This window comes from Novipirellula herctigrandis (genome assembly GCA_007859835.1).
Taxonomy (GTDB): Bacteria; Planctomycetota; Planctomycetia; order Pirellulales; family Pirellulaceae; genus Novipirellula_A; species Novipirellula_A herctigrandis.
Genome location: SJPJ01000001.1, coordinates 5,860,239 through 5,917,909, shown reverse-complemented (window position 1 = coordinate 5,917,909; position 57,671 = coordinate 5,860,239). Strand labels below are relative to the sequence as shown.

General features: G+C 52.6%; 39 protein-coding genes (1 of these 39 only partly in view). 22 read left to right on the top strand and 17 right to left on the bottom strand.

Features of this window, described 5'->3' with window-relative positions; all coding sequences use genetic code 11:
* Window positions 1-7,736, bottom strand: partial view of a GEVED domain-containing protein gene (locus tag CA13_RS21700; protein WP_419194665.1) — the 5' portion only. It extends 7,477 nt beyond the left edge of the window; 7,736 of the gene's 15,213 nt are visible here — the first part of the coding sequence; the start codon lies at window positions 7,734-7,736; its stop codon lies beyond the left edge, outside the window.
* A 514-nt stretch (window positions 7,737-8,250) separates the two neighbouring features.
* Between CA13_RS21700 and CA13_RS21695 the strand changes: the two genes are divergently transcribed.
* Window positions 8,251-9,039, top strand: a complete 789-nt coding sequence (locus CA13_RS21695; protein ID WP_146400196.1) for a tetratricopeptide repeat protein — start codon at window positions 8,251-8,253, stop codon at window positions 9,037-9,039.
* A gap of 246 nt (window positions 9,040-9,285) precedes the next feature.
* Window positions 9,286-10,893: a glycine--tRNA ligase gene (locus tag CA13_RS21690; RefSeq protein ID WP_146403819.1), complete on the top strand. Its 1,608-nt coding sequence runs from the start codon at window positions 9,286-9,288 to the stop codon at window positions 10,891-10,893.
* 27 nt (window positions 10,894-10,920) lie between these two features.
* Here the strand turns inward: CA13_RS21690 and CA13_RS21685 are convergent, their stop codons facing one another.
* From CA13_RS21685 to CA13_RS21670, 4 genes are read right to left on the bottom strand one after another with little or no spacing between them, the layout of a single operon-like run.
* Window positions 10,921-12,219: a protein-L-isoaspartate(D-aspartate) O-methyltransferase gene (locus CA13_RS21685; RefSeq protein WP_146400194.1), complete on the bottom strand. Its 1,299-nt coding sequence runs from the start codon at window positions 12,217-12,219 to the stop codon at window positions 10,921-10,923.
* A 25-nt stretch (window positions 12,220-12,244) separates the two neighbouring features.
* Window positions 12,245-13,825 carry a Ppx/GppA phosphatase family protein gene (locus CA13_RS21680; protein ID WP_146400192.1) on the bottom strand — a complete coding sequence of 527 codons (1,581 nt, stop codon included), beginning with the start codon at window positions 13,823-13,825 and terminating at the stop codon, window positions 12,245-12,247.
* 15 nt (window positions 13,826-13,840) lie between these two features.
* Window positions 13,841-14,470 carry an HAD-IA family hydrolase gene (locus CA13_RS21675; RefSeq protein ID WP_419194664.1) on the bottom strand — a complete coding sequence of 210 codons (630 nt, stop codon included), beginning with the start codon at window positions 14,468-14,470 and terminating at the stop codon, window positions 13,841-13,843.
* A gap of 6 nt (window positions 14,471-14,476) precedes the next feature.
* Window positions 14,477-15,127 (bottom strand): 3-keto-disaccharide hydrolase, encoded by a 651-nt coding sequence (locus CA13_RS21670; protein WP_146400188.1) that lies wholly within the window; start codon window positions 15,125-15,127, stop codon window positions 14,477-14,479.
* Between the two features lie 125 nt (window positions 15,128-15,252).
* Here CA13_RS21670 and ilvD point away from each other — a divergent pair, with 125 nt between their 5' ends.
* Window positions 15,253-16,932: a dihydroxy-acid dehydratase gene (gene ilvD / locus CA13_RS21665; protein WP_146400186.1), complete on the top strand. Its 1,680-nt coding sequence runs from the start codon at window positions 15,253-15,255 to the stop codon at window positions 16,930-16,932.
* A gap of 141 nt (window positions 16,933-17,073) precedes the next feature.
* On the opposite strand, the gene CA13_RS21660 is transcribed toward ilvD, so the two are convergent.
* The 3 genes from CA13_RS21660 to CA13_RS21650 all read right to left on the bottom strand — a co-directional run bounded on the left by CA13_RS21660 (window position 17,074) and on the right by CA13_RS21650 (window position 21,749).
* The gene (locus tag CA13_RS21660; RefSeq protein ID WP_146400184.1) at window positions 17,074-18,072 is read right to left on the bottom strand and encodes a GDSL-type esterase/lipase family protein; all 999 of its coding nucleotides are present in this window, start codon (window positions 18,070-18,072) and stop codon (window positions 17,074-17,076) included.
* Window positions 18,073-18,077: 5 nt separating this feature from the next.
* The gene (locus CA13_RS21655; RefSeq protein WP_146400182.1) at window positions 18,078-19,055 is read right to left on the bottom strand and encodes a sugar phosphate isomerase/epimerase family protein; all 978 of its coding nucleotides are present in this window, start codon (window positions 19,053-19,055) and stop codon (window positions 18,078-18,080) included.
* 210 nt (window positions 19,056-19,265) lie between these two features.
* A complete protein-coding gene (locus tag CA13_RS21650) occupies window positions 19,266-21,749 on the bottom strand; it encodes a family 78 glycoside hydrolase catalytic domain (RefSeq protein ID WP_473087475.1) in 2,484 nt (827 codons plus the stop codon).
* A 126-nt stretch (window positions 21,750-21,875) separates the two neighbouring features.
* On the opposite strand from CA13_RS21650, the gene CA13_RS21645 reads away from it, so the two are divergent.
* From CA13_RS21645 to CA13_RS21630, 4 genes are all read left to right on the top strand, one after another.
* Complete coding sequence (locus tag CA13_RS21645; protein WP_146400180.1) at window positions 21,876-24,149, top strand: sensor histidine kinase; 2,274 nt, start codon at window positions 21,876-21,878, stop codon at window positions 24,147-24,149.
* Window positions 24,150-24,160: 11 nt separating this feature from the next.
* On the top strand, window positions 24,161-24,799 hold the full coding sequence (locus CA13_RS21640; protein WP_146400178.1) for a response regulator: 639 nt from the start codon (window positions 24,161-24,163) through the stop codon (window positions 24,797-24,799).
* Between the two features lie 314 nt (window positions 24,800-25,113).
* Window positions 25,114-26,349: a DUF1559 domain-containing protein gene (locus tag CA13_RS21635; RefSeq protein ID WP_146400176.1), complete on the top strand. Its 1,236-nt coding sequence runs from the start codon at window positions 25,114-25,116 to the stop codon at window positions 26,347-26,349.
* Window positions 26,350-26,493: 144 nt separating this feature from the next.
* Complete coding sequence (locus CA13_RS21630) at window positions 26,494-26,691, top strand: hypothetical protein (protein ID WP_146400174.1); 198 nt, start codon at window positions 26,494-26,496, stop codon at window positions 26,689-26,691.
* Window positions 26,692-26,697: 6 nt separating this feature from the next.
* On the opposite strand, the gene CA13_RS21625 is transcribed toward CA13_RS21630, so the two are convergent.
* Complete coding sequence (locus CA13_RS21625; protein WP_146400172.1) at window positions 26,698-30,051, bottom strand: DEAD/DEAH box helicase; 3,354 nt, start codon at window positions 30,049-30,051, stop codon at window positions 26,698-26,700.
* Between the two features lie 210 nt (window positions 30,052-30,261).
* Here CA13_RS21625 and CA13_RS21620 point away from each other — a divergent pair, with 210 nt between their 5' ends.
* Window positions 30,262-30,624, top strand: coding sequence for a 2Fe-2S iron-sulfur cluster-binding protein (locus CA13_RS21620; protein ID WP_146400170.1), 363 nt, complete (start codon window positions 30,262-30,264; stop codon window positions 30,622-30,624).
* A 365-nt stretch (window positions 30,625-30,989) separates the two neighbouring features.
* Here CA13_RS21620 and CA13_RS21615 read toward each other — a convergent pair whose 3' ends face one another.
* Entirely contained in the window at window positions 30,990-31,991 is a 1,002-nt protein-coding gene (locus CA13_RS21615) for a YheT family hydrolase (RefSeq protein WP_146400168.1), read from the bottom strand.
* A gap of 48 nt (window positions 31,992-32,039) precedes the next feature.
* On the opposite strand from CA13_RS21615, the gene thpR reads away from it, so the two are divergent.
* Complete coding sequence (gene thpR / locus CA13_RS21610) at window positions 32,040-32,618, top strand: RNA 2',3'-cyclic phosphodiesterase (RefSeq protein ID WP_146400166.1); 579 nt, start codon at window positions 32,040-32,042, stop codon at window positions 32,616-32,618.
* Here the strand turns inward: thpR and CA13_RS21605 are convergent.
* Both CA13_RS21605 and CA13_RS21600 read right to left on the bottom strand, forming a co-directional pair.
* Window positions 32,615-34,219 carry a hypothetical protein gene (locus tag CA13_RS21605; protein WP_146400164.1) on the bottom strand — a complete coding sequence of 535 codons (1,605 nt, stop codon included), beginning with the start codon at window positions 34,217-34,219 and terminating at the stop codon, window positions 32,615-32,617. The two genes, thpR and CA13_RS21605, sit on opposite strands and share 4 nt — an antisense overlap.
* A 334-nt stretch (window positions 34,220-34,553) precedes the next feature.
* The gene (locus tag CA13_RS21600; protein ID WP_146400162.1) at window positions 34,554-35,738 is read right to left on the bottom strand and encodes a DUF2786 domain-containing protein; all 1,185 of its coding nucleotides are present in this window, start codon (window positions 35,736-35,738) and stop codon (window positions 34,554-34,556) included.
* 243 nt (window positions 35,739-35,981) lie between these two features.
* On the opposite strand from CA13_RS21600, the gene CA13_RS21595 reads away from it, so the two are divergent.
* From CA13_RS21595 to CA13_RS21580, 4 genes are all read left to right on the top strand, one after another.
* Window positions 35,982-36,578 carry a sigma-70 family RNA polymerase sigma factor gene (locus CA13_RS21595; protein WP_146400160.1) on the top strand — a complete coding sequence of 199 codons (597 nt, stop codon included), beginning with the start codon at window positions 35,982-35,984 and terminating at the stop codon, window positions 36,576-36,578.
* The gene (locus tag CA13_RS21590) at window positions 36,575-37,990 is read left to right on the top strand and encodes a serine/threonine-protein kinase (protein WP_146400158.1); all 1,416 of its coding nucleotides are present in this window, start codon (window positions 36,575-36,577) and stop codon (window positions 37,988-37,990) included. The genes CA13_RS21595 and CA13_RS21590 overlap by 4 nt, the downstream gene beginning before the upstream one ends.
* 3 nt (window positions 37,991-37,993) lie before the next feature.
* Entirely contained in the window at window positions 37,994-39,316 is a 1,323-nt protein-coding gene (locus tag CA13_RS21585) for a tetratricopeptide repeat protein (protein WP_146400156.1), read from the top strand.
* A 102-nt stretch (window positions 39,317-39,418) separates the two neighbouring features.
* Entirely contained in the window at window positions 39,419-40,324 is a 906-nt protein-coding gene (locus CA13_RS21580; protein ID WP_419194663.1) for an endonuclease/exonuclease/phosphatase family protein, read from the top strand.
* 162 nt (window positions 40,325-40,486) lie between these two features.
* On the opposite strand, the gene CA13_RS21575 is transcribed toward CA13_RS21580, so the two are convergent.
* Together CA13_RS21575 and rtcA are read right to left on the bottom strand one after the other, a co-directional pair.
* Window positions 40,487-41,884 carry an RtcB family protein gene (locus CA13_RS21575; RefSeq protein WP_146400155.1) on the bottom strand — a complete coding sequence of 466 codons (1,398 nt, stop codon included), beginning with the start codon at window positions 41,882-41,884 and terminating at the stop codon, window positions 40,487-40,489.
* A gap of 54 nt (window positions 41,885-41,938) precedes the next feature.
* Window positions 41,939-42,955: an RNA 3'-terminal phosphate cyclase gene (rtcA, locus tag CA13_RS21570; protein WP_146400153.1), complete on the bottom strand. Its 1,017-nt coding sequence runs from the start codon at window positions 42,953-42,955 to the stop codon at window positions 41,939-41,941.
* 257 nt (window positions 42,956-43,212) lie between these two features.
* Here rtcA and CA13_RS21565 point away from each other — a divergent pair, with 257 nt between their 5' ends.
* Both CA13_RS21565 and CA13_RS21560 read left to right on the top strand, forming a co-directional pair.
* Window positions 43,213-44,715 carry a B12-binding domain-containing radical SAM protein gene (locus CA13_RS21565; RefSeq protein WP_419194662.1) on the top strand — a complete coding sequence of 501 codons (1,503 nt, stop codon included), beginning with the start codon at window positions 43,213-43,215 and terminating at the stop codon, window positions 44,713-44,715.
* Window positions 44,716-44,780: 65 nt separating this feature from the next.
* Window positions 44,781-45,449 carry a DUF6544 family protein gene (locus CA13_RS21560; protein ID WP_146400149.1) on the top strand — a complete coding sequence of 223 codons (669 nt, stop codon included), beginning with the start codon at window positions 44,781-44,783 and terminating at the stop codon, window positions 45,447-45,449.
* A 16-nt stretch (window positions 45,450-45,465) separates the two neighbouring features.
* Here the strand turns inward: CA13_RS21560 and thrC are convergent, their stop codons facing one another.
* Complete coding sequence (gene thrC / locus CA13_RS21555) at window positions 45,466-46,893, bottom strand: threonine synthase (protein ID WP_146400148.1); 1,428 nt, start codon at window positions 46,891-46,893, stop codon at window positions 45,466-45,468.
* Between the two features lie 236 nt (window positions 46,894-47,129).
* Between thrC and CA13_RS21550 the strand changes: the two genes are divergently transcribed.
* The 7 genes from CA13_RS21550 to CA13_RS21520 all read left to right on the top strand — a co-directional run bounded on the left by CA13_RS21550 (window position 47,130) and on the right by CA13_RS21520 (window position 55,568).
* Window positions 47,130-47,741, top strand: coding sequence for a signal peptidase II (locus CA13_RS21550; protein WP_146400146.1), 612 nt, complete (start codon window positions 47,130-47,132; stop codon window positions 47,739-47,741).
* A complete protein-coding gene (gene hisN, locus CA13_RS21545) occupies window positions 47,725-48,540 on the top strand; it encodes a histidinol-phosphatase (protein ID WP_146400144.1) in 816 nt (271 codons plus the stop codon). Before CA13_RS21550 ends, hisN begins: the two co-directional genes overlap by 17 nt.
* Before the next feature lie 325 nt (window positions 48,541-48,865).
* The gene (ffh, locus tag CA13_RS21540; RefSeq protein ID WP_146400143.1) at window positions 48,866-50,335 is read left to right on the top strand and encodes a signal recognition particle protein; all 1,470 of its coding nucleotides are present in this window, start codon (window positions 48,866-48,868) and stop codon (window positions 50,333-50,335) included.
* 137 nt (window positions 50,336-50,472) lie between these two features.
* Window positions 50,473-50,889: a 30S ribosomal protein S16 gene (gene rpsP, locus CA13_RS21535; RefSeq protein ID WP_419195139.1), complete on the top strand. Its 417-nt coding sequence runs from the start codon at window positions 50,473-50,475 to the stop codon at window positions 50,887-50,889.
* Between the two features lie 14 nt (window positions 50,890-50,903).
* Window positions 50,904-51,608 (top strand): tRNA (guanosine(37)-N1)-methyltransferase TrmD, encoded by a 705-nt coding sequence (gene trmD / locus CA13_RS21530; protein WP_146400139.1) that lies wholly within the window; start codon window positions 50,904-50,906, stop codon window positions 51,606-51,608.
* A 49-nt stretch (window positions 51,609-51,657) separates the two neighbouring features.
* Window positions 51,658-51,993: a 50S ribosomal protein L19 gene (gene rplS, locus CA13_RS21525; protein ID WP_419195138.1), complete on the top strand. Its 336-nt coding sequence runs from the start codon at window positions 51,658-51,660 to the stop codon at window positions 51,991-51,993.
* A 797-nt stretch (window positions 51,994-52,790) separates the two neighbouring features.
* A complete protein-coding gene (locus CA13_RS21520; RefSeq protein ID WP_419194661.1) occupies window positions 52,791-55,568 on the top strand; it encodes a CRTAC1 family protein in 2,778 nt (925 codons plus the stop codon).
* 114 nt (window positions 55,569-55,682) lie between these two features.
* Here the strand turns inward: CA13_RS21520 and CA13_RS21515 are convergent, their stop codons facing one another.
* On the bottom strand, window positions 55,683-55,919 hold the full coding sequence (locus tag CA13_RS21515) for a hypothetical protein (RefSeq protein ID WP_146400134.1): 237 nt from the start codon (window positions 55,917-55,919) through the stop codon (window positions 55,683-55,685).
* Window positions 55,920-55,982: 63 nt separating this feature from the next.
* Window positions 55,983-57,212: a DUF1559 domain-containing protein gene (locus tag CA13_RS21510; RefSeq protein WP_146400132.1), complete on the bottom strand. Its 1,230-nt coding sequence runs from the start codon at window positions 57,210-57,212 to the stop codon at window positions 55,983-55,985.
* Window positions 57,213-57,671 lie beyond the last annotated feature (459 nt).

Here is a 57,671-nt window from a genome sequence, read left to right as displayed (position 1 = left end):
TCGCGGATCGCATCGGCTAGCAACGCTGCAATCGCTTCGGGACCGAGGTTTGCGGTGAACACGACGGGGATGTTTCCTGAACTGACGGTTGCAGCATCGGTTACAAATTCGAACACGCGAGCCGTTTGGCCAGCCAATTTGATCGATACTTGGTCGCCGACATTAATTGTGGCGGCTTGACCAATGATCAAAGAATAGTCTTGATCAAATTCAAACGTCGTCGTTTCGGTTCCGTTAGTAACCGTAAAGCGGTCACCATCAAACAAACTCGGAACATTGATACCAGCCGCATTCACTTCCGTTGCAGCCGTGATGCCCAACTGAAGCGAAGGAGCCGTCACAGGCGCGACAGTGTCGATTTGGCCAATTTCACGCGGTTCGGTACCAGCACCCGCGTTGGCGAGTGAGAGATCAAAGGTACTTCCGACAGCCAAGCCGGTTTGATCATCGAAGGCATAGAGGATATTCGAGATGTAGCTCAAACCTTGCCGTGGGACAGGGCGATTACCGACAAAGAAGCCAGTCTCGCGACCTGCGAATTGACGAATCGAAATCGCTTCCACTTCGATACCGTCATTACTATCAACATCAAGAATCTGAATAGCAGGAGGCGTTTCAGCCACAAGATCGTGGAATGTCGAAATGCCGGCACCGACGCTAATCTGGGTGAGCGAAGCGTCGGCCGTGCTAATCCGGTTGTACGTCCAAGCGTCATCGGCTGGGACCCGATCATCGAATCCAGAGTAGGCGAACAATTCACCATTGCCACGGAATGCAATGTCGCGAATCTCGTCTCCGAAGTCACCTACTGTGCCGTAGCTTACACCTGTGAATGGATTGACCAATCGTAGGCTGCCTGCGGTATTCACATATAGCAGCACATCGTCGAGCGTGTAATCGATGATCGAACTATTGTCGAACAACAATGGGATTGTCGGCGCCGTCGCGGTACCTGCGAAATAGTTGTCAAAGTTATGTTCGGCGAGTCGCTGAACCGAATCGATCGGTTCGAGTCGCAATAACGGATTGGTTGTGTCGCGGTTAAAAAACTGATCAAGTGGCTGAGGAACTTGAGTCTGGTTCGACACGGCTACGAAATAAGTGCCCTGGACCAATTCGCTGGAACCGATGTAGGGGTCGCCATTGCCGAATGAACCTCGTGAAAGGTCGGACGCTTGAGCGGTACCCAAAGGTTGGTCGTCGGCAATATTGCTGTCCGAACCAATCAAGATCAATTCGCCGGCTTCATTGAAAACATAGAGGGCGGTATCGGCGCGAGCCAACCCGTCGGCATAATCCAAGTCAAACGCGGTGGCCAAGTACAACGCGGCGCTATCACGAGTGAGATCTTGATAATTAACCTCAAATTGATACCAGTCGACATCAGTCAGGCCACTCATCGTCCCGCCAATCGACTTACTCAATCGGTCGCTCGACAAAGGCCCGAATTCCGTTGCCGTGACGTCTTGCGTGTTCGAATAGATGCCAACGATTTGTGCGTTGCCAAGCGTGTCGTTGGGCGCGTCGATTTCATATTCGTCACCCGCAAGCGGGCTGTGAATCGGTCCGCCGATGACTTGCACGCCGTTGACTGCAAAGCGAACGTCGCTGTACCGGATCTGTGTCCCAGCATGTTCATCCACTTCTTGCAAACGAATTTGTAGTTGGTATCCACCGGAGGTCAAACCACGACGCAGCGAGCTAAGTTCTTGGTTCTGGGTTTGACCCGAAACGACCAATGATCCATTGGCTCCCGATGCTACGCTACTACTGCGAACACGAACATGATAAATATTTCGCTGTCCCGCTTCACCCGGCAAAATCACACGCATCCCCGCGTCACGCGGGTTGGTCGAATACAAATCTTGATGATCCGTCGCCGTCAAATTTGTACCGTCGGTTGCCAATTGATTCAGCGCCCGAGCGTTGTCGGATTCGAACAGACCATTGGTCCCCGTCAATCGGTTCTTGGTCCCCATCGATTCGGCCATCGAATCGTCGGATAAGACCAAAGTGTTTCCGTTTGCGTCGATCAACTCGACCACACTGTCAAGCCCCATGTCGGCGCGATCAATGTCCAACCAAACCAGCGTACCTGCTTCGCCGATGAACGAATAAACGTCGATGTCACCGGGCTTGCTGACCGAACCGTCAATGATAAAGCCGAGTCGGCGGTTTTCATCGCCACCCAATGTGCTAGGTGCAAGTTCACCAAGGAATTGCGATTGACCAGGCGTGGGGTTGGTGTCGGAGTTGCCCACATTGCGTGGTTCATTTTCGCTGGTCGCCAAGACATTACGGTCATCCGCGGCTTCACGAATCGTGATCCCATTCCATGAACCCGAGCCAACATACGTTGACGGCACGCCGTTCTCCGGATCGCCGTCATCGGCTAGAGTGATTGGAAGAATGCCATCGCCATTGGTGTCGAGCGCTGCGGTACCATCGATGCCAAATCCAGCACCGATCGTATCGTCACTCAGTGCAGTCAGCACGACTGGGAAATCGGGATGACCAACAATTTGCAGGCTGCCGCCGATGCGGTCAGCGATGTCTTGGAATTGATCCTGTGCGGTCGTTAAACTTCCGCCTGCAACGATGCCAGCCGTTTCGCCTTCAAACTTCACTACCAAACTGCCGCGAGCATCGCTTTCAAGTCGCAGCCCGCCATAGATATGTTGGTTGGGGACTTCGATGGAATCGCGAACGATGTGAACGATATCCACGTCGTCCAACACCACTTCGGTCGAAACAACTCCGCCACGAATTTCCACTCCATTGAGTCCGAAGTCATCGTCCGTATCAGGGTCATTGGGATCGGCTGCGATGCGGTTACCTTGCAGCAACGGGCCGCTGTTTCCAACCGACGATACCGAGTCGATCCGACCCGTGGAACGACCTGAATCGGTCAACTCATTGAACGAGAAACTATTGATGTCAAGCGAAGCCATTGGGCCAAAGCCGCCAATGAAATCGTTGTTCAAAATCACTGGCTGTGCAGCCCGAACAAAAATCGTACCACTGGCGTTCGTGCTTCGCCCACCACGATCGGGTTCATTCAGGTTGATGACGCCACGTCCATCCGCATTACTTTCCAAACGGCTATTGGCGAGTCGCAAGTCACCTTGATTGACTTCAATCACATTGAAACTGGCAAACCCACCAGGGATACGCGATTGGCCACCGCCACCTGCGATCACGGCATGATCAAACGACGCTGCGCCACCGAAGCCAACGTAAACGCCGGCCCAATCGCCCGCTTCCAATGAAAATTGGTCGTCTTGACCGTTCGTTATATAACTGCCACCGGCACCGTAGCGAGAATCCGAAAGGCTGGTCATTACGACCGCCCGTTGATCCGTTCCTTCGGCATAAAAATGGCTACCGAAGGTGACGTCAATCCGTGCCCCTTCAATTTTCAGGATCGTTCCTGGATCGAGCGTCAAACCGGGATCCAATCGAGCCGATCGATTTTGAGTCGTTGTTGGCAACGGATCCGAACCGATCAAAGCAGTGTCGACAAACGTCGTTGCCGAAGCATTCAGTGATCCAACCAAAAGGAATTCACCAGGCGTGCCGTCAGGTTGAACCGTTGCGCGATAAAGTCGTCGGCTAGTGAAGCTTGATGCTGCCGGTACCGTGGGAAGGCCCGTCAAGCGAAGGGCTCCATCCGCGGCCAATGTGAACGGAGCGGTCGTTTGACTCGGAGTCGTTTCGCGTCCCGATCCGTCTGAGAAAGTAATGCGATATTGGTAACTGCCGGCAGGCACGCTACCAGTCAACAAGTCACCCGCCTCGCTACGATCGCTGACACGAATCAGCAAACTGCTCGGTGCGTCAATATTTTCGACCGGGCCTCCAGCGGAGCCAATAATCGAAAGATTTTCTTTGAGAACATGAACAATATCGGTATCGTCAAAACGGGCATTCACGGTCAACGGTTGCAAAACGTCACCGGTGCGCGTCGCTACACGGACGAACAAGCCGTTGATCGTGTTGTCCTCGACCGTGTTGCCACGAATATGAGGTCCAACGCGTGCATAATCCGGCGTAAAGTTACCGAGTTGTGCTGCTTCGGTGAATCGAGATTCTTCGAACGTGTCCGGCGAAGCAGCCATCGCTGCGTCAGCCGAGTTGCGGATACTACTGTTGATAATGGTGGGGCGGGTGACCGCCATTTCGATGGGACTGACGACCACATTGCGACCGTCAACACGGACTTGACCGCCGCCATAGCGAAGGTCAGCGAATTGCAGGTGGTTAAGGAAGATGCCTTGCGCCTCAAGGTTCGTTCGGGACTCATCCGAAAAATCGATGTCGCCGCGGAAATCGACCCCACCCCAATCGCCTGCTTGGGCGCTATCGGGTTGGTCGGGATCGAGATCATCGTTGTAACTAGTGAAGATCACGCTGCCCGGAATCTCCAAGCCTTCTTGGTCGAGAACCGGACGTCCCAGTGCATCGAGAATCGTCGGCGTACCAAGAATTTGCAGAGAAGCGTTACTTGTGTCGACAAGTGGTGCCGTACTACCGACACCCACTCGGCTTCGGCGCATCTTAAAGACGGCACCGGCATCGATGACCAAATGGACATCCTTAGGCACCGTCAATGAATCACCATCGGAAAGTGCAATGCCGCGATTGTCACTACCAATTTCATAAGCAAAGTTGTCCGCCACGGTACTAACGTCACCGTCGGTACCGCCATTGCCGACGACGCGAATGGTATCGCCAGGCTGAGCCGCAGCAATGGCGTCATCCAAGTTCAAATACGGATTCGACGTTGCAGGATTCAAGTCGGGAGCGACGGCTGCTTTGTCAACCAAAAGCGTTGTGTTGGGATCACTTGGAACAAACCAAAAATTGAACAACCCACCCGCTTCACCGTCCAAGTCACCGTCAAGCGAGTTGCCCGACAAGTCTTCGATACGGTCAGCTCCCTTAGCACGGAATGATAGATTTAATTGATACGTTCCTTGGCTTAAACCGCCGAATCCACTGCCAGGAGTGGCGGGGTCGTAGTTCGTATTACCCGATGCACTGACGCCAACCGCATAGGTGCCCGCATCCAATTCCAAATCGATTAACGAGTCGTTACTGAAGTAATCGTCGTTCGCGGCAATCTCGGTATACGTGCCCGAAACGGTGTCGAACTGATACAACCGAAGTGCCGTATTGAGCAAGCTTGAACTTGGCAAACGCTCGGCCAAAGTCTCAATACTGATCGTCCCCGTTTGGTTAAGCGAGAATTGATATACATCAATATCATTGCTCTCGGGCCGATACATGAATTGCCCATTGACGATATCCGCAACACTTGGGAATGCAGGCTCGTTGTCGGAGCTTGGGTTGAGCACCGATGCCGTGCTCTGTGTAACCGGCTGTGGCAAATGATCGGCATAGCCGTAGCCCAGCAATTGACCAACAGCCAAGAAAGCTCCACGGAAAAATTCGCCGCCAAGTTGGTCATCGGTCGATTGATCGAAATCTTGGAAGTCAAGAACCGCCAAGTCATCCACACCGTCAAGGTTTCGGTCACGCGTGGCGACGACGACCGATTCAGGCGCCGCAAGGTCCACGGTACCATCGGCGTTAAAAATCGCCGCTGCACTGTTCACTCGCGTATCGGCACCATAGAGCTCTCCGACTGCGATGGAGAACGACGCTTGACTTGTTAGCCCGCCAGTGGTTTCGACAAATTGAACGCCTAGGTATTCACTAAACAGCGACAGAACTTCGCGAACACGAGCCTTCTGCTGTTCCGTGATCAAGTTGCTATAAGTGCGTGATTCATCAATGCCAGGCCTCGTTGGATCGTCACCATTCCAATTATTGACAAAGTCGTACTGAAACTCGGTAATCCCCGATTCAGAGTCCGCACCAAGACGCAGGACATCAAGCGGAATCGTTCGAAGCAATCGCGAGGGGTCATCCGGCCGAAGGTCACGGACTCCGGGCACATCCGATCCACCGGGAAGCTGCAACAAATAGTCGGATGTGTTTACAATCTCACCGCTGAGAGTCGCGGATTGAATCCCCGAATTTGGATTGCTGCTGAGCGTCCATTGACCATTGAGGTTGAACGCGGTCGCAAAATTATCTGCGGCATCCGAACCGACATTAATGGATGTGGGCGTGATCGAAACGGGCTCACTCGATCCAATACGAAGACGCGCAGCGCCATCCAAAAAACTAGTAGGGTTGATCGGATCGGGAACTCGCGACAAGGCATTGGCGAACTCTAGCCTTACGATCTTGGTCACCGAGTTGTATGTCGCCGACGTCGGGGCGAGTTGAATATCGTCGGCCGTTCCAACGGTATCGCGAGTGTAGATCAAACGATAAAAGTCGCGATTCGTCAGCGTGCTCGGATCGACATCGCCTCCATCAACATGGACGTCGATCACGTTCGCCGAAACATTCAATGTGCCATCGGCTCGACGAGTGACGGGCTGAGGAACGACCGCCAAAACTTTCGGACCGCCGTTGACTTTGAATTGTCCGGTGACACTTTGGCCATCGTTGAAATATTCCCCATCTTCGTTGCGAAGCCCCAATGCTCCTGCGGCATTGATGTCGACACGATACGTGTCGTCCGGCAGTGCTTCACCGAATCGGAAAACAATCTCGCGATTGGAATCACCAAAGCCAACATAGCCTGGTTCAATCACCGAATCGCTAGCACCAGTTAGAACCAGCGGCGAATAGAACGTGCTGCGGTTGCCCATTAAGGTGCTGCCCGCACCCACTTCGAGCGTTCCAGTAACAAGGCTGGCCGCTTCCGGATTTGCATTAAGTGCGGTTAAGAATTGGTCGACGGTGGTCACGAAGCCAGCGGTCGAATTGACTTGCACCTCAATCGCTTTGCCGCTGACAAGCACCAACGGTAATGCTTCTCCACCGAAGCTGCGCTGCTTCACTTCAATGGTTGTACCGGTTCCATTTTGGCCCGACTGAGTAGCCGTCAATCGAACGCGGACGGCACCCGTGGTGCCGAGATCCGTGATCGCTTGTGCGGAATTTGCACCCATCAGAACGACCGGGCTCGTCGTATCAACGATCTGGCCCACCTTGGTCAACGGCGCCCCGGTGACCTGCTGCGCCATAATGATTTGATTCACTGAATCCGTGTCGTTAACCGCAGCGATCACTTCGGCGACCGTCGCAGTTCGGCCGGTGGCGATGTTCAGGTCCAATGTGATGACGGGGCTAATCCCCGACGTATCGGCCGTCGCAATCACCGGCACGCCGCTGTTGCCGCGATTGGTTTGCTTGTAGTTGATCGTGATTCCGTTTCCAGAAATCCCCGACGACTGGGCCCGGTATTCGACCAACACGGTCCCGTTGGTACCGAGGTCATCGGTCGCGTTCGCCGCTTCAAAGAACCCGTCACTTCCGGCGCGAGTGATCGTGATTCCGGCCAAGCTCTCTTCGCTAATCGCCGCATCGCCGTCGAACCGAAAAATCAACTCGCGAGGTGACGATCCCAATTCGGGAACGGCCGTCGGTAGCGTGTTGGTCACTAACGTTTCGAAGTCGCGGAATAAATTTCCATCGTCGGTGGGAATATCACTTTGGATACCGACCAATTCAGGTCCTGCAAGCAATTGCCGCGATTCTAGTGTTTCCGATAGTAAGCGACGCTCGTTACGACGCTGCTTATTACGCAAGCGGCTCGTCATGTTGCGAATGCTTTTCTGGATACCGTCTCGAACTTTCGATTTACGGTTGGTCATCAAACAGCCTCGTGTTCAGTGCCATGGTGGTGGCAAAATTGGGTTCGGGATTCTGCTGGCTTACTTCGGTCACTCATCGGTTGCCGTCTAGGAACGTCACAAAGTACCTTCTCAAAAAAAGATGCGTCACGTCGACGTCATCTTTTAATCAGAAAAAAGGAACTTAGGAGCAATAGGCAGCTTAATAAAAGGGGCGAGTTTGGGCAGTATGCACGCAGAGTCTGCTCTGAATTCTAGTTGTGGATTGGCGTCAATCAACGAAAATCGTCTGTAGTGCGGGGTTTAGGTCGACTTACGCCGATTTTATGCTCACGATCGTCCCCCCCCGATTCCCGGCGATATTGGACGAATCGGTAGAGCCGAAAGTTCCGCTATTGCGTGCTGAATCCCATCGTTGCTAACGTCCGGTACAAACCGCCCTAGAAATACTGAAAACCACCACCAAAAGAGGGGTTTTTGGTGATTCTCTAGGTCCGAGCACCGTTTAGCCCCCAGCGTCAGGATGATTGGTCTCATGACTGAACACCAGTACCCATTTCAATTGCCAAGTCGACCTCGGATTCATTCCGCTGCTCTCTCAATCGGGGGGCTCCTGCTGATTTGTTTTTCGGGTTGCCAATGGGCCGCCAGCGGCCAAAACGCTCAAGGAGCAAGGCTTTACGAACAAGGCCAATACACCGGTGCGCTACAATCATTCCAGAAAGTCATCGAAACGGACCCTCAGAATGCCGACGGCTACTATAACTTGGCGGCAACCACGCATCGGCTCGGTAACCAACGCGGGCAAGTGGAACTACTCGAACAAGCCGAGTCGCTCTACAACCAATGTCTCGACCACGATCCCAACCATGTTGAATGCCACCGCGGATTGGCTGTCCTGCTAATGGACACCGGACGGACGGATCGCTCATTCGCACTGATGAAGAACTGGGCTAGCCAGAACCCCAACTTCGCGGAACCACGAGTCGAATTGGCTCGCCTTTACGAAGAATCGGGTGATCCGACCACGGCGCTGAAGTATTTGGAGGATTCGGTCCAAATCGATGCGAATAACTCGCGAGCGTGGCTGGCGTTAGGCCGGATGCGTGAGCAATCGGGGGATTTGCAGCAAGCACTGCGAAATTACCAGCATTCCTTGGCGATCAACGGCATGCAACCCGATGCGGCTGCTCGGGTCGCGGCCATTAACCAACAACTCAACGCCCGCCCAATGCCCCAGCAATCCTCCCCTAGTGGAAACGGCAGCCAAATTGCCACGCAACCCAACGCCGTTGGATATAACAGCGGGTTCATTCGGCGCTAGAAAATGGTTGCCTGGCGCTCTGCGGAAGTGTGTTATCAAACGTATTTCGCGCCGCCAAACGTGATCGCACCCAAGTTCACCGTTTTAATGGGATGACGCTCCAAGCTCCGCAGCGACTCTAGCGATCGCTGCGGCGGGACGCCTCCCTGATTCCCTGCCGCCTCCCAAATTCCGGCTACTTCCTCTACATTTGGCCTCTTTCTTAGCCAATCTGCCCCCTTTAACGATCATTTCACCATGAAGTCGATGGATCAAATTGTGTCGCTCTGCAAGCGACGTGGGTTCTTGTTTCAATCCAGCGAAATCTACGGCGGCATCCAAGGATTTTGGGATTACGGCCCACTCGGTGTCGAACTGAAACGCAATTTGAAAGAAGCGTGGTGGCACGACATGATCAGTGGCCACAACGAACTTGTTGCTCCCGCGAATGCTCCGGGACCGTTCGAGATGGTCGGGCTAGACTGCACAATTATCATGCACCCCCAAGTTTGGAAGTGCAGCGGTCACTACGACCTTTTTCATGATCATATGGTCGATTGTCGCGAATCGAAAAAACGTTACCGTTTCGACCAAGTCCGTGGTCGATGGGTTGAATACGCCGACCGATCCCAGAAAATCTTTGTCTCCACATTGGCCGACATTGAAACGGAACTTGACGAAGTTCGCCGCCGAGCAATGAAGTTTTTCAGACTTCGCAACAAAGACGCCGACAAAATCTCGATCTCGAATGAGTCGCTAACGATCGACCGACTTGATTCGACCAAAGAGGTTTTGGCACCTGACGCAAAAAACCTTGACACGCTAACCGAACCGCGTGAGTTCAACTTGATGTTCAAAACCACGCTCGGTGCCCTTGGTGGTGAGAACGACGCGACCTTCCTAAGACCTGAAACGGCACAAGGTATTTTCGTCAACTTTAAGAACGTGCTCGACAGCAGCCGCGTGAAGCTTCCTTTCGGGATCGGCCAAGTCGGCAAAAGTTTCCGCAACGAGATCACGCCGCGCAACTTCACCTTCCGATCGCGTGAGTTCGAGCAAATGGAAATCGAGTTTTTCTGTCACCCCGATCAATCACAAGTTTGGTACAAGTATTGGCGAGACCGCCGGATGGCTTGGTACACCAAACTCGGGCTATCAAGCGAATCGTTGATCATGCGAGAGCATCATCAAGAGGAATTGGCTCATTACAGTGTCGGGACTGCCGATATCGAATACGCATTCCCGTTTTTACCCGAAGGAGAATACGGTGAACTCGAAGGGATCGCTCATCGTGGCGACTTTGACCTTCGCAGCCACATGGAAGGCAAGCTAAATCCAGCGACCCGGCCGATGGAGGTCGAACTTGGCGAAAATGGCAAAGCGAAGTATCGCGGCAGCGGTCGTGATCTAACCTACCGCGACGAAGTCACAAACGAAAAATTTGTGCCCCACGTCGTCGAACCTTCCGCCGGAGCCGACCGTGGCGTTTTGGCGTTTCTATGCGAAGCTTACAGCGAAGACAAAGCCCCCGATGAAAAGGGCAAGATGCAAACGCGGACGGTAATGAAGCTGCATCCGCGTCTTGCTCCGATCAAAGCGGCTGTGTTCCCACTCGTCAAAAAAGACGGAATGCCCGAAATCGCACGCGAAATTTACGGCGAATTGAAAAAGCACATGAACGTCTTTTACGATGAAAAAGGTGCAGTCGGTCGTCGATATCGTCGCCAAGACGAAGCGGGTACTCCCTACTGCGTCACCGTTGATACCGAATCGTTAAACGACAAAACCGTCACGATCCGAGATCGCGACACGCTTGAGCAATGGCGAGTCAAGATCGACGATGTCGTCACTGATCTCACCTCGCGGATCCAATAACCTCCGCATCGTTAGCCTCCGCAACGTTCAATCGATTTTTTTGATCTTAATGTCGTCAAAATCGGCCTGGCCAGTGGCTCCGAATAGACCGATCCTTAAGATCGCTTCTCGCGTCTGCGTGGGAATGCGGACCAACCGGCTGACCTCGCGCCATGACCGCGTTCCTCGGAATGGCCCAAGCCAATACGTCCCCAGATCGCGGCGTTGTTCGTCGTAAAGACTTATTGCGATCATTGGTAACGATTCCGGGTCTGGCCCAATCTGCACGCCCTCGACACGGATTTTTCCGCTCAATCGAATCGAGGAAACTTCTCGGCCGTCAAACGGAATTCCTTGCAACAAATGCGAACTTAAACCAAACGTCTCGTTTTCAAACCGAACGAACCCCTTGCCACTTGGAGCGGCATCGTCTCGCGAGCTTTCCCCCGTGTCGCTGCTAATTATCTCGGGTAGCATGTGTTTGACTTGGCGGCCGTAGTACCAACCGGGGACATAGTCGGATGTCTCCGCGTCGCCTTCCTTGGGCATTGTCTCAAAATCGCCATTCACTACCACGGGATTTGCCGCATCGGGTTGCTTTTGCCGTCCCTCTTCCGCCTCGCCTGTCATGGGAACGAAAAGGGTAGGGCGGAGGGCTTTGCGAACGAGCTTTCCGTCCTGTTTGGTCATTAGGTAGAGCGTTTGTTGATACCGTTCACCAACAGGAATAATCATAATACCACCTTCGCGAAGCTGGTCGACCAGTGGCGTTGGGACCGATTCGGGACTGCAAGTGACAATAATCTTGTCGAAAGGGGCTGCTTCCTCCCAGCCAAGAAAACCATCACCGACGCGAGTCGATACGTTTTCGTAGCCGAGTCGTTTGAGCGTTTCCGCCGCCCGGTCTCCTAACTCTTCGACGATCTCGATCGAATAGACATGTTCCACCAACGGGCTTAACACGGCCGCCTGATAACCGCTACCGGTTCCAATCTCTAGCACAACATCGGTCCGTTTTGGCTCGATCGCTTGGGTCATCATCGCAACGATGAACGGGCTGCTGATCGTTTGCGAATCACCGATCGGAAGTGCCATATCGAAGTATGCACGGTCGCGCTGGCTTCGCGGAACGAACTCGTGTCGCGGCGTCGAACGAATCGAATCGAGCACCCGTTTATCCGTCACCCCCGCAGACGCAATACGATCACGAACCAATTGTTGCCGGGCGATCGCATACAGATCGTCAGCAGCCGATTGTTCCGATTGAATCAGAAATGCCAAACAAAGACTCCCCAAGAAACAAAACAACTTCAATGAGCGATTGACGCGAAATTCCAACTTCTTCATCCATAATCCTTTCGACTATTTGTTATCACCGTCCTGCGCGAAGCAGCACTGGGATCCCGAAGACGTCTCGGAACAAGCCCGCGTTTTGCCGCAATGCAACATGCTCTAACGAAACATCGTCAACACCAGGGACCTTGATCACCAATTGTTTGGCTTCTCGGGTGCATTCGATCTCACGAATCCGGCCGCTTCGTGTGTCATCGAGCGCGATCGCCAAACGCAAAATCGCAGCTAATTTGGCCACCGTCACTCGTTCTTCACGGTCAAGCGATGCGTAGCCCTCATGCGAGGGTTGCGGATTCGCCCGCCGATGATATCGGGCGACCAAGCCGACCTGCAAAAGTTCGCTTTTGGATAGTCCAAAAATCTCGCTGTTGCGAATCACATACAAAGCATGCTTGTGGTTGCTTCGCACATTGATCATCAAACCGATCTCGTGCAGCAGCGCCGCGACGTGCAGTAGCACTTCCTGTCGATAGTCAAGCCGATGCTCTCGCCCCAATTGATCGAACAGCTTTCGCGACAAATCAGCAACATTTCGAGCATGTGATTCGTCAAAATCGAAGCGACGCCCTAATCCCAATGCGGAACGGACAATCTGATTGCGAAACTCGGCCGTCCAACTCCCCCCGACTGCGATGTCGTGAAGTAGCCCATCTCGCAAATTGGTGTCACAAACGAACACCGACGACTGGCTGAACGACTGGGCCAACATCGTGTAAGCCAACAACGCGGGACCGAGCGTTTCCGCTTCGATAAAACTCGCGCCGAATCGTTTTACGATCGCATCGACGTCTAGCTTGAGCACTTCGTTAGTAAATTCCGCCAACCGCTCGGTATCAAGCGGAGCGAGCGAAACTCCGTCCCAATCCTCAAGAATTCGGTGAGCCGCGAATCGAATGTCTCCCCCAAAAGCGACGATACGATTGGTCGGATCAGGTTTGACATCGTCGACAATATTATCGAGCGTTCGCCGAATGTGATTCTCCAAAAAACCACGCTGTCGCGACGGCAAGACCTTGGCTTGGTTGACCGATTGCAGCAGCCGTAGTGACCCGAGTCGGTAGGATTGGCTATGCAAAACGTTACCGCTTCGGATCACCAAAACTTCGGTGTTGCCGCCCCCGACTTCGGCGACAATGGAGCGTCCGTCGGCCAATTCAGGATCGTTTCGCAGTTGCGGTGCGATCCCCATATACGTGATCCGGCTCACTTCAGCCTCATCGATCGCCTCGATCGTGAGCCCCGTCACAATATAGATACGGTCGGTAAAGGCGAGCCGATTGAATGCTTCGCGAACAGCGGATGTCGCAACCACGCGGACGTTTTCGTTCGAAGTAATTCCGTATTCACGGAGGACACGTTGGTATTGCTTCAAAATTGTCGCAGCTCGTTCAATACTGGCGCGACTTAGCCGGCGAACCGCGAACACTTCACGTCCAAAATCAACGGGTTGAACCAGAGTATCGAGAGTGCGAAATTCGCCATCTTCGTGAATTTCCGCGATCGCCATCCGGATGCTGGTTGCACCGATATCAATCACGGCCACCGGACGCGGCGAGATGGGAAGCAGGGGCGTCGAGGGGACTTGGGCGGTAGGCATCATGGATAATCTTTGTGGTTAGGCAATCACAGCAAAATGTCGCAGCGCCGCTTCGGCTTGCTCGCCTCCAAAGCATTGTACTGCATTCCAACCGCGGGCAATCGCTGCGGCAACATTCTCGGGTTTATCATCGAGAAACAAAATGCTCGATACCGGGACTTTCGCCGCTTTTTCTGCTTCTTCATAGATCCCGTGATGCGGCTTCATCGACCCGACTTCGCAGCTCAACACACGAATTTCCCAAGAGACCTTGGCAATTTGCCATGTCTGTTTGCCAATCCAATCCCAATGGGCGTGACAAGTGTTCGACAGAACTCCAAAGGCGATCCCCGAATCGCGAACCCTAGAAAAGGGTTCCCACATCGACTCGATTGGGGCGAACATGTCGCTGCAGGCATCGAGCACGTCGGCCGTTGGCATCTCCGATTCGGTCAATCCAAATTCGCTACGAAGAAACATCGCAAACTCTTCGCCGGTCACGTGGCCATGTTCGAACCGCTCCTGTATCCCACTATGGTAGAGCGTCTGTTCAACGCGATCGGCCGGCAAACCAAAACGACTAGCAACGTTGGTGATCGCGATTTGGTGGTCGAACGTGACTAAAATGTTCCCCAAATCGAAATAGACAAATTCAATACTTGGCATCATTTTCATTTATAAAGACCGAAGTCGGATGTTACGGTACCACGCTTCGGTCGGCGCACCACTGTGGATTTGTAGCCCGATGACACCCACACGCGGGATGCTCGAGTCTTCTTCGGTATAGTCGGCCGTTTGAGTTCCGTTGATGAAGATTTGGATTCGTGGCCCTTCGCAGCGTATTCGGAACTCGTTCCATTGGTCTGCTTTCACGGCCTGTTTTTCCACTTCCTCATTGGGCTCGACAAGGAATCGGTTGCGGCGATGTTCGTCGTAGAGCGCTCCCCAAATCAATTTGCCATTCATTTCTCCCATGTCCGCTTGGTAGCCCGATACTTCGGTTTCCCCCGGAATTCGCTTGGTACGAAACTGGACGCCTGCGTTTTTAGCTTCGCCAACCAATTTTGCTTCGAGTCGCAATTCGAAATCGCCGTACAGCTCGGTGGTGCAAAGAAACTGATTTTTGGGAATTTTTTCGGTCAATCGTCCTGCCACAATCGCATCGTCCTCGACTCGGAACCAATACGCATTGCCTTCCCAACCGGCCAAAGTCTCGCCATCGAACAGCGACATCGACTTCAATTGGAAATCATCGGCCACCAATGGCATGTTTGTCAGAGAAACAAATAGGCATGAAAGTGCAAAAAACCAAGAAAAACGCAGCATTGCAATGACTCTCTTTCGGGGGAAGGCAATCGTCCCGTTGTGAAACGCTCAATGAAGATCATAATCGGTAGCCTGTGAATTCCGCAAACCGGTCCCTCCCCTCGTAAATCCCGACAGAATCGGCCATGAACCAACCGCTCAACAAGTACAGCAGCAAAGTCACTCAGCCCAAAAGCCAAGGAGCGTCTCAGGCGATGCTCTACGCCACCGGCATGACTCCCGAAGATATGGACAAGCCACAAATTGGCATCGCCAGCATGTGGTACGAAGGAAATAGCTGCAACATGCACCTGCTCGATTTGGCCGGCGAAGTGAAGAAAGGGGTCGAAGAAAACGGCATGGTTGGCATGCGGTTCAACACGATCGGCGTCAGCGACGGCATTTCAATGGGCACCGACGGGATGAGCTATTCGCTGCAAAGTCGTGACCTGATCGCTGATTCAATTGAAACGCTGATGGCGGCCCAATGGTACGACGCTCTGATTGCACTTCCAGGCTGCGACAAGAACATGCCAGGCTGTTTGATGGCGATGGGACGACTCAATCGACCAGCGATCATGGTCTACGGCGGTACGATCAAACCAGGACACTACAAAGACGAAACTCTCGATATCGTCAGCGCCTTCCAGTGCTACGGCCAATTCATCGCGGGACAAATTAGCGAAGAAGAACGCAAAGAGATCGTTCGCCACAGTTGCCCCGGTGCAGGCGCTTGTGGTGGCATGTACACCGCCAACACGATGGCCAGTGCGATCGAAGCACTCGGTATGTCGCTGCCGTATTCGGCCAGTATCCCTGCCGAAGACGTTTGGAAAATGGAAGAATGCCACCAAACCGGCCCCGCGATTCTGAACCTACTGAAATTGGACCTAAAACCACGTGACATTATGACGCGTGCTGCCTTTGAAAACGCAATGGTTACGGTGATGGCCCTGGGCGGCAGCACCAACGCGGTGCTGCACTTGATCGCGATGGCCCGCGCTGTCGATGTGCCACTGACCATCGACGAATTTCAAAGCGTTAGCGATCGCATTCCGTTCCTTGCAGACCTGAAACCAAGTGGCAAATTTGTCCAAGAGGATTTGCACAGTGTCGGTGGCACGCCCGCAGTGATGAAATTTTTGCTCGCGGAAGGATTGCTCGATGGATCGTGCATAACCGTGACTGGCAAGACACTCGCTGAAAACCTCGAACCGCTACCTGGATTGAAGAAAGGCCAAACGGTCGTGCATCCAATAAGCGATCCAATCAAAAAGACCGGCCATATTCGAATCTTGAAGGGATCGTTGGCACCAGAAGGCTCGGTCGCCAAAATCACGGGCAAAGAAGGGCTCGTTTTCACCGGCCCCGCACGTGTTTTCGATAGCGAAGAGGACATGCTGCATGCACTCGAAGAGAAGAAAATCCTAAAGGGTGACGTCGTCGTGATTCGCTACGAAGGCCCCAAGGGCGGCCCGGGCATGCCAGAAATGCTGACGCCAACCAGTGCCATCATGGGCGCCGGACTCGGTGGCGATGTGGCACTGCTGACCGATGGCCGATTTAGCGGAGGAAGTCACGGCTTTATCGTCGGCCATATCACTCCCGAAGCGCAAGTTGGCGGCCCGATCGGATTGATCCAAGATGGAGACTCGATCACTATCGATGCTGAAACGAATCGACTCGATGTCGACCTCAGCGATCAAGAAATCGAAAAACGCCGATCGACCTGGACCGCTCCGCCGCTCAAAGCAACTCGTGGGACGCTTTACAAGTACATCAAGAACGTCAAAACCGCCAGCGAAGGTTGCGTCACGGACGAATAAACTGCTGACGAATCAGTCACTAATTTACAGATTTGATCTGGCGACGGTGGAGCTTCCCTCCTTCGAAGCCAGATCCAAAGTTACCAGCCCCAGATGCAAACGGGTGCTTGCCGACGGACATCATGCATGACTCCTTATCATTCATGGTTCCTTCAGTACTGCATCGCCATACATTGTTTGCAGCGTCCCGGCAACTCTTTTTGCAATCGCTTCACTTCCACGCGGGTTACTGTGGATACCGTCATCGCTAAGCTGCGATGCTGGCATCCACATACCGGGTGGGGCAATCGGACTCATCACCACGATTTGCCGAAGCCAAGTGTCCGCGACTAACTCGACATCGTATTGGTGCGCGATCTCACGTTCCAAGCTCGCGAATGGATCAAAGATGAAACCGCGAGGAATCTCCATGAGGATCACTTCCGCATCCTGTTTGCGACATGCCTCGATCATTGCAACCAAGTTCGCCTTCGTACTCGATCGGCTATGACCTTTTAGAAAATCATGGCCGCCAAGCTCAATGACAACGACCTGCGGATTATGCCCGAGAACTCGATCCATTTGGCCGAGTGCCTGCGAAGTTGCAATCCCAGAAAACCCTAAATTCACCACGGGTACGCGGATCATCTTTCCGAGCGGATCCGGGTAACCATGATCCGGCAACATACCATCGGTCAAACTATCGCCAATACAGACGACCGGTCGGTCAGGATCGAGCATCATAGGACGACCGCAGTGGATCGTCGATTGCCATTCATAGAACATCAATCCCCATGCGGCCCACAACACTAACGTCGTTTTCAGTGCGAGTTTTTGTCGTGAAAGTGGTTCGTTCCTCGCGCGAAATCGAACCAGGGCAATGAGCGCCAACACACAACCAAGAACAATCATGGCATGCGTTCTTGGAACCAACTTGACGACCATGATTACCAAGCATGCAACCAATGGCACCCACGCGGGACGATTCCCATGGGCCAACACTGTATGCCAAACAAGCCACACCGCGATCATCCACGGCAACACACTTGGAAAACTCAACAGCGAGACAACAACCACGATCGCCATTGAGAGCGTTTCCAGCACTCCACGAATCGACGACTTTTGCGCTAAATTTTCTGTCGTGGTGCGTTCAATTTCCATTCAACTCAAGCAAAAGCTTCCCTTAGCATTTCCAGACTTTTGGGAATCGCTGTTTCGTGTGACTCGCTGCCTTCGAATTCAAGCGAGATGTAGCCTCGGTAGTTGACATCGCGAAGGATTTTGGCGACGCGGTCGTAATCGATGTCGAGCGTGTACCATGTGCCACCACCGAAATAAGTCTTCGCTTGGACAAAGACAGCCTCCGGTGCAAGTTGCTTGTACTGTTCGTATTGGTTTTCCAAAAAGTTGCCCGTATCCAGTGTTGCCCGCAACCAAGGCGAGTCGACTTCGCGGATCACCCGCAAGACACCTTCGGCAGTCCGACCAAGCCCCCAATGATTCTCGAGTCCTAGAACGACACCACACTTTTCCGCAGCCGGCAAACACTTTTCAAAAGACTCGCGGACCCAACCAAATCCATCGTCGTCGGTGTAGCCGTCAAGTCTTGGCTCAATCCCTTTGTTCCTCATCAGTTCATCAAAATCGCCCGAAGTTCCCCACCGACCTGTGTTAACGCGAATCGTTGGGATTCCAAGCTTGTACGCCAATTCGATGCACTTGACGGTGTGATCGATGTTCTCTTGGCGTTTGTCTGCATCGGGCGAAACAAAAGATTGATGTGTCGACAATCCGCACAAATCCATACCACGGCGAAATGCACGTTGTTTGATCTGCTGGAGCATTCCATCGGAATCATCTTCCATTTGCACATGCAATATTTCCACAGCATCGAAACCTGTATCCGCTGCTAGGTCGACGCAATCCAAAATCGACAGTTTGCTGTCGTCACGGTATCGCCAATAGGAATAGGTCGAAACCGCAATCGGATTAGGACGCGACGCTACCGATTGCGTTGGAGCCTGGGCGCGAACGACTCGGGGCAAGCCAGCAACGGCTAACGTGGCGACGGTACCTTTTGCTAGTTGACGACGATTGAAACGAGCTGAACTTGTGGACTGGGTTTGTTTGGTTTGACCGTTCATCAAGGATTATATTTTCAAAATTTGGACAATGGATGATTGGCGTCGCGGCTTAGTATAGCGGACAAAAGGCGGGCTCGCGCAAGGCTTTTCAACCGGGGCTTCGCAGCAAAGTGAGTACTGCGAAGTTAGTGCAACGACAACCGATTGGGCTACCGCTGTTAGCAAAAACCATCGAAGATCAAACTGCGGTCGCCGACTGGCCGTCCCGCGTTACTTGACCTCAAGCGTTACTTTTCCCGAAACCTTGTCGGCGAGAATCCAACGACCGCCTTTTCGAGCTGCATCGACTGATTTCCCATCGAGAAGAACGCCAGTGGAACCTTCGGTTGCAGGAAGGCTCACGACCGCATCCATTTGTTCGGGAAGACTTAGACGAAGTTCAAACGAGGACTCGTTTCTCCAGTCGATCTCGATCGCCCCAACCGGTGTTGGGATTTTACCTTTCGCATGTTTCAGCCCGCCGACGCAAGGACGAACCATCGCAGTTTTCCAGCCCGCTACGGCTGGTTGTGCCCCGAGCACGTGACGTGGCAACAGATTCGCCGGTGCGGCTCCCCAAGCATGGTTCCAATCTTGGTTCGGTTTGTACTTCAAGTCCCAAGCTTCCCACGTGATCGTCGTTCCGCTTTGAACCATGTGTTTCCAACTTCGATCGCCGTCATTCTTGATAAGCTCAATCGCTTTGCCCTCGCATCCATTCGCGAATAGTCCGTCAAGTAAATACTGGGCCGCGTATACGGAACACTGCATTCCTTGCTCACAAAGCCACGACGCAACGCCCGCGATTTCATCCTCCGGTACGAGCCCAAACGCCAACGGAATAAAGTTCGCGTGAATGGAATGGTGGTCTGTCTTCACGCCATCGCGATAGAGACCCGATTCTTCGTCAAATAAGGTTTCTTGAAACGCGGCTGTGGCGAGTTCGACACGTGCGTCGAATGCCTTTGCGTCCTCTTCCTTACCGACCGCTCGTGCCATGACCGCCATCCGCTTGATTGCTTCGATGTGAAATGCATTGACGACGGTGTTGATTTCAGTAAAGACGTATCCATCACGCTCGCCTTTGGGCCAATCGACGATGTCATGTTTGTTTCGGTCCATCGCATCGCTAAGAACCAAACCGTTTTTCCCGCTGCGATCGAGCAGCGTTTTCGTTTTGAGCGATTCGTAACGCGCGGCCAACCAGTCGGTGTCCCCTTTGTCCATCCATTCGGCATGAGCCATGAACACCATGTGCGGCGCCCATTCCGTTGGCCACGTTCCGTTTTCCATCAGCCAATCGAATGTATGGGCAGCCATTCGGACATCATCGTCGGTCATGTAATGGCTGAGTTGATTCAAATAGGCGTCGGCTTCGTAAGGAATTCGTTCGCGGTCTCCATCAACGTATACTCCGGCGAACGTGGTCGCTTTGATGCTATATTTGCAAAGATCCCAAACTTGGTTGAGCACCTCGTCCGAACCCTCAAACGAACTTGCATCTTCGTTCCACCCCTTGGCGAATGCAGCTCGGCGGGTGATCGATTCTGGTTTGAATTCTACCGGCCATCCTTCGATTTCCACCCATCGAAATGGCATTACGGGCATCCATGCTTCGGGAGTCAAAACCGCGGGCGGATGCGAGCCGGTTTGCTCGGTATTGCGACGGTTGATCGGAGTAGGCACGACCCATGAACTGCGTTCTCCCGTGCCGCTACGGACCTCGGACTGACCGCAACGGACTGTTCCCGGAGGCTTACGATCGATGCGGCCCTCTTTGAGCTTTTCGCCAAAGCGAACGATCGCGTTGTCGGCACCCGAATCAGGAATTCGCATTGCGACGTTGCCGAAAGCGACTTTACCAAAATCAACGAGCGTCACTGAATCACTGATCTTGGTCACGCTGACCGGCGGTTGATCAACTAGTTCGACGGCCTGTTCCGCGGGAACAAGCGGCAGCTCTTTGATGAACAGATTGCGAAATCGGTAGGTTTGACCCTCTTCGCCGTGGTGTTGGATGCCAATGAAACCCACTTTGTCGGTTTCATCACGAAGGTTAACGGTTTGAACTCCATTGACCTCAATCCTAATTTGATCGCCGATACAAGTGATTTCAAAGCGGTTCCAACCGTTGCGATTGAGTGCATCACGGATCGCAGGCTCTGCGAACGCCGCTTTCGATTCCTTTTCATGACTCAAGAAACGGTCTTCGGATCGCCCCTTTGTGCTCGGCCAAATCCAACGGCGACGGGCTTCATCAAACAAGCCGCCTGACCAACGACGTTCGGACCCATCGCATTCGGCTTGGTATCCGAACACCTTCTTATCGCGATTCGGATCGACATGGCATCGAAACATCACACCCGAGTTTGCTTCCCCATCGGGGAGATGAATCTCGACACTGACTCGAAAGTCACCGTACTTCTTTTCGGTGACCAAGAAAAATTTGTTGTCGGCGGTCAGATGAATCTCGCCATCAACCACTTTCGCGTTGCCATGCGGATAGGGGTTTCGCCATCCCGAGAGGTCTTTGCCGTTGAATAGCGGCATGTAACCACGACTGAGCATCGCCTTGAAGCCGTCGTTTCCATCGGGATCGACCATAGGTTTTAACAGACCTGCGACCGATGGATCGAAGCCTAACGCGTCTTGAGTGGTAACAGGGCCGACGAAGAAGCAGGCGACCATTATGCATGGAAGTGATCGTAAGACCATAAAAGGGGACTCGTGTGAGGAATTGAAGTTTGTCGATGGTATGGATGCTAACATAATGTAGAGTTTGCGGAGTGCCATTGGCCAAACAGCCAATAAAGTCCGGGTTCGGATAGGAGACAGTTGTCAATGAAACGTATCGCCGTAATCACGCCAACCGCTGCTGCTTTGCACTTGTTGAGCGTCCAACTGTGCTTGATGACGATTGCGGGGGGAGTCATTGCGGGCGGAGGTCTTTTGAGTGGCCATGTTACCGCGGACGACGAGCTTCCGCTGAGTCACGTCGGAGACTTGATGGCGACACCTCGAACGGAGCTAATCGAACCGAGACCGGTCCGAGTTCGCGGGACGATATCTTCGGTTGGCAATGGGATTGCGGCGGGGAATCGTAAGCGGCAGGCGGCAAGATCGTTTTGTGTTGAAGAAAACATGGCCGGCATTTGGGTCCGATCTTCCCATGCGATTCGGTTGGGCATCTTTGATGTCGACAAAGATGTACTCGCTCAGTTGGAGTATGGGGTCGATATCGAATTGGAAGGCTTTCTTGAAAAGGGGGGGTTTGCGCCTAACATCACTCCGACGAGAGTCACAGTCCTTGGCAAAAGCGAATTGCCCGAGGCTCCCAAAGCGAGAATGCGAGAATTCTTATCCGGTGCGGACGATATCCGACGCGTGACTGTTGCAGGCGTGGTTCAGAACATTGCGGACGAAAACGAGCTCAACTGGTTGTGTCGTGTCGAGACGGGGGTAGGCCATTTCCTAGTGAGACTTCCCAAGAAAGATCGCTTTACACCGAAGCAATTGTTGGACGCGGAAATTGAAGTCACGGGACTGGCGGGAGCTTCAAGAAACTGGCGAGCTGAATTTGTCTGCCCGCGTTTAGTGATCGATCACGAACAGGACATTCGGGTTCGAAGCGCTGCACCGTCCGATCCCTTTTCGGTCACGAAAGTACCGATCGAGAGTTTTGATGACTACTCGCCCCAGGGGCGTCCGTTGCATCGACGTCGCATCGAAGGCGTTGTCACTTTCTATGATGGGGATAAATCACTCTATATCCAAGACCACAGCACAGGAATTCACGTCCAGCTGAACGAAAATGAGATAGTTGATATCGGTGATCGAGTGGAGGTTTCGGGGTTTACTGACACCACTCGCTACTTGGCCGGGATTCGCGGCGCAGCGTTGCGTCGATTGGGAGTTCGCGAAGATCCAAAGCCGATTCCGATGACCATGACTCAAGTCATTGCGGATCACAAAACCATGCGAGACGACGAGAATGCGTCGACACGAAGTTGCGACGGTTTATTGATTCAACTCAGCGGACGACTCCTTAGTTTTCAACCGGGGGAGTATCCCTATCCCCATCGGCTTGAACTCGATTGCGGCGACTCGATAACATCGGCGTTTCTTTCGGGAGGAACGGGGAAGTTGGTGCCGGGTGTGGAGTTGAGAGTCAGTGGTGTTGCTGACATTGCCTATGCACCGCCTGATGAAACGGCAAACCTGGCAATGCCGACACGAGTGAATCTATTGATGAGGGGAGATTATGACATTGACATCTTAAGTCACCCTTCGTGGTGGACCGTACAGCGATTGTTTGCCGCGATATTGATCGTCACAGCAATAGCGTTGTTCGCCTTTGTTTGGGCATTTACGATGAGGCGAACTTTGGCCAAGCAAACCGATCGACTCGCTCTGGAAATGAGAAACCGTCGCGACGCGGCGATCGAATTTCAAGGGGCCATCAGCGAGCGAACTCGCTTGGCGGCGAACCTGCATGACACACTGCTACAGACCATGGCTGGAATCGCCTACCAATTGGAGGCCTGCGGAATCACTGAAGCTTCGACCGCGGATCCATCCAATGTCCATAGCCGATCGGGTTCACATTTGGAAACGGCTCGTCGAATGGTCCAACGGGGTCAAGACGATCTACGCAATACCGTATGGGCACTCCATTGCCTCCCTCTAGATGCGGGAACCTTTGCCGATTCAGTGAACCAAGTGACGCGAAAAATCGGTACGGAGTACGCTAAGAAAATCACAGTTACCTGCGTGGATGACTTTCCCGACCTCGCTGACTTCATTGCCGGAAACCTGCTGCTGCTGATACAAGAGGCGATTCACAATGCGATCAAATACTCTGGGTCCGATACGATTGAGATTGACTTGGATGTCACGCCCGATGGTGAACGTGTTAGACTAACCGTTCGAGATCACGGGAAAGGGTTCGACGCAAACCATCGTCCCACCTCTCTCGATGGTCACTTCGGGATCGAAGGGATGGAGCAACGCATCGATCGACTCGGCGGAACTTTTGCTATTGAGAGTCAACTAGGCGAGGGGACCGCCGTTCACGCAGAAATTCCTTTGAGAGAATTTGATCCAAAAATTGCTTAGGATGCATCCTGATGGCTGAATCCACTTCGACGGCCCCGCTTCGTTTGCTGCTCGTGGATGACCATGCGGTCATGCGATCAGGGTTGGCGAATATGCTTAACGCGCGTCCCGAATTCGAAGTCGTTGCGGGCGCCGATGATGGGGAATCCGCACTGCGGTTGTATCAAGAGCACTTGCCCGACATCACATTATTGGATGTTGTGATGCCCGGCATGAACGGAATCGAGTGCCTTCGGCAGTTGAAACAGACCTATCCTGACGCGAAGGTCTTGATGCTCAGTTCGTCCGACCTAGACCATGATTTTCATGACGCCATCCAAGCGGGGGCCGGAGGCTTTATCGCAAAGACCGCAAAACCCTCTGAGTTAGTCAAGGCAATCTTGTTAGTTGCGAAAGGAGAGAAGTCGATTGGCGACGAGGTTTCCGCACGCTTAGAAGCCTACGCTCATGCGCTTCAGTTGACGCCGCGTGAATTGGAAGTGCTGCAACTGCTCCGCAAAGGGATGAGCAATCGCGATATCGGATTTCTATTGGAAATTACAGCGCGTACCGCCAAAGCGCACGTCGCAGCGATCATGGTGAAGCTCGAGGCACAAGACCGAGCCGAAGCGGTCGCTCGGGGTTTTGAGCGTGGTCTGTTGCGGCCGTGATTCGTCGGTACTGAAAGGCAACTCTGCGTTGAGAAAAAGTGTCCGCGTCGGAAAAAAGTATCCGGTACATTTGCCAGGAACGAGCCCTTCGAGTGCTTTGCACAAATGGTACCGGACACTCATTTTCCGTTTCCCCCTGACCCTCTTCAGCTCTTTCAAAAAAATTGCCGTCTTACTGGCCAGATGGCCAATAGGGGAATGCACCGGCCCTTCCCTACACTCATAAGGTAGAGATGAAAGCTAGGTTCTCCGCTTTGTTCTCAACTTTCGCCAAACACTCCCTACTCTTTTCCCCTTTCTTCAAGAGTGCACAAATGAATACTTCGTATCGTAGACGAGCTTTCACGCTTGTCGAGCTTCTCGTTGTGATCGCCATTATCGGCGTCTTGGTCGGGCTACTGCTGCCGGCGGTCCAAGCCGCTCGCGAGGCGGCTCGAAGAATGTCATGTAGTAACAATTTCAAGCAAATTGGCCTGGCGGTTCATAACTATCATTCGGCGTACAACCAACTACCTACCCACGGAGCGGGAACGGATGATATCAACGGGCGAGACATGTGGGACAGTCAAGGACACCAGGTTTCGGTCAATCGCCGATTGTCCTTCCTGGTCGGACTGACCCCCTTTATCGAAAACCAAGGTCTGTGGGAGTTAATCAGTAATCCCCTTGCAGTCCGAGCCGATGGAAGCCCCAAAAGCCCTCCGTGGCAAGCAATGGGTCCAGGCGTTTCCCGTATTGATTATGGGCCTTGGGGGCTCGATATCCCGACGTACCGATGCCCAAGCGATCCCGGTCGTGGTCTGCCAGCGATGGGACGGACCAACTATGGCGCTTGTATGGGCGACTCCTCGGTTATGTGTCGTGATCCGTACTTGGATGTAGATGAAATTTCATCAGGAGCGACTGTTCCTTACTCGGCCGAGCGGGTTCAAGCGGAACGGTCAAACAAGTGCCACAGAGGCGTATTCGTCATGTCGCGAAAAATGGCATTCCGAGATTGTCTGGATGGTCTGTCCAATACAATTATGTGTGGTGAGATCACGACTGATCTTGGCGATGGCGACTCTCGTACCGCGCTTCCTCGTGATGGAGCTTATTCAGATCTCGCTGGAAGCGGTCGTAACTTTTGTCGAAAGGATCCCTCTTACGGCGAACAATTCTTGGATCCGTTGCGACCTCAGTTCTGGGTCGCAGCCGCAGCAAACTCCGCGAACCCTACCGAGGCACGAGGCGTTCGATGGCACGATTGCATGCCGCCTTATACTCAAGTTCACACCATTTTGGCGCCAAACGCCGCGATGTGCTCGGGCGGTCGTGCTCATAACGATTCGGTCCTTCCGCCATCGAGTCGTCACCAGGGCGGCGTCCATGTTTTGATGGGCGACGGGGCTGTGAAGTTCGTCACCGATTCGATCGAAGCAGGGAACAAGACTGCACCCCAGGTTGCCTACCACACGGCCAACCCGCCCGCGGGTGCTCCAAGCCCTTACGGACTCTGGGGTAGCTTGGGAACGCGTGCCGCGAAGGAAATCATTGACGAAGAGTTTTAAAGTTTGGTTACCGTAGCCGAACAAAATCATAGGCGATCCGGCACGTTTTCCGGGTCGCCTTTTTTGATCGTAGTGAAATTTGTTTGGTCCTCACTGCGATGTTAGCCCCCAAATTCTATCTCCTCCCTAAACAGGAATTCACCCGTGAAACGGCTTGCCATTGCACTACTTGCTTGCCTTCCTTTTGCAGTCGCCGGATGTTCATCGTCGACTCCATCCAATGTGGCGGCTGATGCGTCACAAGAAGACCTCGACAACTACCAAAAATGGCTAGATCAGGCCGAAGGTGACCTGTCAGGCGATGAAGAGTCGGGCGCGTTTAATGAAAAGAAGAAACGGTAACGCGGTTTAAGTTTGAACCCCTTCGCGGATCAACTTGATCAAGTCATCGGTGTTCATTTTCGCAGCACGATCGGTGCCATCGAGCACGCCAGCAACCAATTCCCGTTTGTCGGCGTGAAGTTGCAGGATTTGCTCTTCGATCGTTCCTTCGGCCACCAATCGGTAAACGGTCACTGGTTTTTGTTGGCCGATCCGATGTGCTCGGTCTGTCGCTTGATCCTCCACGGCGGGATTCCACCAAGGATCGAGATGAATCACATAGTCCGCAGCGGTCAAGTTTAGACCTGTGCCGCCTGCTTTAAGCGAAATCAGGAATAATTCACCCTCACCATTTTGAAAAGCATCCACGCGTCGTTGACGTTCGGCCGCAGGCGTGGAACCGTCAAGGTATTGATACTCGATCCCTTCTTTATCGAGTGCTTCTCGGACCACACTAAGATGTTTCACAAATTGGCTGAATACCAGCGCACGGTGGTCCCCTTCACGCAACTCTTCAACAAGCTCCATGAACAGTTCCAATTTTGCAGAACCCTTATTCCAACTCGCATCCACCAAACGCGGATGACATGCCAATTGACGAAGACGGGTGAGCCAAGCCAAGGTGCGAATTCGTTGTTGGCCCGCTTGCGAATCTTCTGTTGCTTCGCCGCTGAGTTCCGCGATCGCGGCAACGCGAACGTCTTCGTAGCGTTTGCGTTCCGCAGGACTGAGCTCGGCGTGCAACGTAATTTCGGTTCGCGCAGGTAGCTCCTTGAGTACCTTGTCTTTGGTTCGTCGCAAAATGAATGGACGAACCAATCGGGCCAACGATTCACGTTGATCATTGTCCTTGTGTCGTTCGATTGGATCGGCAAAGCGATTGCGAAAACGATCCCACGAGCCCAGTAGGCCGGGACTGAGCGTGCGAAACAGACTCCACAACTCACCGAGATGATTTTCAAGCGGCGTGCCCGATAGGCCGATTCGCCAATCGGCATCGATCAACCGGATCGCTCGGGACGTCTTCGTCTGTGCGTTCTTAATAAATTGAGCTTCGTCCAACACAAGCGTGTTCCAACGGCGTGACGCAAACTTCTTTGCATCACGTTGAACCAATTGGTAACTGACAATCACCAAATCGCCGGGGCCGACCGAATCGATCAATTTTTGTCGATCCGAGTCGCGATACAAATGCGAGGTTAGCGATGGTGAAAACCGCTCCGTTTCCCGCACCCAATTGTCTCCGACGCTGGTCGGCGCAATCACAAGTGCTGGCCCATCGGCTGCTCGGTCCAGCAGCGCACCGAGCGCTTGGACCGTTTTCCCGAGCCCCATGTCATCGGCAAGCACGGCACCGACGCCCCATTTGCTGAGCCTCGCAAGCCAGCGATAGCCTTCAAGTTGATAATCGCGGAGGGTTGCGTCGAGTCCGTCTGGTTTCTTCGGGGACCAACCAGCCAAGGATTCAAGTCGCTTGATCGAATCGTGCCATCGAGCGGTCGCTTCGATTGGCACATCGTCGCTAAGCAACTCTTGCAGTGCCGGGATCGCTGCATCCGCAACTTTCATCGTCTCACGATCATTGACAATCGTGTCGCCGAGTTGTTGCAGTCGTTTCCGGAAGGCTTCGCTGATTTTGGCAAATTCACGGTCGCCTACGCGGACGAGCGAACGGTTTTCACGAACCGCGGCAAGCAAATCGGCGAGTGCCATCTCTTGGCCATCGATGGTGATCGATCCGCTGAGCCCAAACCAATCTCGTTTGTCATCGATTTGCACCCGGAGCGCCGACGGTGTCAACTCACCCCGCACACGGATCGATTGGCCCTCAGGCCAAATCATGCGAGGTGTTTCTTCACCGCCGTCGTAGAGTCTCGACAACAAATCCAATGCGGCTTCGTCGGACTCGGCGACCCATCGATAGGCACCGTCGCTACTGAGTTCAGCAAGCCCGAATGTTTCCCCCACTTCATCGGCGGCTTCCTTTTCTTTGCCAAGATCACGCTCGAGCCGCACGGGACCTTTGTCCGTCAAACAGGGCACGATGGCTGGCGACGAACCGGGCGAGTGAACCTCGCGGAAACGATCTTCGTGAACCACAAGCGCGATATACATCCCGGCTCCCGGCCGAGGGCGAAGCTCGAAAACAAGTTCCGAGTCGACCGGTTCGATAGGCCCCGCAAGCTGTGCAGGCAAATCAACGCGAACGAGCGAATCAACCGCTGCACAGCCAACCGCCAAACGGCCCGCCGATTCGGCATCAAGAACCACTTCGTCCATATCACTGCGAATCAAGAATTGAATAATCCGTGTCGCACGTGAATCTCGTAACGAGCAAATAATCAGCAAGTGCCGTTTCTTGTCCGCCAAAATCACAAGCGGTTCGACGGGACTACTGTGGCCGAGAATGACTTCACATTTTCGAACATCAATATCAAACCCGGAAACATGAACAACCGGACGAAAATGCGTTACCGATGCAGTATGCTCACCCGGCTCGGACGCGTTCTCGTCATCGAGTTGCTTTTCCACCGGATCGAGCGACAAGCTTAGCTCGGCCGAAAACACATTCACGTCGATCGGTTCACCATCCGCCCAGGCAACATTAGGATGACCAACGAGTTGTTGCAGCGCTTGAAATTCCGAATAGTGGTCTTCGTCAAAATTATACGTCCGCGAGGCTACTAATGCCGCGATTTTTCCGTTAATGGGGCAACTAGAAAAGTCGCGTTTCAACAATTCGAAACCACGAACTTCCTTGCCTTTGGTCCATCCTTTTTTGTTCTTCCGAGGTTTTTGTTCGTAAGGCGTAATCGATATCGGCGCGTAATACCGTGACCGCGAAAAACCAATCCGCCATTGCAGCCGCGTTACATCGGCTTCCGACATCGCCGGCGCACGCGACTCGTCAGCGAGTCGCAAGATATTGTCCACCAATTCTCGCCCCGCACCGACGCTATCGACTTCAAGATCGCCGAAAAAATCGAGCACGTCACTGATGCTGCGCCGGCCGAGTTGCTCTTGAAGCCACCACGCGATCGACAATGTATGAGAACACTGATAGTGCGTTTTGAATTGAGGACAAACGCACGATGGGACCGCTTTGAGCGAAACGGTGTTAGGGGAATAGTCGAGATCTTCGTCGTCGACGTCCCTTTCCGCAGCGATATCGATGCCGGCGGAAACCGTGGATTGCCGATTGCCCTTCAATTTGAACTGAAATTGAAGCCGATCCCCTTCACGATTGAGCGTCGGGGAATCGACGGTCAACATGGCTGCTCGCTTGTCGAAGGCTTCATCATGCTCGTCCACCAATCGTTCGACCGCTTCGGCGACGAGCAATCCGAATGCGGCGATGGCGTCGTCGGACATCAAATCCATAATGTGTCTTTCCACTCTTCCGAAAGTATCGTGTTGATCGCATGATAGCCGTTTGGCCTCCCAAGCGACCCGTTTTGCGCCAACGCGACATTCTAACCTGCTTGCCACTAGAAGCTATGGTGTCTTTGCCGATTTCTTTTTGCCGCTACAGTATGAAACACCAGTCGAAGTCTTTTCATTTTTCCATAAACGAACTTTCGGGAGTAATTGATGCCAAAGTTGACCATTCAAGGTGTGGGCGAATTCGAGATTGCACCAGAAAAACGCTTGATCAATGCCCTTGTCGAGGACGCGGGGACGGATCAATTGCATGCATGCGGTGGAAAGTCACGGTGCACGACCTGCCGAGTGAAATTCGTCGACGGCGAACCGGAAAGCATGACCGAAGCGGAAAAGGAAACGCTCAAAGCGAAGGGAGTCGAACAACCTGGGGTGCGACTCAGTTGCCAAATCGTTTGTGATGACGACATGACGGTCGAGCTCGTCAGCCGTCTCGAAGGGAGCGGTCGCAAGGACCAAGGAACGCCCTGTGCCGAGGACATCGAACCGCCGCCATCGTGGACGAAGAAATAGCAAAATCCGCCCAGAGCAACGCGGCAGCGAGCACCAATGGCAAGCAGAAAACCGAAAACGCTGCGATTCCCGTAGGATTTCGTATGGAAATTCCATTTTCACGGGATTCCATTTTCACGGGATTCCATTTTCACGGGATTCCATTTTCACGGGGGACGTCGCTCCGCTGCGTCCCCTGACTTCGTGCTTTGTTCCGAATTAGTTTCGAGTTTTGCGGCAGTGGACAAGTCTACAAGTCCCAAAAATGTTGGCACCACCAGACTCGTCGCCTCGTCTAGGATTCTAAGTTTGATGTCGACTCCAAAGTTGAGTTCAGCCGGGGCTGCCCTGGGCGACGGCGATCCCACGTCAAACACGAAAATGCTCTAGCGTCCTACTGCCGTCCCCTCAAACCAATGGCCTAATGCGCGGTCCATCCAGCAATTTCGATTGCGGTCAATGAATCCAACGTGCCCGCCATGTTTCGATACATAAACTTTCGTTGTCGATGGCCACGACCGAATCGATTTGTCAAAACAATCGACTGGGACCACCGGATCATCCGCAGCGACAAGCACTAACGTTGCAACAGGATTGGTCGCAACGTGGTTCGACGCCGACGCTTCGCGGTAGTAGTCTCTGGCCGTGTCAAAACCACTCAGCGGAGCGGTCAATTGATCGTCGAGATCATACAATGTTCGCGGTCGACGCTTCAAAATCTGCTCTTGAAAATCGGCCCTCTGTTTTACTCGCGGTGGAACCCGTGAAAGCAATTGGCGAATGAAGTAGTAGTTGTAAGGCCACATTCGAATCCGTTGCATGTTCTCACTACAACGCAGTAGGTCGATCGGCGGCGAAACAACCGCCACACGCTGAAGCCGCTCAAACCAATCCGGACGCGAATCGGTCCCTGCACCAATCCGGCCAAGCGAGCCGAGCAGTTGATTTCCACCGAGCGAAACCGCGATCACGCCGAGTCGACTGCGAGGTGTTAATGAAGCAATATAATCCAACGCTGCAACCAAATCGCCGCCACGACCGGCATGTGTCAATTGCTCGGCCAAATCAAACGCGGCTCCGCAACCTCGCATGTCAATTCGGAACACCCTAAAACCTTTGGCCACGAACTGCGATGCTAAACGAATCATATAGGGTGCCGCATGACATCCACATAGCCCGTGCACAAGCAGCAACATGGGATCACCCTCGGACCAAGCCTGGGGGCAATTTTCGTGAAGCACGACCGCGTCGCCATCCGACAAGCTCACCACATGCGGAATCCCCGAAAATTCGTTCTTTTTTTTCGATGCAACAGCCGCCAACGTTTGCAGGTGGCCACCTCGATACAAACGGTGAGGAGCGAACGGCGGTGGTTGAAATGAAATCATTTTCTAAATCGACTCGACCAATTTCGAAACTTCAGTACATTAAGACGTATGCATACCATACGCTCCTTCATCGCCATTCCACTCTCTCCCCAAGTAGCTCACAATGCGACTCGACTCGTGGAGAAATTGTCCCACCCAAATGATGGTATCCGTTGGGTGCCATCTGACAACCTGCATTTAACATTGAAGTTCCTTGGGGACGTGGATAACACCGAAGTCCCAAAGGTCTGCAAGATCATCCGCAACATCACCACCGACTATCCACCGTTCGAACTTGATTTCGCCGGGGTAGGTGGACTTCCCAATCTCGATCGGCCGCGAGTGCTTTGCGTTCATGCGGCCGACCCGACCGGTTCGCTGTGCGAGATCGTTGCCAAGTTGGAAACCGAGTTGGCCGATATCGGCTTTAAACCCGAACCACGTGATTACCGGCCCCACCTAACACTTGGTCGCACCAAGGGCGGTTCTCGACGAGCCAATAGTGACGTGATCGAGCGAATGAAAGAATTCTCGCAGTTGCGATTGGGGACGATGGAAGTCGACACGATCGAATTGATCGCTAGTTTCCTCGAAAAGAAAGGCCCTAGTTACCAAGTGATGGATACGATCGAATTTGAAGAAAACTAATTCCCAATTTCGAACGAAATCGTTGCTTGGCCGTACTTTTTCCCTTCAACATCTTCCATGGTTAGCTGCAACCGATAGGCACCGGGATCTAAGTCTTGAGGAAGGTGCATTTGGTAGGCAATGAAGTAGTCTCGCAAGTAGTTCGCGGAGACTTGTTGATCGGCTGGCAATAATTGGCTCGCGACCTTTTGGTTGTCTGAATTCAATATGTCATAACTACCCTGCAAATGGGTTTGAAATCCGTCGTCGACTTTCTTTGCGACAAAATTCTCGACTTCGCAGTACAAGATCACCTGTTGCGATGGTTTGAAGCGTTTGCTTTCAAATCGTTTCACTTGGCCATACGCCATGATTTCGGTGCAAAACGCAAGTGACCGCACGTCAAGTGAGTCGGTTGCGGCGGCGAGATACTTCGTCGCTTCACGCAGTTGCGGCAGGGCAGAGCTAAACCGGCGACTTTGCACCGGGTGACCATCGGGGTCAACCATCGTCCACAGACCTAACAATTGGTGCCGAAGGTACTCTTGTTCTTTGTCAGTCATCCCTTCGATTCCTTCGACCGCGGCATCAGGATTTCCGGCTAGTACCATTAAGTGACGTGCAGTAATCAATCGCCGCGCACGTTCCGCTTCGGTCTCTCCTTCAACCGCTTTTGAAACTCGTTTCAAAAGCGTTTGATATAGCATTCTGTCTGACAACGATTCGGTGCCCGCATTGATGCTTAACGCAAGATCACTAGCCGACTGCATCGCCGCGTTCTTGACCATCGGTGGTGCAGCTGGCGATTGCGTTGCCGAGACTGTCTTCACCGCTGCAATTTCCGGCTCCCTATCCGAAAAGGTTTCAACGACAATCTCTTCGAGACTCGATCGGGAGACCGGCTTTGGCGTTTCTTCTGCAAAGACGTCTGCGTTTTTGTTTTTGCTGTCAGTTGTTGAAGCGACCTTTGTTTGCGATTCTGCCGCAGGTGTCGCCAACCGGTTCACTGGTTCACTTGCCGGTTCGTTTTTTGCCGGTGGCAGATTGTGTTGGTCCTTGAGCGATTTCGTGATCGCTTCCCCAAGAGGCGATGGTTGGTCGGTTGTTTCTGCATTACGACTAAGCACGGCTACCAATTGACGCAGTGCTTGCTCCTTCACCTCTGATGATGTGCCCGCGAAGGCGTCGACCAACTCATCGTCAGACATCTTTTCTGAAGCATTGGTTTTCGTGTTAGCGTTCTCGATTGGTTTGCGTGTCGTTGTTCGTTTTTGGTTTCGTACCAGAGGCGAATTCTGCGATCCTGGTGAGCGAATCGTTCGACCGGGCTTGTCAGTCTCTTCGGTATGCGAAACTTGCCGCGTTCCCGCCGACTCAGCGTCCTCTTGCTGGCGAACCACTTCGCCATTGCCGAAGACCGAACCGGCACGAGGTTTCGCGGAAGCCAAACGCTGGCGAGGTGTCTCACCTTCATCCGATATTTCCGCACTGTCGTGCTGAGTTACTTGAAACAATTTTCCTGGTTGCCGAGCCGAACGACATCCAAACGCACCGATAACCACGAAAGTCAGGGCAAAGGAGATGGTAAAGGAAATCCATCTCGATGGGCGAGAGAGCATCATTGCCTCGCATATATCCGTAAAACAGTTCAAAAAGGGGAACAACAGACGCCGACCGTACAGAATCGGATCATGCTGTGGCAACGGCAAAGTGAGAAGGGAATCCGCAAGGCGGGCTAGGTCCAACAGACACCGACAAAAAAGAGGCAACTTAGGCGAGCGACATCAAATGGGAAAACTCGCTTTTTTGACCGAAAATGTGCCAAACCCCAGCATCCCCCAGAAAAATCCCTCACCCCCCGCCAAAAAAAAAGCGAGCGTTAATGCAAAGTGGAAGCCTGCGGAAATTGAATTCTCAGACAGACTCGACTGCGGAATCACTCGCCGATCCATCCCGTCACTTCCGCCGACCGATTCGTTTGCGAGGGTTTGACGCAGAGACTTCGTGTTTGGATCCGTGTTTTTTCCCCAACTCTGCCGCTGCCCGGTCATGCTGGTCTCTACCGTAGCCGGAACCGTTGACTAAACGAATGCCGCACTCCATCCCCAGCCATTGGGTTGCTGCCTTGCGAACCGCCAAAGTTCGTGCATGGATCAAAGCGGTCTCGCTGACGACTTGGTCATTGGATTGCTCCGGTACACCGCAACGCGGCAGCCCCTGTACATAGCCTTCCGCATACGACGCACCGCTGCCACGCGAATAGCCTCCGTATTGAAGACGCGCGGACGTCGCAATGGTGAGTAGCAATTCACGAAACAGGGTAATGCAATTTCCCACGTCATCTGTTGGACCATAAAACCAAAACAGAGTGCGATGCCCCTTGGTCGCGTAATAAAAACCAATCATGGGAAAAATCTCGGAGACAAGATACATGGCCAACCATTTTTCCCAAGCACAGGCACGTCGTCCGTTAAGCGGGCATGCTCTTCGTGTGAAGCACATCGTTTCAATATTATCATCATCCGTGATGTCCTCGCGCGACAAGTTATGCCGAAGCATCATCGCCTGCATCATCCGCAACGCGTTCCGCTTTTCCCCCTCGGTACTGGCGCCATTGTTGGCTGTGTTGTCGAGAGCACGAAGCCGAGCGAGGACCTTATCGAACTCCTTTTGTGTCAAATCCTGTTCGGCGTTGTGTCGCCGTTTTGGCGCAAGCGAGGGCAAAGTCGTTTGGCTTAAGTGGGCTGGCAACGTCCAGTAACCTTCAACGACATAATCTTCTTCCTCGCTCGGGTTCCACGTGTCATGTATGACGTGATCGATGGCTGTGGAAAAGTGGCCCCGACGAAGTTGATTTGGCATGGACAAGTGAGCAATCACAATGCCTTTGGGCAGCCAATCGGACGAAAAACCTTGATCCTTACCCGCGGTGTAAACCCAACCGAGACTCGATAGGTATTCGGATGCGACGGTGGTGCAGACACCGTTTCGAGGCGTTTTACGAGAAGCCTCGCCAAGTTTCTTGTACACATCACGGTAACTGGTGCCCGTAGCGATCGCGATCGATCGAGTGACACAGTCGCCCGTCATCCCAACGAAACCGCAGGCGAAGCGGCCACCATCGTTCCAAATAAATTCCATTTGCCTTCGCTTCGAAAGAGATCCACAAGAACTCGGTTCCGATTAGTTTTAGATGGAAACGGCCAATCGCACAATTAGGACCGCTTCGCCGCGTGCCCGGGCCGAATAGACCGAGGGTGTTACCAAGGCAAAAACAAGAAAAATTGGAAATGATTACCAAACGGCTGACAGAACCGTCGTCGAACGGTGTGTAGGTATACTGAAACAGCGCACCGAAGTTCCTCATTTCGTATACTTTTTTCAATGCTCGATCCGGAAACTCGCGCCAGCCTGCTATTGAAAATTCGTGATCCGGCGGATTACGAGGCATGGGATGAATTCGTATCGCTCTATCGTCCCGTCGTGCTTCGCATGGCGGAAATTCGCGGAATCCAGAGGGCAGACGCAGAGGACTTGGCCCAGCAAGTTCTGCTGGCAGTCTCGCAGGCGATCGAGCGTTTTGAACCGGACGACAATCGAGCGAAGTTCCGTACTTGGCTAAAAACAATCGCGCGGCGAGTAATCATCAACGCAATGACTCGAACCTCGCCAGATCAAGCAATTGGTGGCAGCGGAGCACAAGCACTGCTCGACGCACAAACTGCTGAAAGCGAAGAAACCCAGTCACTCAGTTTGCTTTATCGCCGCGAAATTTTCCGAGTCGCAGCAGCGGAAATCAAGCCCGAATTTCACGTCGATTCATGGACAGCTTTTTGGGAGTCGGTCGTCGTGAATCGACCGGTTGAAGAAGTGGCACAAACAATGAATCGGTCTCGCGGTAGCATCTACACGGCGCGAAGTCGTGTGATGGCACGGTTAAAAGAAAAAGTCCAACAGCTCGACAGTGGAGAAGAAACATGAAACCATCCTCCGAGCAATGCCACACTTCATCGGTCGACCAATTCCTTGATGGGACCCTTGCCCCATCGGAGATGGCACAATTCGAACAACATCTAAGCACTTGTCGAGATTGTGAACAGCTTCTAACGCTCCGCACGGCCGACGCCACGTTCTGGAATGACGCGAAAGAATTCCTCAGCAGTGATATGAACGATCAAAGACCTTCCACGGCGATCGATCAAACCATTCACGACCTATCGGGCTTGTTGGATCCAACCGATGATCCACAAATGCTTGGGCGATTTGCTGGCTACGAAATAACCGGTATCGTCGGACGGGGCGGGATGGGGATCGTGATGAAAGGTCGCGATGTCTCGCTCGATCGGTTCGTTGCCATCAAAGTGCTCAGTCCGCACTACGGCAGTAATTCGGCAGCGAGAAAACGATTCGCGCGCGAGGCCCAGGCTGCTGCCGCAGTGGTCCACGACAACGTGATCCCGATTTACGGTGTTGCTCAGTGGAATCAATTGCCATTTCTGGTAATGCCGTACGTCAAAGGTGAATCGCTTCAACAACGGATTGATCGGACCGCCCCCATTCCAGTCGAAGATCTACTAGGCATAAGCCTGCAAATTGCACGCGGATTATCAGCCGCACACGATCAAGGTTTGGTTCATCGCGACATCAAACCAGCAAACATCCTGATGCCATCGAGTGTCTCTCGGGTGATCATTACCGATTTTGGATTGGCTCGTGCAGCAGACGACGCAAGCTGCACTCGAAGTGGCGTCATCGCTGGAACGCCACAATACATGTCGCCCGAGCAAGCCAAGGGCGAACCAGTCGACGGGCGCACGGATCTATTTAGCCTTGGCAGCGTCATGTACGCGATGGCTTGCGGGCACCCGCCATTTCGATCCGACACTGTCTACGGAATTCTGCGGCGAATTACCGATCATCCGCACCGGCCGATCACTCAGGTGCGTGCGGACATTCCCGTTTGGCTGGAAAGCATCATTGACCAATTGCTTCAAAAAGAACCTTCGGCTCGCTTCGCTTCGGCACATGCCCTCGCAGAGCATCTCGAAGTCTGCCTTGCTCATTTGCGACAACCGACCTCAACAACACTACCGAAGATTGAACCGGTCGGGACATCAGACTCTTTACCAACGTCACACGGCATTCGGCGATGGTTCTCTTTCGCCGCGGTTTTCGCAGCGATTGCGGCGATTTGCCTGTTCTGGTTCGATTGGCCGAATTTAACCAGTCGGTCAAATACGGAGGCCTTATCGAACGCCGAACTCATCGATGCCAATCTCAATTGGCAATACGACGATTCTGAATTGGTGCGGCTCGAAAGCGAGCTTGAGCAGTTGAAGCAAGAGCTCGGCGACACCCCATTTTCCATTGATAGCGTACTTACACAGGAGTAAGCCATGTTTGTTACGATTCCCCAATTCTTGAAGTGTTCAACAATGGTGCTGCTATCGTTGACTGCGACGCTCGCCATAAACGTCCGACCAGCGAAAGCAGAGCTACTAGAACCATCAAAGTTCCAGGATTGCGAAATGCATGTTGTCGGCGTCTATTCGCCTGAGGACAGCAACACAGATGATCGCATCTATGTCAAAGTCTTGCCGACCGGAAAACCGACGGTGATCGTAATGAGCGGCTATTTCGGCGCTCAGTGGAACATGGATATTGATCCGGCCGCCGATGTTCGCCAAATCATCATTCCCGGCTACTTCGAGCATTCAATCGTGGGCCATGACGAGACAATTCCGGTAGAGATGATTACCTATTTCCCGGACCACGACAAATCGAACAAAGACTTTTTCTGGGCCTACTCGTTGAACACGCAAAGAGGCCGAGAGATGCAAGCACGGTTGAAGGAGTTGACCGGTTTGCCGATCACGACATTTCAAGGCAAATATTCAGCCCGGCGTTTTGTGATCGATGCAAACACCGTGGATGGAATGGAAAGACAAGAATCGGGACCCGCAACGTTGAAACTTGCGTCGGAAAATCTTGAATCCGATCCTCAATCAATCGAGTCGCTGGTACGAGAAGCGTTTGAATTAGAGACACAAGCACAGCAAGCTCGTATCGCTAAAGCGGAAGCCGATTTGCAGATGATCAAAAAGCAATTCGAGTATCGTCAAAAAATGGCGGATCTGATCATTGCCAAACGTATCGAAGATTTATCCAAAACTCGTATCGAACTGGAAGAGGAAATAGAACAGATAAAAAGCGATGCTTCGGCGGACATTTTGTCCGCCGAAGGTTGGAAACTGTGGCGTGAGCAAGATTGGGCTGCTGCACTTCGAAAATTTCAACAAGCGGTCAAGTTAGAGCCAAAGGACGCCAACATTTGGAATGGTTTGGGTTGGAGCTACCTACATATCGGAAGCTATGACAAAGCATCCGAAGCATTCCAGAATACGCTCGAAATCGAACCAAATCATGGTGGAGCGATGAACGGAATCGGTCAAAGCCTGATGGCTCTGGGACGCTTACAAGAAGCCGAAGCCAAATTAACCGAAGCGACCGAGTCAACGATCAAAGAAATGGGCGAAGCGACAGCGGTCAAACGCGGCGTGACCGCTTCATGGTTCGGTTTGGTGCGAGCACTCTTAATGCAGGACAAGAATGACGCAGCAAAACAATGGGCCGAGCGATATCTGCAACACAAACCGGACGACACAATGATGCAAGACCTTCTCGAAGAAATTCCGAGCAATCGGGCGACGTCCCAGTAGCACAGATTCACGCCTCTTGCAAAATACGTGTATAATTGTGGTTGGCACCAAATCACCAGTGCAACACCTAACACGATTGCTTTCACCAACCTGACTGAACCAATGAACCTACACGCAATGAATCGACTTGTCTCACTTTCAATGTTTCTCACCTTGCTGATCTGGCCTGCCTTCAACACCTCGGCGTCTGCGGAGGATTTGCAAGTAATGAGTTTCAACATTCGTTTCGGAACGGCCAATGATGGTGACAATCACTGGAATAAACGCAAAGAGCTTGTGGCCCAACGGATTACTGCGTTTGATCCAGATTTGCTCGGAACACAGGAAACCCTTGAGTTCCAGAAAAAGTTTCTTGCAGAGAAGTTGCCGGCATATACCAGCATTGGTGTCGGCCGGGAAAGGGGAGATAACGAGGGCGAAATGACGGCATTATTTTTTCGAACCGCACGTTTCGAACTCCTTGATCACGGCCACTTTTGGCTCAGCGAAACCCCCAACGTTCCTGGCAGCAAATCATGGGACACCAGCCTAACGCGAATGTGTTCGTGGGCGAGATTGACGGATCGCGAATCAAAATCCGCACGACCAATCTTGTTTATGAACACGCATTTTGATCATATCGGCAAACAAGCAAGGATCGAATCTGCGCGACTCCTGCGAACAAAGGCCGAACAACTCGGCAAAGGTTGCGATATTGTTTTGACGGGTGACTTTAACGCGGGTGTTGACAGCAAACCTTATCGTGCGTTGTTTGGTCAATCATCGGGCGAGTCGTTTTTTCACGATACTTACGCGATAGGCCGACCAGCGGATGAATCAGGCGAAGCGACGTTTAGTGGATTCAAAGCATCAACACGAGAAGGTGCTCGAATCGATTGGATTGCTACCAGTAACCATTGGAAAGTCCTCGAAGCAACGATCGATCGAACGGGAATAAACGGACGGACTCCTTCGGATCACTACCCTGTCACCGCGACTTTACTTCAAAAGGCGAAGACAATGCCATAAGACAATGCTTAGGACGGTGAAAATCCAACCAAATGCATTCGGTAAAGAACACAGCCGCTACGCGATTGCGCAGCGGCCAGTTCATGGAATGCACCGCAATCCTTAGGAGGCCAATTAGTCCTCGGGCCGCTTAGTCCTCGGGCCGCTTAGTCCTCGGGCCGCTTAGTCCTCGGGCCGTTCCCCCGCTTTTGCCATCTTGACGAGTTTCGGATCGAAACGAGCGATCGATTCGACTAGGTCTTGTTGCGATGCCATGACTTCTTCAATGTCTTTGTATGCCATTGGCACTTCATCAAGTCCCGCCGACATCAACGTCACGCCACGCTCGTCAAGAAACCGTTTTACGTCCTTCCAATTGAACTTGGACTTTGCTGCCGTACGGCTCATTTTTCGGCCCGCACCATGCGATGCGCTCAGCAGCGACGCCTCGACACCCATGCCGCGCACGACGTAACCGGGTGTCCCCATCGAACCGGGGATGATTCCAAGCACACCCTTACCCGCTGGCGTCGCCCCTTTGCGATGGACAATCAACTCTTCACCACCATGCGTTTCTTTCCACGCAAAATTGTGATGGTTTTCGATGTCCAATAGCACATCGACACCAAGATGCTTTTGAATCGCTTCATGGATGCACGCGTGATTCGCTGCGGCGTAATCGCCCATCAAGTTCATCGCATTCCAATATTCCGTGCCGGCTTCGGAATCCAAATCCAACCACGCAAGGGTCGACAGCTCACGTGGCAACTCCGGATGTGCTTCCTTCGCGACGGCACTGTAGTGAGCACAAACCGATGCCCCCGTGCCGCGAGAACCACTATGACTTAGGAGTGCCAAGTAGATTCCTGCTTCGAGACCGAGATCATCATGATCGAGCGTCAAAACACCGAACTCGACAAAATGGTTTCCACTTCCGCTGGTTCCTAGCTGCTTCCATGCCTTGTCGCGATTCTGTTTGGTAATGGGAGAAACATTCCAATCAGCATCCAAGACATCATGTTGCCGCTTTTTACGAAATCCAGCACCGACACCAAAAAGTGTTTCCCGTTCGATTGCGTTGCGGAGCCGTTCCTGGTTTTTCTCCAACGTATCGACAGGCAAATCCAACACGGTCATTTTCATCCGGCATGCAATGTCGACGCCAACCGCATAAGGGATCACGCAGTCTTTGGTCGCCAAAACACCACCGATTGGCAGCCCGTACCCCAAGTGCGCATCGGGCATCAATGCTCCCGAAACGGTCACCGGCAACTTGCATGCGTTGGTCATTTGATCCACCGCACCGGCATCCAGGTCATCGCCCCATTGCTTCCAAGGAGCCGAATCTTCGCGGCCGACATACCGAGCCTGAGCCTCGAAAACGCCAGCGAGTTCCGAACCAAGCGATCCCCAAAGAGGATCCTCTTTGAACGAGCTTGGCGAAGTGACAATCGCTGAAATATGCTGACGCATTTCCGCTTGCTTCATACCGTTCTTAGCAGCGTTTCTGACCGCTTGGAGTGCCGTCTTCATCGCCGCCCCCTTTGGAACGCCAAGGTTATTTAGTTCACGTGTTTTCATTGGTTTCGATTTCTTAAGCGTAGTTCTTAGCGGAGTGGTGCAAACATTTTGGAATCACCTAATCGTCACGACCACCGTTCCGTCCTGCTGCGACGTCGCCATCGTCTCCACATCCAAGAACCGTTTTATCGTTGCGAGGTTCGTTTGAGTGTGATCAGTCAATTCACATGTTCGAAATTCACCACCGCCGGACAATGCGATTGGCAACGACAATTGGTCCGCCAAATATGGACCAACCGGTGCATCATGTCTCAAATAGTTATTCAAATGCTTAATCGCTTTCTGAGCCACGCGTTCTGCGGAGATGCCCCGCTTTCCAAACGCGACAAACAATTCGTTGATATTTTCGTACTTTACCGACAACATCACCACGTTTCCTGGACCAGGTGACTCGTTTGCTTCGATTGTCGTAAGACAACGCTTTGCCCAACCCAGCTTTTTTGTCACCGTGCTCAATTCACGGGAAGCGATATCAACCGGTAAGTTTGCCACCACCGCGATCGCCTGACGAGAAAGCAATTTTCCGCGATTCAGCAGACAAAGCGGACGCGATGATTCCTTCGGCCAAACCGTAGCCGTTATTCGTCCACCACCTGATGGGTAGAAACCGTGTTGCTGGAGCTTCAATTCAACCTTAGCGCCCATCCGACTGACGAGAGGCACGAATGTTCGATCGAGGAACTCAAACGGCGGCGCGAACGGATTGTGCGTGCCTCCTTCGACGACCACACATGACGACTGGTCTGCATAAAGGAGCGCAGGCAACACGGTTTGTAGAACCAACGTGCAACTGCCAGCGGTTCCGACATCAAAGTGAAAGTCACCAGCGCGGATCGGCCCCGGAGTGAATGTCAGTTCTTGCGAATTCAGTTCGGCTCCCTCCGCCGCCCCATCGCAAACTTCCGTCGCCGCTTTGACCGCAGTCAAGTGCTGACGCATCAATCCCGGTTTATTGCGATTTGCACGAAGGTTCGTGAACCGGACCGGTTTCCCTGTGACTATCGAAAGCGCAAGCGAAGACCGAAGAATTTGCCCGCCGCCTTCACCCTCCGAACCGTCAATTTCGATCATCGATCATTCCCTTTCACTCGGTGTCGTTGTGATGGTGTCGTTGTGATCAAGACAAGAACCATTTGATCGCAACTTGGTTCGCGTCTGCGACATCACAAACGATTCCGCCTGTGTTCGCTGGTGTCGCCAACTCGGCGACCAACCGGGTTAGCCAGATCACGCCGCTCGAAATGCGAAGCCGACCGTTTTTATTCTATTCATTTTTCGACGACACTACGAATTCGACGACACTACGAAAACCCGCTATCCTTAATCCCATGAAAATTTGGCAGCCTGACGAATTTCGACTTGCTCCGCGATTGGATGAAACAACGCCTGTCGAACCGCCTCAGGCTCGAAACGCCTTGTTGATCAATCCGTTTTACGCGAAAGACCCCCATGCGAGTTTCGGCAAGCATGTCCTGACGCCAAGCCTTGCCCTGACCAGCATCGCGGCTGCGACGCCCAATGACTGGGAAGTTACCTATTGGGATGAGAACCTGCTTCTCGGCCCTCCACCGATCGATCCGTTTCCGCAAGTGGTTGGAATTACCGTTCATTTAACGTTCGCCGCGCGAGCTTACGAACTTGCTCGGTTCTATCGCGATCATGGAGCAAAGGTTGTCATGGGCGGTTTGCATGTGATGTCGTGTCCTGATGAAGTAGCACCACACGGCGACTGTATCGTGATCGGCGATGGCGTGCAGGTGTGGGGAAAGATTCTCGAGGACGTTACAAACAACCGGCTGGAACAAATTTATCGAGGTGATTACCGGAAACCTTATCGAGAAGACCCACCGCCAAGGCGTGAGTTATTACTCAAGAAGAGCTACCTAACGACAACAAGCCTGATTGCAACACGAGGGTGCCATAGCCGCTGTGATTTCTGTTACCTTTCGACGAAAGGCGTGCAAATGCCGTATCAAGTTCGTAATGTTGAGCAGGTCGTTGCGGAATTCGAGTCGGATGACCAACCCTACGGAGTGTTCACCGATAACAATCTTGGTTCACGTAAAGAGTACCTTCGAGAGCTTTGCAAAGCACTTCGCCCCATCGAAAAAATATGGAGTGCAGCGGTTTCAGTCGATGTGACCGACGATCCTAGCCTTGTCCGTGAAATGGCATTAGCCGGATGCACCGGCGTGTTCGTTGGCTTTGAGTCGCTGCAAAATGAAAACATCGTCGATTCGAGAAAACGGAGTCCGAAAACAGATGACTACGCTCGCCGCGTGAAAATCTTCCACGACCATGGAATTCAAGTGAACGGTAGTTTCGTTCTTGGCTTTGACCATGACGATGCGAGTGTCTTTGCAACAACGGTTGACTGGATTGAACAGAATCGCCTCGAATGTGCCACGCTTCATATCCTGACACCCTATCCCGGGACACCGCTGTTTTCTCAGATGAAATCCGATGGACGCTTGCTGCACACCGATTGGTCAAAATACGACACCGCACACGTTGTCTTCCAGCCAAACCGAATGAGTGTTGATGAGTTGGCCGAAGGATACCAATGGTGCTACGAGAAACTATTTTCGCACACATCCATTTGGCGCCGACGGCCTAGGGACGCCCGCTCGATCTTGCCATATTTGGCAATGGCGTATCTCTACAAACGATCCAATCGAGTTTGGCATCAGCTGATACGTCATCAGCTAACCGCCGCCGCATGGCGACCGTTGATTCACTTGACAAGGCGACGGCACGTACGGTTTCGCAAACGACTCGAAAACGAGAGCACCTCTCGTTCACCCAGAAATATCGTATCCGCAGGCGTGTGACTTCCACCGCTCAAAGGCAAACCCCTTTTTGCGACTCCATTTTTCACACCAAGCTGACTGAGATCATGTCAATCCCAACCCTCATTCGAAACTTCGCCGCTCGCGCGACGGAAGGGACAACCCCAGATGCGACAAAGGTGTTGAGCCGACAGACGGGTCATATGCGATTAAAACCCGATGGCAAATGGTTGCCGTTCAATGCAACGCAAATTTCCCGAACCGACCGAACGGATTTTCGCTGGGAGGCAAAGGTAAAGATGGCTCCATTTGTGAATGCAACAGTGGTCGATGCCCTGAAAAATAAACAAGGCATGCTGGACGTCAAAATGTTTGGTCTGATTCGCGTCGTGAGCGGCCGCGGCGAAACCATCGACCAAGGGGAAGCACAGCGTTATCTCGCGGAATTGGCATGGAATCCAACAGCCATGCTGCATAATCACGAACTTACTTATCAAGAACTTTCCGACAAGCTGATTCGAGTTTGGTATCAGGATCCCCAAATCTACGTGGATCTATCCTTTGATGACCAAGGAGACATTGTTGGTATGAGAACAGAAACACGCCGGCGCGACACCAAAACACCACCCGAACCTTGGATCGGCGCAATGGCTGACTATAAAAAATTCGACGGTGTTCGCATTCCCAGCCGCGGCTCGGTTCGCTGGGAAACGGTGGATGGACCGTTTGAATACTGGCGCGGTGAAATTCAAGAATTCCACCTGATGGATTCCTAATAGCCAACCACTTCCACTACGAGTAAAGCTGAATCGCTTTGATGATATCGTCAAGCTCGTTCGGCACCGCGATCGCTCGGTTGGCATGACTGGCTTTCGTCACACCACGACTGCCAAGGGTCTTGTTGAAGAGTTCTTGATCGGTGGTGTGATAGGCAACCGTTGCGGTGGGATCTTTGAGTTCATGTCCAGTGAGGATACAAACCACGCGGTCACTTGGGGCAATCACTCCCTCGCGTCGCAACAACTTGGCACCTGCAACGCTGGCAGCCGACGCAGGCTCGCACCCGAATCCTCCGGCACCTACTTTTGCTTTCGCGTCGAGGATTTCTTGGTCGCTAACTTGCCGCACCACACCGTTCATAAACTCCAATGCGCGCAAGCACTTTTTCAAGTTCACAGGACGATTGATTTCGATCGCACTAGCGATCGTGTCCGCTCGGATGCCCTCGCGATCCATCAAGTCATTGTATTCGCGAATGGGGTCCATGTTGACGTGGCCACCATTCCATTTCACGCCGCGCCGTTCGACCAATTCGTAAAGCGTATCTGCGCCGCTGGCGTTGATAACGGCGAGCCGGGGAACGCGATCGACTAGGCCAAGTTCTTTGAGCTCCATGAACGCCTTGGCGAACGAGCTACTGTTTCCAAGATTGCCACCGGGGACAACAATCCAATCCGGAACTTCCCAGCCTAGTGATTCGAGAACTCGAAACATGATCGTCTTTTGACCTTCGAGCCGAAACGGATTAACGCTGTTGACTAGATAGATACCGAGTTCCTGCGAGACCTGTTTCACTCGGATCATCGCATCGTCGAAGTCGCCTGCAATTTGAACCGTCAGTGCGCCGTAGTCGAGAGCTTGAGAAAGTTTGCCGTAGGAAATTTTACCGCTGCCGATAAAAATAATGGCTCTCATTAGTCGTGTCGCACTACAGTAAAGCGCTAGCGACGCACTCGTGTTACCCGTACTGGCACAAGCGGCTCGTTTTGCGCCCATCATGTTGGCGTGGGTAACAGCGGCGCACATACCGTTGTCTTTGAAACTGCCCGAGGGGTTCATCCCTTCGTATTGCAAATGCAATTGGCCATGGTTCATTCCGACGTAATCGCCAACCGAATCGGTCTGCTGCAATAGCGTTTGGCCCTCACCAACCGTCACGAGTTGATCTTGACGGGCGAACGGCAACAGTTCGTGGAACCGCCAAACGCCGCTAAAGCGAACCGGATTAGTCCGTTGACTCCACATTGCCTCGAAGTCGCTCATTTTGGTCGGCACCGATGCGCGGTCCCAATCGTAAGCGATATCCAGCAAATCGCCGCACTTGTCGCAAGCGGTCCGGATCGAGTGGGCATCATACGTGGCCCCGCACGCTGGGTTGATACAGCGTTGAAATGCGAGGTCGGTTTGCGGATTGCTGGCGTTTTCGGCGGTCTGCAACATGACGGAACTGAGCTGGTAAGGGCTTCGTAAGTAAACGTGAGATAGAATCCCACACCATAAACTAGATTGGCAGTGGACCTTTGACGCTAGATTCTCTATGACTCGAGACTCTCAACGGCGTCGTCCTGCGAAAAATACCGAAGATGACCATTGTGGCGGTGAATCCGTCTGGGCAAGCTTCGCATTGGATTCTACCGTGAACGCTTTCAAATTCCGACCGCAAATTAATCTGAAACATGGACGAAAACGATCCAAATACATCTGATTCGCTTCCTAGGAACCGAGTGGCGATATTTTTCACCTTGGCAATTGCCGGTGCAGTCGCTGATTTGTGGAGCAAACAAGCGATTTTTGCATGGCGAGGCCTACCGGGGGAAAAGGACATTTGGTGGGTCATCGACGGCTACTTTGGAATCGAAACCGCAGTCAATTTGGGGGCGGTGTTCGGAATCGGGCAAGGGCAGGGTGCCATCTTCGCAGCGATTTCGGTCCTCGCTGGTGTGAGCATTTTGGCGTGGTTGTTCTATTTTCGCGCTGCTGTGTCGATGTGGTTGACCGTGGCGCTGGGGCTAATTTCCGGCGGAATCATCGGTAATCTCTACGATCGCATGGGGATGTGGTGGCAATCCGGATACCCCGATGCTTGGAAGAGCGGCGTTCGCGACTGGATTTTGTGGCAAGCCAGTGATGACTGGAAATGGCCGAATTTCAATATCGCCGATTCTCTGTTGGTGGTCGGAGCATGCATGTTGTTGTATCAATCGCTGTTTCTGGTGGACGATACCCCGAAAGACAACCAAGACAAGATCGAAACCAAGAAGGCAAAAAACGATGACAAGCAATCCTGATCAGTGGCAACCACTCCACGAAGGTCGACTGTCGGCGATGACCGAAGTGGCCCGCGCCGCCGGTGAGCATACCCTGAAATACTACCGCACCGATGGCCTCAAAGTGGATGCAAAAAAAGACGATTCGCCAGTCACGATTGCGGATCGCGAAGCAGAGCAATTGGTTCGCAAAATGCTCGCGGAACGATTTCCGGAGGATACCTTGCAAGGCGAGGAATTCGCTGAGCAAACCGGATCGAGTCCTTACCGATGGGTCGTCGATCCGATTGACGGAACCAAGTCATTCGTTTGCGGTGTCCCACTGTACTCGACATTACTTGCGGTCGAACATGAAGGCATACCGATCGCAGGAGTGATTTTCATTCCCGCACTTGGTGAGATGATTGTCGGCGGGGCAGGGCAGGGCAGTTGGTACAAGACAAGCCTCGACTCGGCTTGGAAAAAAGCCAGCGTGTCTTCGACCTCGGACTTATCGAAGGCCGTTTTCGTCGTCAGCCAAGTCGATTCGTTTGCCAAAATGGATAGCGTCAAAGCCTATCTACAGCTGGAAAAAGAGGCTTGGGTCACGCGAAGTTGGGGCGATGGCTACGGGTATCTTATGGTCGCCACCGGTCGAGCCGACTTGATGGTCGACCCGATTTGCAACCCATGGGATGTGGCCCCAATGAAGCCGATTCTCGAACAAGCCGGTGGACAATTCACCGATTGGAACGGGGAGGCAACGGTCCGTGGTGGCAATGGGGTTGGCACCAACGGACGGCTACATGATGCCGTCCTCTCGCACCTAAAGCCGAGTTAGCTGGCTCATAGCCCCCAGGATTCATACGCCCTGCTGGATTCACACTCGCTGCGGAGGATTCGGCAACTCGCCAAAACGCCAACCGCAAGGGGGCATTAACAACCCTTGCCGGAATAAATGGTGCAGAGGACAGCAGTGAAATCCAGGGCTCCCTACTCGAGCTGCAGAGAAAGACGGGATTTCCATTGAAAATGGATGGCAAATCGGGGCGGAGTCCATTTACAAAACGAGCCATAGGCCCGTAAACTATCGAGCTTCGTCCTGGGCCAAGAGCCCTGTCTTATTGACGCCCCTGTCTTATTGACGCCACTGTTCGAGCCGCCCCGTGTTTGATTCCCTCTCTGAAGGTCTGCAATCTGCTTTTAAGAGTTTGTCTGGAAAAGGCAAGCTTACCGAAGGCAATATGCGTGATGGGCTGGAAATCGTCAAAAAGTCGATGCTGGAAGCCGACGTCAGCTACTCCGTTGTCCAGGACTTCATGGATCACGTCAGCGAGAAAGCCCTCGGAAAACGGGTCTTGCTGAGCCTCCGCCCGCACGAAGAACTCGTTCGGATCGTCAACGACGAATTGATTTCGATCCTTGGTCCCGTTGATTCTTCGCTGCATCTGAAAGAATCGGGCCCGACGATCATCATGCTTTGCGGGCTGCAAGGAAGCGGAAAAACGACCACTTGCGGTAAGCTTTCTCAGCTACTCAAGGAAGAGAACGTCAAACCAATGCTGGTCGCTGCCGACCTTCAACGGCCTGCTGCGATCGAACAATTGCATGTGATCGGCCGCCAATTGGATGTGCCGGTTTACAGCGAAAAAGACAACAAAGACCCTGTCAAGGTTTGCAGAAACGGGATCGCCAAAGCGAAAGCCGAAGGGGCTCGCGTGGTCATCCTCGACACCGCAGGACGATTGGCCATTGATCAAGAATTGATGGCCGAACTGCAACGGATCGATAAGAAAGTTGCACCCGACCAAGTCTATCTCGTCGTCGACGGGATGACGGGACAAGACGCAGTCAACAGTGCCGGAGCGTTCAACGAAGCTTTGGAACTCAATGGCGTCATCATGACCAAGCTCGACGGTGACGCTCGCGGTGGAGCGTTACTTTCGGTCAAACATGTCACGGGTGTCCCGGTGAAATTCATCGGAACTGGCGAACACTTCGATGCACTTGAGCCCTTTCGTCCTGAAGGGATGTCAAGCCGCATCTTGCAAATGGGCGACATTGTCGCGGCGGCACGTGAAGCCCACCGAATCGTTGACGAAAAAGAACGTGAAGAAATCGAAGCGAAGATGGCTTCCGGGGATTTCACACTCGACGATTTCAAAGGCATGATGGAAAAGGTCGCCAAGCCAGGCCTGATGGGCAAAATGATGGGCTTGATGCCCGGCATGGGCCAGTTCAAAGAAATGATGGACTCGGACGAAGCAGAAGGCGGTATTCGTCAAACGATCGGTGCGATCAACAGCATGACGATGGCCGAACGCCGAAACCCAAAACTCATCGATGTCCATCGCCGAACTCGCATCGCGAAAGGTGCGGGAGTCCAAGCGTCAACGATTTCGCAACTGGTGAAACAGTTCGAGACAATGAAACCCGTGATGCAAGCGATGGTTGGCGGAAATGTCGGCGATCGCATGAAGATGATGCGTCAAATGCAACGGGGTGCTGCCATGGGCGACCCGACCATGGGAATGAAAACAAAGAAAGGGACCGGCGAACGGCTCTCTTCGCAAGAGAAAAAGAAACGAAAGAAAGAACGCGACAAGTTGTTGCGAAAATTGAAGAAAAAAAGATAACGAAACAGATGCCGTGCGTATGCGGCAACGACCCGGCACGGAGAGCGTTTCTCTGTCCCAGGCAGTCTGACTAGACGTGAAACCCGAACGAAGCGAAAGCTTTGGGAGCAAAAAAGTTAATGGCAGTAAGAATTCGAATGAAAAAGATGGGCCGGACCCACCGTCCGTTCTATCGCGTGTGTGCGATGGACCAACGAAGCCCACGTGACGGTCGCGTGATCGAGGAACTCGGTTACTACGATCCAATGTGCCCCGAAACCGACGCACGGGTTTTGCTGAAGTCAGATCGCGTCGATCATTGGCTAAGTGTGGGTGCTCAGCCCAGCGATAAGGTCGCTGTATTGATCAAGAAGTACGGCACCGAAGGCACGCACCTAGAACAACAAAAGGCTGCACTTGAGCGTCTGGGCAAGCGAAAGGAATACACTTTTGTTCCTGAGCCTGCAGCACCGAAGAAGCCAGAAGCACCGGCAGAAGAAGCCTCAACTGAGGGAGCGCCAGCCGAAGAGGCTGCTGCGACCGAAGAAGCTGCTCCTGAAGCGGCTAGCGAATAATCCCATAGCTCGCTATGCGATTTGACATCATCACCCTGTTTCCAGCGATCTTCGATGGTTACCTGACCCAAAGCCTGCTCGACAAAGCGATCCAGCGAGAGTTGGTCCACATTCACCGGCATGACCTGCGTGATTGGGCCGAGGACACGCCGCACCGCAAAGTCGATGACCGACCGTTTGGTGGTGGTCCAGGAATGTTGATCCAGGTGAAAACGACGGTGAATTGTGCCGAGTCGGTCGAAGCAATGGATTCGCGGAAAGCAAGAAAAATATTGCTCACTCCGCAAGGCAAACGGTTCGACCAACGGATGGCGGAGGACTTGGCGACTGAAGAGCGAGTGATGCTCTTGTGTGGTCGCTACGAAGGCTTTGACCAACGGGTCATTGATATTTTGGAACCCGAGGAAATAAGCATTGGCGACTTTGTTCTCAACGGAGGCGAAGTGGCCGCAATGGTAATCGTTGACGCAGTGGTCCGGTTGTTGCCGGGAGTCCTGGGAGACGAGAACAGCAATATTGAGGATTCGTTTAGCCGAGGAAATCGGCTGTTGGAATTCCCTCAATACACTCGCCCGAGAGAGTTTCGCGGACACGCAGTTCCCGAAGTACTCTTAAACGGTGACCACAAGGCAATTGCTGCGTGGCGGGAACAACAATCACTCGAGCGAACCGAACAAAGACGCAGCGATTTGCTGCCTGACCATAACACAAACAAATAATTGCAAACAGTAAAAGTAAAGGGAAATAACAATGAGCCAAGCATCCATTATGCAGTTGGTCGAAAAATCTGCTTTGAAAGAAGAGCCACCCAAGTTTGACATCGGCGATACCGTTGATGTTCACTTGAAGATTCTTGAAGGCAACAAAGAACGAATCCAAGTTTTCAGCGGCGTCGTCATCGCTCGCAGCGGGAGCGGATCCAAGGAAATGTTCACGGTTCGTCGTATCGTCGCAGGGCAGGGCGTGGAACGGAAATTCCCAGTACACAGCCCTCGCATCGAAAAGGTCGAAGTCAAGCGAAGCGCCGTAATTCGCCGAGCAAAGCTGTACTTCCTCCGCGATCGAATCGGCAAAGCAGTGCGTCTAAAAGAACGTCGCCGCTAAACGTTACACTCCTTCGCGAAATCGAAAAACAAAACGATCGACTCTGAGGAAAACTCGGTTTCGATCGTTTTTTATTGAGTCATGCCGCCTAGAGCGACATCACCTCAAATGATTGGGCGACGAATCGCCGATGCTAAACCACGGCGAGTCGCGATTGCTTGCGACATGGATTGCTTGGTGCTTAACTAATTTGCTGAAGACCTAACGGGTTGTTCAGAATGATGAACGCAGATTTTAATCTGTCGCGAGTTACTGCCGGAGCCAACCGTAAACGCAAACTGGCAATCGCATGAGAATCTCGGCTTTTGTCGCAATTGGAGTACAGCCCCAAAACAAAACGACTCGATCTCGTCGCCGGAATCCGGTGGCCATGGTGACATATCCATTGCCCCACAAACAAGTTGATTCGGCTATGATGAATGGAGCTCATGTGGCACTTCACTAGCCAGCAAAGGCCTTTGCTTTTCGAGGTTGTCTTGCGTTCAATAGTTGCATTGCTTCAATTCGCACGCCCCTTTGCTAAGCGATCTACATTGTTCGCTTTGTTGGTTGGTGCGACAGTCGGTTGTGACCAGTCGGGTTCTGAACCCAAACGGACTGACCCCGCACAGGATGAGAAATCGGTGTCGCCCGAGACATCAGTCAAACCCGAGACATCAGTCAAACGAGCAACCGCCGATTCGAAGACAGCGTCAACTACGCCGAAACCAAGTACAACCCGCGCAACGCAGTTGAGCCAAATCGATACGGCGCTTCAACAAGGTAATTTCGCAACAGCGGAATCGAAACTAACATCAATGCTGTCAGTAGATCCGACGGATCCCGACGCATTGTTTCGACTTGGCAACTTGAAGCTCTATCAAGGGGATCACGAAACGGGCATGGACTTGCTTGGCAACGTTCCCGTCGCCCACCCAGAACTTGGCCTGCTCGCCCTTGGGGTTAGTGCGGACATGGCGATGAAGCTCGAGAAGTATGACCTTGCGGAGGAGAAATACCGCAAAATTCTCGACCGGGTTCCGGACGCCGTTCCTGCGATACGCCAACTAGCATGGCTGCTCAATCGTGAAGGTCGCCGTCATGCGGCGGTGCCGCTTCTGCAACAACTTTGCCGTGCGGGTGACGTACGACAGGATGAACTGCAAGCCCTGCTTTCGGTACCTGACGCCCTCTACTCGGAGCTTCCTGCGGGAGGCGACCCGGAAAACGCAGCGAGGCACTATTACCCAATCAACGCCATTTCAGATGCTCGTTGGCAATTTGGAAAGTTCCAATTTGCAGCAGCGGAAAGAACATTGGCCACGTACCTTGGCCGGGACGGCCAAGCGAGCCAAGATTCCGTCGAAGTCCCCGCTGATGTCGAAGCTTTCTATGGGCGAATCTTAGCTGCTGCTCAGCATTCCGAGAAACTCGTTCCTTGGCTGATTCATGCCAATGATGCCGTAAAAGACCAAGCAGAATACTGGGTTGCCGCAACGATCGTTTTGCTTGAACAACGCCGCTTTGAAGAAGCCGTCCACGCAGCGGGGGAAGCTTTACTACGAGACCCGACAGACTATCGAACTTATCTTCGCATGAATCAAGCTCTAACCGCGCTTGGCAAGGAACAACTTGCCGCGAAATGGATGCAGCGGTATTTCGACGTAAGACGCACAGTCGAACTCAGCCACAAGCTTTCTGAAGCTCCGATTCCAAAGCAAGAAACCTTAGAGGAACTCTCAGAAATCCTCACGAAGCTTGATCGTGAACTTGAAGCGATCATGTGGAAAGCGATTGCGGTTCAACGGTACAACGATGGCGAATCCCCTGAAAAAACCAGGGAGAAAATCACAAAGCTTAACCAACGGCGACAACAATTGGTTCAAACGGGAACAGGATTTCCGACAGCGGAGCAACGACTATGCGATATGAAATTGGCGAACTTTCAATCTCCAACTTGGCGTGAACCGACGGAAAACCAATATACACAAAAGCCCGCGATCACCATTTCACTCGCACCCAAATTTGCCAACATTGCGGATTCAGTTGGCCTTAAGCATGCCTTCCGTGTTGCAGCTCAACCTCAACCAGATCGATTTTCGATCTACCAACAAATGGGCGGCGGCGTTGCCGTCATTGACTATGACCTTGATGGACAATTCGATCTCTATTTCGCCCAAGGAAATTGCGATCCACCCGAATTCAAATCGACGGTTTCTAATTTGCTCTATCGTCAACAATCTGGCTTGCTTGTCGATGTCACTGCGGTTGCCGAAGCATCCGACTTTGGATACACGCTTGGGGTGACATCGGGCGATTGGAATCAAGATGGATTTGCGGACTTAGCGTTTGCAAATCTTCACGGCACTCGATTGTTGATCAATAACGGCGATGGCACATTCGCCGAATCGCCTATCCCTATGCCGAGGCTTTCCGATGGAATGTTGACTTCGTTAGCGATAGCGGATGTTACTGGTGATGCAATCCCAGAACTCGTGCAAGCCGTATATGCTGACGATCCGAATCTAGCTCGAAAACCTCTGAAGGACGGCGGCGGTCAAATCGAGCAACTGTCGCCATTGAGCTATAAGCCTTCCCCGAACTTTGTCGTCCGACAAGGCATTTCGGACGCAAAGGGTGCTTCAATCCTCACCACCACGCCCTCAGCCGCAAGCCTCGGTTTAGTCGTTGCCAATCTCGACGATTCGATTGGGACGGAGGTATTTGTTGCGAACGATGTCTACCCAGACCACCTATTGAACTTTGACACCTCGGGCAACGCCACTGATTCCGCATTGCTTCGCGGATGTGCATTAGGCGGTCGCGGAAGCCGAACGGGATCAATGGGGATCGCATTGGACGACTTCAACCTCAACGGCTTCGCAGATTTGCACGTCACAAATTTCGAAGACGAGTCGAATAGCCTTTTCTTGAACCAAGGTAGCTTGTTCGTGGAACGCAGTGTTGCGTTTGGAATTGACCAAGCGAGCGAACCGCTTGTCGGCTTTGGGACCCAATCGTTGGATTATGACAACAACCGCACTAGAGATTTTGTGATTGTCAACGGTCGTGTCGAGCGACCCAATGGGACAAAAAAATCGTTTGAGCAGCCGGCTCAGATCTTCGCAAACGAGGGAAACCGACTCATCGCTAAAACCAACAACGATCCCTCGAACTACTTTGGCCAAGCCCATCTAGGACGAGCTCTCGCCAAGCTTGATTTCAATCGGGATGGGCGCAGTGATCTAGTTGTTACCCATCTCGAAACACCTTCCGCTTTGCTAATCAACCAGACCAAATCGGTGGGAAATTGGTGTCGCTTTCGTCTCGTTGGTGTCCAGTGTGAGAGAGACGCGATCGGAGCGACCATTGAAATCTCGGTTCAGGGCAACCAATACCGTCAATGGGTTGCCACAGGTGATGGCTACATGTGTCGCAACGAGAACGTGATCACATTTGGGCTTGGCAGTGTAAACAATATCGACACGGTTTCAATTTATTGGCCCGACGGATCATCACAAATATTTTCAAACCCGCCGATCAACGCAGATCTTTTGGTCCTTCAAAACGAACGGGGACTGTTTGAATTACCGTAGGATGAGACCGAGTTCAACGAAAAAAAAGGAGCCGCCGGAAATATTTCCCGGTGACTCCTTCGATAGACACTAGTTTGATTTGCTTTCAACGGAAAGGCAATTAGAACTTTGTAGCTATTTACCAGCGGAATTAGTCGCTTTCGCAGTTTCTTTCCCCAATGCCGCTGCCTCCTTCTTGTCCGGCGCTATTGCCTGCCCCGACTTCATACCTGCGGCGATTTGCTCAGGAGTCGATCGGTACTTAGCCATTTCATCTTCATCGAAAACCGATTCAGCTCCCTTCTCTGGGCCGCAACCGATCGACAACGTCAGAAAAGTTGCGGATAGAAGAATCATCGACATTTTTTTCATGATTTTGTCTTTCAAAAAACGAGGTATAAATCGCTGGCTTGCAACGATGGAGTTGGTTCAAAACTAGAACAGGTCAGCTTCGATCGTTTCCTTGTTCGCCTTCGTTCCCAAAGCTCCCCAGACGCCGTACGGGCTTTGCACACCTTGCCTCGACCAAGGATTCACAGGAGCCGCAGAACTATTGCCAGCTTCGATCGAATCGGTGATAAACTTGACAGCTCCATCCGACATCAACACATGAGCACCACCTTGGTGACGACTCGAAACGGGTGCATTGACACGATCGGCGAAAGGTCCCGCCCATTGCGATGCAGGCAACTCTTGGCACGTTTCGCTGTTGGGTGGCAAGATCGTATAGACACCGCTGTTGATCGCGAATGCACTCGACCATTGCATACCACGAGCCCAACGTGAACCTTGGCCAGGTTGACCTTCAGCCGCGGTTTGCAAACCCGGTGCCCAAAATTGAGGACGCAGTGGGTCAAGGCCTTCACGACACGAAAGCGGATTGTCTGCTAGTTGAACGGCGCCACCTTGGCCCTGTTCAACGGGTACCGTACGAGTGTCCTTATCCCCGAGGTCCGTCGTCAATTCACCACAAGCGATTGTGTTGGAAAGACCATCGAGGATATCGCGGAAGGCAGTCTGCTTACGACCAACAAATGCCCCACGTCCACAACCTTGAGCAGAAGGCCAGCCGCCATCGATAGCGGTTGTGTTGTGATCCCACCAAAACCAGTCTCCGTTGGGCATGTTGTAGCTGTCACCAAGACACGCACCGTAGTTCGTTCGTCCATAACCAGGGGCCCCTCGACCAGGATCGCTTGGGCATCGAAAAGTCCCCACCTCGGTCACCCAAGGAGCATAATTGTCGTGACCATCAACCGTTGGTCCTAAAGGATTCCAAGGAGGTGTTCGAGTAGAACCATCGGAATTCAAGCCATTCGGATTGACGATTTGCTCGTGCAACGCTTGCTGCTCGACAAATGGCAAAATGCCTACTAAGAAGTTCAATTGCAAGTAATTGATGTCGTCACTGTAGTTCATTGGCCAATTGCCATAAGTCGTGTTCCATGTGCCGTGACGCTGTTGAGGCAGTTTGTTGTAGGCTGAATGATAGTTGTGAAGCCCCAAGCCAATTTGTTTGAAATTGTTGCTACAGCTCATTCGGCGAGCCGCTTCACGTGCAGCCTGAACAGCAGGCAAAAGAAGTCCGACTAGGACCCCAATAATGGCTATGACGACGAGTAATTCGACGAGTGTAAACGCAACTCGTCTAGCTTGATTTCTCATGGCTTAGACCTTTTAAGAAGTGTGGAAAGAAAAAGAGGAGAAAAAGAGGAGTGATTGAAGTGGAGGCGATTCAATGAAAAGTGGTCTCTCAGCAGAACACGCCAATAAAAAGACGCGTATGCACGATCGATGTCCCGCAAGTGATAACCCCGCCACTAAAGGCTTTATCGCTACCTTAATAGACGATCATAGGAGAACAGAAGACCCTTTTCCAGGCAAAAAGAGATGCCATCTTCATTGAACTCACGATTTTCGGATGTCAGAACGAAGCAGTTTTTGAAGCCGACCAAACGTGACCATATGTATCAATTCTCAAATTGCGACACCAAATATGACGGCAAAGCATTGGAAAGAACTAAAAGAATCGTTCAACGAGTCTAGCTTCGAGATGACAAGATGCCTTCGTACAATATCGCTGAAATCCATTCCGAAAAGTCTATTTCTTGGTATAGAATTATA

Excerpts from the sequence above, each read along its gene's own strand:
- CA13_RS21695 (WP_146400196.1), top strand. The coding sequence starts at position 8,251 with ATGACTGAACACCAGTACCCATTTCAATTGCCAAGTCGACCTCGGATT.
- CA13_RS21690 (WP_146403819.1), top strand. The coding sequence starts at position 9,286 with ATGGATCAAATTGTGTCGCTCTGCAAGCGACGTGGGTTCTTGTTTCAA.
- CA13_RS21685 (WP_146400194.1), bottom strand. The coding sequence starts at position 12,219 with ATGAAGAAGTTGGAATTTCGCGTCAATCGCTCATTGAAGTTGTTTTGT.
- CA13_RS21680 (WP_146400192.1), bottom strand. The coding sequence starts at position 13,825 with ATGATGCCTACCGCCCAAGTCCCCTCGACGCCCCTGCTTCCCATCTCG.
- CA13_RS21675 (WP_419194664.1), bottom strand. The coding sequence starts at position 14,470 with ATGATGCCAAGTATTGAATTTGTCTATTTCGATTTGGGGAACATTTTA.
- CA13_RS21670 (WP_146400188.1), bottom strand. The coding sequence starts at position 15,127 with ATGCTGCGTTTTTCTTGGTTTTTTGCACTTTCATGCCTATTTGTTTCT.
- ilvD (WP_146400186.1), top strand. The coding sequence starts at position 15,253 with ATGAACCAACCGCTCAACAAGTACAGCAGCAAAGTCACTCAGCCCAAA.
- CA13_RS21660 (WP_146400184.1), bottom strand. The coding sequence starts at position 18,072 with ATGGAAATTGAACGCACCACGACAGAAAATTTAGCGCAAAAGTCGTCG.
- CA13_RS21655 (WP_146400182.1), bottom strand. The coding sequence starts at position 19,055 with ATGAACGGTCAAACCAAACAAACCCAGTCCACAAGTTCAGCTCGTTTC.
- CA13_RS21650 (WP_473087475.1), bottom strand. The coding sequence starts at position 21,749 with ATGGTCTTACGATCACTTCCATGCATAATGGTCGCCTGCTTCTTCGTC.
- CA13_RS21645 (WP_146400180.1), top strand. The coding sequence starts at position 21,876 with ATGAAACGTATCGCCGTAATCACGCCAACCGCTGCTGCTTTGCACTTG.
- CA13_RS21640 (WP_146400178.1), top strand. The coding sequence starts at position 24,161 with ATGGCTGAATCCACTTCGACGGCCCCGCTTCGTTTGCTGCTCGTGGAT.
- CA13_RS21635 (WP_146400176.1), top strand. The coding sequence starts at position 25,114 with ATGAATACTTCGTATCGTAGACGAGCTTTCACGCTTGTCGAGCTTCTC.
- CA13_RS21625 (WP_146400172.1), bottom strand. The coding sequence starts at position 30,051 with ATGGATTTGATGTCCGACGACGCCATCGCCGCATTCGGATTGCTCGTC.
- CA13_RS21620 (WP_146400170.1), top strand. The coding sequence starts at position 30,262 with ATGCCAAAGTTGACCATTCAAGGTGTGGGCGAATTCGAGATTGCACCA.
- CA13_RS21615 (WP_146400168.1), bottom strand. The coding sequence starts at position 31,991 with ATGATTTCATTTCAACCACCGCCGTTCGCTCCTCACCGTTTGTATCGA.
- thpR (WP_146400166.1), top strand. The coding sequence starts at position 32,040 with ATGCATACCATACGCTCCTTCATCGCCATTCCACTCTCTCCCCAAGTA.
- CA13_RS21605 (WP_146400164.1), bottom strand. The coding sequence starts at position 34,219 with ATGATGCTCTCTCGCCCATCGAGATGGATTTCCTTTACCATCTCCTTT.
- CA13_RS21600 (WP_146400162.1), bottom strand. The coding sequence starts at position 35,738 with ATGGAATTTATTTGGAACGATGGTGGCCGCTTCGCCTGCGGTTTCGTT.
- CA13_RS21595 (WP_146400160.1), top strand. The coding sequence starts at position 35,982 with ATGCTCGATCCGGAAACTCGCGCCAGCCTGCTATTGAAAATTCGTGAT.
- CA13_RS21590 (WP_146400158.1), top strand. The coding sequence starts at position 36,575 with ATGAAACCATCCTCCGAGCAATGCCACACTTCATCGGTCGACCAATTC.
- CA13_RS21585 (WP_146400156.1), top strand. The coding sequence starts at position 37,994 with ATGTTTGTTACGATTCCCCAATTCTTGAAGTGTTCAACAATGGTGCTG.
- CA13_RS21580 (WP_419194663.1), top strand. The coding sequence starts at position 39,419 with ATGAACCTACACGCAATGAATCGACTTGTCTCACTTTCAATGTTTCTC.
- CA13_RS21575 (WP_146400155.1), bottom strand. The coding sequence starts at position 41,884 with ATGAAAACACGTGAACTAAATAACCTTGGCGTTCCAAAGGGGGCGGCG.
- rtcA (WP_146400153.1), bottom strand. The coding sequence starts at position 42,955 with ATGATCGAAATTGACGGTTCGGAGGGTGAAGGCGGCGGGCAAATTCTT.
- CA13_RS21565 (WP_419194662.1), top strand. The coding sequence starts at position 43,213 with ATGAAAATTTGGCAGCCTGACGAATTTCGACTTGCTCCGCGATTGGAT.
- CA13_RS21560 (WP_146400149.1), top strand. The coding sequence starts at position 44,781 with ATGTCAATCCCAACCCTCATTCGAAACTTCGCCGCTCGCGCGACGGAA.
- thrC (WP_146400148.1), bottom strand. The coding sequence starts at position 46,893 with ATGTTGCAGACCGCCGAAAACGCCAGCAATCCGCAAACCGACCTCGCA.
- CA13_RS21550 (WP_146400146.1), top strand. The coding sequence starts at position 47,130 with ATGGACGAAAACGATCCAAATACATCTGATTCGCTTCCTAGGAACCGA.
- hisN (WP_146400144.1), top strand. The coding sequence starts at position 47,725 with ATGACAAGCAATCCTGATCAGTGGCAACCACTCCACGAAGGTCGACTG.
- rpsP (WP_419195139.1), top strand. The coding sequence starts at position 50,473 with ATGAAAAAGATGGGCCGGACCCACCGTCCGTTCTATCGCGTGTGTGCG.
- trmD (WP_146400139.1), top strand. The coding sequence starts at position 50,904 with ATGCGATTTGACATCATCACCCTGTTTCCAGCGATCTTCGATGGTTAC.
- rplS (WP_419195138.1), top strand. The coding sequence starts at position 51,658 with ATGCAGTTGGTCGAAAAATCTGCTTTGAAAGAAGAGCCACCCAAGTTT.
- CA13_RS21520 (WP_419194661.1), top strand. The coding sequence starts at position 52,791 with ATGCTGTCAGTAGATCCGACGGATCCCGACGCATTGTTTCGACTTGGC.
- CA13_RS21515 (WP_146400134.1), bottom strand. The coding sequence starts at position 55,919 with ATGAAAAAAATGTCGATGATTCTTCTATCCGCAACTTTTCTGACGTTG.
- CA13_RS21510 (WP_146400132.1), bottom strand. The coding sequence starts at position 57,212 with ATGAGAAATCAAGCTAGACGAGTTGCGTTTACACTCGTCGAATTACTC.